Source organism: Pseudomonas sp. P1.31 (genome assembly GCF_001269815.1).
Lineage (GTDB): Bacteria > Pseudomonadota > Gammaproteobacteria > Pseudomonadales > Pseudomonadaceae > Aquipseudomonas > Aquipseudomonas rustica.
The window spans coordinates 519044-574104 of record NZ_LHVN01000007.1 but is presented as its reverse complement, the minus strand read 5'-3'; the positions used below and the strand labels follow the sequence as shown (position 1 = coordinate 574104).

At 58.7% G+C, this 55061-nt stretch carries 65 protein-coding genes (2 of these 65 running past the window's edge); 14 read left to right on the top strand and 51 right to left on the bottom strand.

Going from position 1 to position 55061, the window contains the following annotated elements; genetic code table 11:
- Positions 1–1276: the 3' portion of a virulence factor family protein gene (locus AD669_RS05885; RefSeq protein WP_053117754.1), read on the top strand. The gene continues 20 nt to the left of window position 1, outside the view; 1276 of the gene's 1296 nt are visible here — the last part of the coding sequence; its start codon lies off the left edge, out of view; it ends in the stop codon at positions 1274–1276.
- A 718-nt stretch (positions 1277–1994) separates the two neighbouring features.
- A complete protein-coding gene (locus tag AD669_RS05880; protein WP_053117752.1) occupies positions 1995–2306 on the top strand; it encodes a DUF3077 domain-containing protein in 312 nt (103 codons plus the stop codon).
- A gap of 161 nt (positions 2307–2467) precedes the next feature.
- Here AD669_RS05880 and AD669_RS05875 read toward each other — a convergent pair whose 3' ends face one another.
- Positions 2468–4309: a potassium transporter Kup gene (locus AD669_RS05875; RefSeq protein ID WP_371262362.1), complete on the bottom strand. Its 1842-nt coding sequence runs from the start codon at positions 4307–4309 to the stop codon at positions 2468–2470.
- A 355-nt stretch (positions 4310–4664) separates the two neighbouring features.
- On the opposite strand from AD669_RS05875, the gene rimO reads away from it, so the two are divergent.
- From rimO to tsaA, 6 genes are all read left to right on the top strand, one after another.
- Positions 4665–6002, top strand: a complete 1338-nt coding sequence (rimO, locus tag AD669_RS05870; protein WP_008088939.1) for a 30S ribosomal protein S12 methylthiotransferase RimO — start codon at positions 4665–4667, stop codon at positions 6000–6002.
- Between the two features lie 223 nt (positions 6003–6225).
- Positions 6226–6699: a GNAT family N-acetyltransferase gene (locus AD669_RS05865; protein ID WP_053117748.1), complete on the top strand. Its 474-nt coding sequence runs from the start codon at positions 6226–6228 to the stop codon at positions 6697–6699.
- A gap of 190 nt (positions 6700–6889) precedes the next feature.
- Positions 6890–7600, top strand: a complete 711-nt coding sequence (locus AD669_RS05860; protein WP_053117746.1) for an rRNA pseudouridine synthase — start codon at positions 6890–6892, stop codon at positions 7598–7600.
- Positions 7601–7672: 72 nt separating this feature from the next.
- Positions 7673–8143, top strand: a complete 471-nt coding sequence (locus tag AD669_RS05855) for a DUF1456 family protein (protein WP_053117744.1) — start codon at positions 7673–7675, stop codon at positions 8141–8143.
- Positions 8144–8271: 128 nt separating this feature from the next.
- Complete coding sequence (locus AD669_RS05850; RefSeq protein ID WP_053117741.1) at positions 8272–9042, top strand: SDR family oxidoreductase; 771 nt, start codon at positions 8272–8274, stop codon at positions 9040–9042.
- A gap of 122 nt (positions 9043–9164) precedes the next feature.
- Positions 9165–9863 (top strand): tRNA (N6-threonylcarbamoyladenosine(37)-N6)-methyltransferase TrmO, encoded by a 699-nt coding sequence (gene tsaA / locus AD669_RS05845; protein ID WP_053117739.1) that lies wholly within the window; start codon positions 9165–9167, stop codon positions 9861–9863.
- 230 nt (positions 9864–10093) lie between these two features.
- Here the strand turns inward: tsaA and fpr are convergent, their stop codons facing one another.
- A complete protein-coding gene (gene fpr, locus AD669_RS05840; RefSeq protein WP_007908723.1) occupies positions 10094–10873 on the bottom strand; it encodes a ferredoxin-NADP reductase in 780 nt (259 codons plus the stop codon).
- A 133-nt stretch (positions 10874–11006) separates the two neighbouring features.
- Between fpr and AD669_RS05835 the strand changes: the two genes are divergently transcribed.
- Entirely contained in the window at positions 11007–11933 is a 927-nt protein-coding gene (locus tag AD669_RS05835) for a LysR family transcriptional regulator (protein WP_053117737.1), read from the top strand.
- Here the strand turns inward: AD669_RS05835 and AD669_RS05830 are convergent.
- From AD669_RS05830 to AD669_RS05820, 3 genes are all read right to left on the bottom strand, one after another.
- On the bottom strand, positions 11930–12292 hold the full coding sequence (locus AD669_RS05830; protein ID WP_053117735.1) for a diacylglycerol kinase: 363 nt from the start codon (positions 12290–12292) through the stop codon (positions 11930–11932). The genes AD669_RS05835 and AD669_RS05830 overlap by 4 nt on opposite strands.
- Before the next feature lie 74 nt (positions 12293–12366).
- Positions 12367–13017, bottom strand: a complete 651-nt coding sequence (gene erdR, locus AD669_RS05825) for a response regulator transcription factor ErdR (RefSeq protein ID WP_053117733.1) — start codon at positions 13015–13017, stop codon at positions 12367–12369.
- 223 nt (positions 13018–13240) lie between these two features.
- Positions 13241–13987, bottom strand: a complete 747-nt coding sequence (locus tag AD669_RS05820; RefSeq protein WP_053117731.1) for a tRNA-uridine aminocarboxypropyltransferase — start codon at positions 13985–13987, stop codon at positions 13241–13243.
- A gap of 189 nt (positions 13988–14176) precedes the next feature.
- Here AD669_RS05820 and AD669_RS05815 point away from each other — a divergent pair, with 189 nt between their 5' ends.
- The gene (locus AD669_RS05815) at positions 14177–14602 is read left to right on the top strand and encodes a PA3611 family quorum-sensing-regulated virulence factor (RefSeq protein WP_053117728.1); all 426 of its coding nucleotides are present in this window, start codon (positions 14177–14179) and stop codon (positions 14600–14602) included.
- On the opposite strand, the gene AD669_RS05810 is transcribed toward AD669_RS05815, so the two are convergent.
- Positions 14603–14797, bottom strand: coding sequence for a hypothetical protein (locus AD669_RS05810; protein ID WP_053117727.1), 195 nt, complete (start codon positions 14795–14797; stop codon positions 14603–14605).
- A gap of 349 nt (positions 14798–15146) precedes the next feature.
- Between AD669_RS05810 and AD669_RS05805 the strand changes: the two genes are divergently transcribed.
- The gene (locus AD669_RS05805; RefSeq protein ID WP_053117725.1) at positions 15147–16265 is read left to right on the top strand and encodes a TIGR00730 family Rossman fold protein; all 1119 of its coding nucleotides are present in this window, start codon (positions 15147–15149) and stop codon (positions 16263–16265) included.
- 55 nt (positions 16266–16320) lie between these two features.
- Here AD669_RS05805 and recX read toward each other — a convergent pair whose 3' ends face one another.
- The 33 genes from recX to AD669_RS05645 form a co-directional block, all read right to left on the bottom strand.
- A complete protein-coding gene (recX, locus tag AD669_RS05800; protein ID WP_053117724.1) occupies positions 16321–16791 on the bottom strand; it encodes a recombination regulator RecX in 471 nt (156 codons plus the stop codon).
- A gap of 8 nt (positions 16792–16799) precedes the next feature.
- A complete protein-coding gene (recA, locus tag AD669_RS05795; RefSeq protein ID WP_053117721.1) occupies positions 16800–17855 on the bottom strand; it encodes a recombinase RecA in 1056 nt (351 codons plus the stop codon).
- An 83-nt stretch (positions 17856–17938) separates the two neighbouring features.
- Positions 17939–18439 (bottom strand): CinA family protein, encoded by a 501-nt coding sequence (locus AD669_RS05790; RefSeq protein WP_053117718.1) that lies wholly within the window; start codon positions 18437–18439, stop codon positions 17939–17941.
- 67 nt (positions 18440–18506) lie between these two features.
- Positions 18507–19025, bottom strand: a complete 519-nt coding sequence (locus AD669_RS05785) for a lysis system i-spanin subunit Rz (RefSeq protein ID WP_053117717.1) — start codon at positions 19023–19025, stop codon at positions 18507–18509.
- A complete protein-coding gene (locus AD669_RS05780) occupies positions 19004–19570 on the bottom strand; it encodes a glycoside hydrolase family 19 protein (RefSeq protein WP_053117715.1) in 567 nt (188 codons plus the stop codon). The genes AD669_RS05785 and AD669_RS05780 overlap by 22 nt, the downstream gene beginning before the upstream one ends.
- Positions 19571–19606: 36 nt before the next feature.
- On the bottom strand, positions 19607–19861 hold the full coding sequence (locus AD669_RS05775; RefSeq protein ID WP_053117713.1) for a hypothetical protein: 255 nt from the start codon (positions 19859–19861) through the stop codon (positions 19607–19609).
- On the bottom strand, positions 19861–21021 hold the full coding sequence (locus AD669_RS05770; RefSeq protein WP_053117712.1) for a hypothetical protein: 1161 nt from the start codon (positions 21019–21021) through the stop codon (positions 19861–19863). The genes AD669_RS05775 and AD669_RS05770 overlap by 1 nt, the downstream gene beginning before the upstream one ends.
- An 18-nt stretch (positions 21022–21039) precedes the next feature.
- Positions 21040–21486 carry a phage tail assembly chaperone gene (locus AD669_RS05765; RefSeq protein ID WP_053117710.1) on the bottom strand — a complete coding sequence of 149 codons (447 nt, stop codon included), beginning with the start codon at positions 21484–21486 and terminating at the stop codon, positions 21040–21042.
- Positions 21487–22380, bottom strand: a complete 894-nt coding sequence (locus AD669_RS05760; RefSeq protein ID WP_053117707.1) for a hypothetical protein — start codon at positions 22378–22380, stop codon at positions 21487–21489.
- A gap of 22 nt (positions 22381–22402) precedes the next feature.
- Entirely contained in the window at positions 22403–22969 is a 567-nt protein-coding gene (locus tag AD669_RS05755; RefSeq protein ID WP_053117705.1) for a tail fiber assembly protein, read from the bottom strand.
- Positions 22970–22978: 9 nt separating this feature from the next.
- A complete protein-coding gene (locus AD669_RS05750; RefSeq protein ID WP_053117703.1) occupies positions 22979–24073 on the bottom strand; it encodes a hypothetical protein in 1095 nt (364 codons plus the stop codon).
- 136 nt (positions 24074–24209) lie between these two features.
- On the bottom strand, positions 24210–24725 hold the full coding sequence (locus AD669_RS05745) for a hypothetical protein (protein WP_053117700.1): 516 nt from the start codon (positions 24723–24725) through the stop codon (positions 24210–24212).
- Positions 24722–25873 carry a hypothetical protein gene (locus AD669_RS05740; protein WP_053117698.1) on the bottom strand — a complete coding sequence of 384 codons (1152 nt, stop codon included), beginning with the start codon at positions 25871–25873 and terminating at the stop codon, positions 24722–24724. Before AD669_RS05740 ends, AD669_RS05745 begins: the two co-directional genes overlap by 4 nt.
- Positions 25874–25887: 14 nt before the next feature.
- The gene (locus AD669_RS05735) at positions 25888–26487 is read right to left on the bottom strand and encodes a YmfQ family protein (RefSeq protein WP_053117696.1); all 600 of its coding nucleotides are present in this window, start codon (positions 26485–26487) and stop codon (positions 25888–25890) included.
- On the bottom strand, positions 26475–27521 hold the full coding sequence (locus AD669_RS05730; protein WP_053117694.1) for a baseplate J/gp47 family protein: 1047 nt from the start codon (positions 27519–27521) through the stop codon (positions 26475–26477). The genes AD669_RS05735 and AD669_RS05730 overlap by 13 nt, the downstream gene beginning before the upstream one ends.
- On the bottom strand, positions 27511–27909 hold the full coding sequence (locus AD669_RS05725) for a phage GP46 family protein (RefSeq protein WP_053117693.1): 399 nt from the start codon (positions 27907–27909) through the stop codon (positions 27511–27513). Before AD669_RS05725 ends, AD669_RS05730 begins: the two co-directional genes overlap by 11 nt.
- Positions 27909–28418: a phage baseplate assembly protein V gene (locus AD669_RS05720; RefSeq protein ID WP_053117691.1), complete on the bottom strand. Its 510-nt coding sequence runs from the start codon at positions 28416–28418 to the stop codon at positions 27909–27911. The genes AD669_RS05725 and AD669_RS05720 overlap by 1 nt, the downstream gene beginning before the upstream one ends.
- A 107-nt stretch (positions 28419–28525) precedes the next feature.
- A complete protein-coding gene (locus tag AD669_RS05715; protein ID WP_053117689.1) occupies positions 28526–29566 on the bottom strand; it encodes a phage baseplate assembly protein in 1041 nt (346 codons plus the stop codon).
- Between the two features lie 3 nt (positions 29567–29569).
- A complete protein-coding gene (locus AD669_RS05710; RefSeq protein ID WP_053117687.1) occupies positions 29570–30808 on the bottom strand; it encodes a DNA circularization protein in 1239 nt (412 codons plus the stop codon).
- The gene (locus AD669_RS05705) at positions 30795–33197 is read right to left on the bottom strand and encodes a hypothetical protein (RefSeq protein ID WP_053117685.1); all 2403 of its coding nucleotides are present in this window, start codon (positions 33195–33197) and stop codon (positions 30795–30797) included. The genes AD669_RS05710 and AD669_RS05705 overlap by 14 nt, the downstream gene beginning before the upstream one ends.
- Positions 33198–33327: 130 nt before the next feature.
- Positions 33328–33624 (bottom strand): phage tail assembly protein, encoded by a 297-nt coding sequence (locus tag AD669_RS05700; RefSeq protein ID WP_007908778.1) that lies wholly within the window; start codon positions 33622–33624, stop codon positions 33328–33330.
- Complete coding sequence (locus AD669_RS05695) at positions 33621–33968, bottom strand: phage tail tube protein (RefSeq protein WP_053117683.1); 348 nt, start codon at positions 33966–33968, stop codon at positions 33621–33623. Before AD669_RS05695 ends, AD669_RS05700 begins: the two co-directional genes overlap by 4 nt.
- 67 nt (positions 33969–34035) lie before the next feature.
- Complete coding sequence (locus tag AD669_RS05690; RefSeq protein ID WP_053117681.1) at positions 34036–35532, bottom strand: phage tail sheath subtilisin-like domain-containing protein; 1497 nt, start codon at positions 35530–35532, stop codon at positions 34036–34038.
- On the bottom strand, positions 35532–35711 hold the full coding sequence (locus AD669_RS05685; protein WP_053117680.1) for a DUF2635 domain-containing protein: 180 nt from the start codon (positions 35709–35711) through the stop codon (positions 35532–35534). The genes AD669_RS05690 and AD669_RS05685 overlap by 1 nt, the downstream gene beginning before the upstream one ends.
- Positions 35708–36292, bottom strand: coding sequence for a hypothetical protein (locus AD669_RS05680; RefSeq protein ID WP_053117678.1), 585 nt, complete (start codon positions 36290–36292; stop codon positions 35708–35710). The genes AD669_RS05685 and AD669_RS05680 overlap by 4 nt, the downstream gene beginning before the upstream one ends.
- Before the next feature lie 198 nt (positions 36293–36490).
- On the bottom strand, positions 36491–36829 hold the full coding sequence (locus AD669_RS05675) for a phage holin family protein (RefSeq protein ID WP_053117676.1): 339 nt from the start codon (positions 36827–36829) through the stop codon (positions 36491–36493).
- A 142-nt stretch (positions 36830–36971) separates the two neighbouring features.
- Entirely contained in the window at positions 36972–37391 is a 420-nt protein-coding gene (locus tag AD669_RS05670; protein WP_053117674.1) for a tail fiber assembly protein, read from the bottom strand.
- Between the two features lie 555 nt (positions 37392–37946).
- Positions 37947–38684 (bottom strand): XRE family transcriptional regulator, encoded by a 738-nt coding sequence (locus AD669_RS05665; protein ID WP_053117672.1) that lies wholly within the window; start codon positions 38682–38684, stop codon positions 37947–37949.
- Positions 38685–38759: 75 nt separating this feature from the next.
- A complete protein-coding gene (locus AD669_RS05660) occupies positions 38760–38942 on the bottom strand; it encodes a hypothetical protein (protein ID WP_053117670.1) in 183 nt (60 codons plus the stop codon).
- 51 nt (positions 38943–38993) lie between these two features.
- Positions 38994–39374 (bottom strand): DUF1090 domain-containing protein, encoded by a 381-nt coding sequence (locus AD669_RS05655; protein ID WP_053117669.1) that lies wholly within the window; start codon positions 39372–39374, stop codon positions 38994–38996.
- Complete coding sequence (locus tag AD669_RS28425) at positions 39371–39730, bottom strand: hypothetical protein (RefSeq protein WP_156316127.1); 360 nt, start codon at positions 39728–39730, stop codon at positions 39371–39373. The genes AD669_RS05655 and AD669_RS28425 overlap by 4 nt, the downstream gene beginning before the upstream one ends.
- Positions 39731–40013: 283 nt before the next feature.
- On the bottom strand, positions 40014–40505 hold the full coding sequence (locus AD669_RS05650) for a hypothetical protein (RefSeq protein ID WP_053117668.1): 492 nt from the start codon (positions 40503–40505) through the stop codon (positions 40014–40016).
- Positions 40472–41200 (bottom strand): DNA-binding protein, encoded by a 729-nt coding sequence (locus tag AD669_RS05645; RefSeq protein WP_053117666.1) that lies wholly within the window; start codon positions 41198–41200, stop codon positions 40472–40474. Before AD669_RS05645 ends, AD669_RS05650 begins: the two co-directional genes overlap by 34 nt.
- 209 nt (positions 41201–41409) lie before the next feature.
- Between AD669_RS05645 and mutS the strand changes: the two genes are divergently transcribed.
- Positions 41410–43980, top strand: coding sequence for a DNA mismatch repair protein MutS (mutS, locus tag AD669_RS05640; protein ID WP_172680083.1), 2571 nt, complete (start codon positions 41410–41412; stop codon positions 43978–43980).
- A gap of 163 nt (positions 43981–44143) precedes the next feature.
- On the top strand, positions 44144–44467 hold the full coding sequence (gene fdxA, locus AD669_RS05635; RefSeq protein ID WP_008077096.1) for a ferredoxin FdxA: 324 nt from the start codon (positions 44144–44146) through the stop codon (positions 44465–44467).
- Between the two features lie 493 nt (positions 44468–44960).
- On the opposite strand, the gene AD669_RS28550 is transcribed toward fdxA, so the two are convergent.
- From AD669_RS28550 to AD669_RS05595, 9 genes are all read right to left on the bottom strand, one after another.
- Complete coding sequence (locus AD669_RS28550) at positions 44961–45122, bottom strand: hypothetical protein (protein WP_172680074.1); 162 nt, start codon at positions 45120–45122, stop codon at positions 44961–44963.
- 67 nt (positions 45123–45189) lie between these two features.
- Positions 45190–46197 (bottom strand): RNA polymerase sigma factor RpoS, encoded by a 1008-nt coding sequence (gene rpoS, locus AD669_RS05630; protein WP_053117662.1) that lies wholly within the window; start codon positions 46195–46197, stop codon positions 45190–45192.
- A gap of 106 nt (positions 46198–46303) precedes the next feature.
- Positions 46304–47173 (bottom strand): peptidoglycan DD-metalloendopeptidase family protein, encoded by an 870-nt coding sequence (locus AD669_RS05625; RefSeq protein ID WP_053117660.1) that lies wholly within the window; start codon positions 47171–47173, stop codon positions 46304–46306.
- Between the two features lie 212 nt (positions 47174–47385).
- Complete coding sequence (locus AD669_RS05620) at positions 47386–48021, bottom strand: protein-L-isoaspartate(D-aspartate) O-methyltransferase (RefSeq protein WP_172680082.1); 636 nt, start codon at positions 48019–48021, stop codon at positions 47386–47388.
- Between the two features lie 41 nt (positions 48022–48062).
- On the bottom strand, positions 48063–48812 hold the full coding sequence (surE, locus tag AD669_RS05615) for a 5'/3'-nucleotidase SurE (RefSeq protein WP_008081730.1): 750 nt from the start codon (positions 48810–48812) through the stop codon (positions 48063–48065).
- Complete coding sequence (gene truD / locus AD669_RS05610; protein ID WP_053117657.1) at positions 48800–49858, bottom strand: tRNA pseudouridine(13) synthase TruD; 1059 nt, start codon at positions 49856–49858, stop codon at positions 48800–48802. Before truD ends, surE begins: the two co-directional genes overlap by 13 nt.
- Entirely contained in the window at positions 49855–50328 is a 474-nt protein-coding gene (ispF, locus tag AD669_RS05605) for a 2-C-methyl-D-erythritol 2,4-cyclodiphosphate synthase (RefSeq protein ID WP_053117656.1), read from the bottom strand. The genes truD and ispF overlap by 4 nt, the downstream gene beginning before the upstream one ends.
- A gap of 44 nt (positions 50329–50372) precedes the next feature.
- Positions 50373–51218, bottom strand: a complete 846-nt coding sequence (gene fghA, locus AD669_RS05600; protein WP_053117654.1) for an S-formylglutathione hydrolase — start codon at positions 51216–51218, stop codon at positions 50373–50375.
- 65 nt (positions 51219–51283) lie between these two features.
- Positions 51284–52396 carry an S-(hydroxymethyl)glutathione dehydrogenase/class III alcohol dehydrogenase gene (locus AD669_RS05595; protein WP_007908835.1) on the bottom strand — a complete coding sequence of 371 codons (1113 nt, stop codon included), beginning with the start codon at positions 52394–52396 and terminating at the stop codon, positions 51284–51286.
- Positions 52397–52512: 116 nt separating this feature from the next.
- Here AD669_RS05595 and AD669_RS05590 point away from each other — a divergent pair, with 116 nt between their 5' ends.
- Positions 52513–53409, top strand: a complete 897-nt coding sequence (locus AD669_RS05590; protein WP_053117652.1) for a LysR substrate-binding domain-containing protein — start codon at positions 52513–52515, stop codon at positions 53407–53409.
- Positions 53410–53495: 86 nt separating this feature from the next.
- On the opposite strand, the gene ispD is transcribed toward AD669_RS05590, so the two are convergent.
- From ispD to eno, 3 genes are all read right to left on the bottom strand, one after another.
- Positions 53496–54203, bottom strand: coding sequence for a 2-C-methyl-D-erythritol 4-phosphate cytidylyltransferase (gene ispD / locus AD669_RS05585; protein WP_053117650.1), 708 nt, complete (start codon positions 54201–54203; stop codon positions 53496–53498).
- Positions 54200–54478, bottom strand: coding sequence for a cell division protein FtsB (gene ftsB / locus AD669_RS05580; protein ID WP_003222158.1), 279 nt, complete (start codon positions 54476–54478; stop codon positions 54200–54202). Before ftsB ends, ispD begins: the two co-directional genes overlap by 4 nt.
- Positions 54479–54649: 171 nt before the next feature.
- Positions 54650–55061, bottom strand: partial view of a phosphopyruvate hydratase gene (eno, locus tag AD669_RS05575; RefSeq protein WP_007908839.1) — the 3' end only. It continues 878 nt past the right edge of the window; 412 of the gene's 1290 nt are visible here — the last part of the coding sequence; its start codon lies beyond the right edge, outside the window; its stop codon occupies positions 54650–54652.

Here is a 55061-nt window from a genome sequence, read left to right as displayed (position 1 = left end):
GTACATCCTGGCCGCACTGATTGTGCTGGCCGTGATTGCCGGCGGCGGTTACTGGTACCTCAAACGCCCGGCACCGGAACCGACGCTCGAACCCATTACGGCAGCCGACGGCACCGTGTTGACCCGCATCATCCCTGGTACCAAGCCCAAGGCGCAGGTGCTGGTGGCGGTCAATAGCGACCAGAAGCTGACCGACAATCAACTGACCACCCTGAGCCGCAGTGCCTCGGCGCAGATCGTTCAGGTGATTCTGCCCAAGGACTGCCTGCAACAAAGCCGCGCCCTGCAAACCGGTCTGCGCGAGCTGAACGGCCCGGCCACTCTGGTCAGCGGCATCGGCCCTGGCGCGGTGCTGGCCTGGCGCTGGCTGGCGGAACAGAAAGACGACAAGGCCCAGGCCATTTCCGTCGACCTGGCACTGGAAAAAGGTGGCTGCACGCACCTGCTGCCGAAATCCGCTGCCCACGGCCACTGGCTGGCAGCGTGGAACGACAACCCGGACGACGCCAGCGCAGGTTTCGTGCGCGATCAACCGAACGCCGAAACCAGCATCAGCGACTACGACATCAACCTGCCGCAAGTGCTGAACAACGAACTGCGCAAGATTCTCGTCGGCGGCGACAAGGCTAACGGTGGCCTGGCGATTCCGGTGGTTGAAGTGCCGGCCGGTCAGGCCAAAGACACTGTCACCCTGTTCCTCTCCGGTGACGGTGGCTGGCGCGACCTCGACCGCGATGTGGCCGGTGAAATGGCCAAGATCGGCTACCCGGTGGTCGGCATCGACACCCTGCGCTACTACTGGCAGCACAAGAGCCCGGAGCAAAGCGCACTGGATCTGAGCGAACTGATGCAGCACTACCGGCAAAAATGGGGCACCAAGCGCTTCATCCTCACCGGTTACTCGTTCGGCGCCGACGTTCTGCCGGCGATCTACAACCGCCTGCCGGACACCGAGCAGCAACGCGTAGACGCCATCATCCTGCTCGCCTTCGCCCGCACCGGCAGCTTCGAAATCGAAGTCGAAGGCTGGCTGGGCAACGCCGGCAAAGAAGCCGCCACCGGCCCGGAAATGGCCAAACTGCCACCGGCCAAGGTGATCTGCATCTATGGCGAAGAAGAGGCGGATGAAAGTGGTTGCACCGACAAGACTGCAGTCGGTGAAGCAGTGAAACTGCCCGGCGGCCACCACTTCGACGAGAACTACCCGGCGCTGGCCAAGCGCTTGGTGGACTTGATCGAGAAGCGTCAGAGCAAGGACTCGGTCGCCGAAGAGTGATCTGAGCCACGCCCACAAAAAGCCCCCGCAACTTCGCAGTTACGGGGGCTTTTTTACATCTCGGACGATTAACCCGTTCCCCTGTAGGAGTGAGCCTGCTCGCGATAGCGGAGTGTCAGCCACCTATTTGCCAACTGATACACCGCTATCGCGAGCAGGCTCACTCCTACAAGGGATGGCGCTGGATTCGAGATTTTGTGCAGTGACCGTAAATTTCTTGACGCTTCAGGAAGCCAAAAACGCCAAGCGTCCACATTCCATAAAACGTGGACACCTGCTTGATTGGCATTATCGAATCGTCAACTCCACACTCAAATCTTCCGCCGAACCAATACCCGCAAAACCGCCAGCAACGTTTAGTTTCGTTTACTTCTGGTCTCGCAATATCAGATGACGCCCACAGACCTTGTAGGCAAACTCCGAAACTCTTGTTGGGGCGCTGTACCGCTCTATTGCGCTGTTTTTCGAAGGGATACTCTCCGAACGTCGCTGACCCATTCAGTGATCGGGCTTGGTAACCCGGTGGAATAAGGCGCAACAGCGCACCCGACACGACTCAGGCGTTATCCCGCCCGAGCCCCTGTGTTATGGCAGCTGTGCGTGGGACGCTTTCGGGCGTGCCGGTTTCCTTGATTCCCCGGTTTACCAACCTGCGCACAGCTGCCACCCATTCGCTTGGTATCGGATGCGGCAGCTCTCGAAATCAAGGGAACTGAACATGAACAATCCATCTGATCTTAAAACCATCGGCTTCACCCCTTTCCTCTACAACTCGGATCAAGCGTTCTTCAATGTCCGCGCCGGCATCCCGATCATCGATGCCTTGTCTCAATCCTCAGACCTGCTGTCCCTCGCCAAATCCTTCGCCGAGGATGCTGCCTTTATCAGAGACACCGATCGCCACGCTTGGGCTGCGCATTACCTGACGGTGATGGGCAAAGCCTTGATTGATGACGTGATCCAAGCGCTGATCCCGCGACCTGCGCGTACGAAGACCGAGTCTGAAGCAGAGATACCTGAAGGCTTGTAAAGGTTTGAAGATCAAAAGATCGCAGCCTTCGGCAGCTCCTACATGGAATGCGAAACCTGTAGGAGCTGCCGAAGGCTGCGATCTTTTGATCTGAAGTTGCCGCCCACAAAAAAGCCCCCGCCAGCCACAAGGCTGACGGGGGCTTTCATTTGAGGTCAGGCTTACATCTCCACCTGCGTCCCCAACTCAATCACCCGGTTCAACGGAAGATTGAAGAACCTCAAGTTCCCATTGGCATTCTTCAACATGAACGCAAACAGCGCCTCACGCCAACGCGCCATGCCCTCAAGTTTCGAAGCAATCACCGTTTCGCGGCTGAGGAAGTAGGTGGTGCGCATCGGGCTGAAGTCCAGATCATCCAGATGACACAGCTTCAGCGCCTGCGGCACGTCTGGCTCATCGGTGAAGCCGAAGTGCAGGATCACCCGGAAGAAGCCCTCCCCGTGCGCTTCAACCTCGAAACGTCGCGATGGCGGTACGCGCGGAATGTCTTCGTAGACCACCGTCAGCAACACCACCTGCTCATGCAGCACCTGGTTGTGCAGCAGGTTGTGCAACAACGCATGCGGCACGGCGTCGGAGCGCGCGGTGAGGAACACCGCGGTGCCCTGCACGCGATGCGGTGGTTGTACGCGGATGCTGCTGATGAAGATCGGCAGCGGCAGCGCGCCTTCGTCGAGGCGATCGACCAGCAGCTGCTTGCCGCGTTTCCAGGTGGTCATCAGCACGAATAGCGCGATACCGGCGATCACCGGGAATGCACCACCCTGCACGATCTTCGGCACGTTGGCGGCGAAGTACAGACCGTCCACCAGCAGGAAACCGATCAACACCGGCACGGCAAGGATTGGTGGCCATTTCCACAGCAGCAGCATCACTGCCGACACCAGAATGGTGGTCATCAGCATCGTGCCGGTCACCGCCACGCCGTAGGCCGAGGCCAGTGCGCCAGACGATTCGAAGCCGAGTACCAACAACACCACGCCAACCATCAGCGCCCAGTTCACCGCGCCGATGTAGATCTGGCCCTGCTCGGCGCTGGAGGTGTGCTGGATGTACATGCGCGGAATGTAGCCGAGCTGAATCGCCTGACGGGTCAGGGAGAACGCGCCGGAAATCACCGCTTGCGAGGCGATCACCGTGGCCAGCGTCGACAGGCCGACCAGTGGAATCAACGCCCAGCTCGGCGCCAGCAAGTAGAACGGGTTACGCGCCGCTTCCGGGTTGTCCAGCAGCAAAGCGCCCTGACCGAAGTAGTTGAGCACCAGCGCCGGCAACACCAGAATGAACCACGCGCGGGCAATCGGTTTGCGACCGAAGTGACCCATGTCGGCGTACAGCGCTTCGGCACCGGTCAGCGCCAGCACCACAGCGCCGAGGATCGCCACGCCCATGCCCGGATGAACGACGAAGAAATTCACCGCCCACATCGGGTTCATCGCATGCAGCACTTCTGGGGTGTGGCTGATGCCATACACACCAAGCGCACCGAGGACGAGGAACCAGGTGACCATGATCGGCCCGAACAAAATGCCGATCCGCGCGGTACCGTGGCGCTGGATCAGGAACAACCCGACCAGAACCACCAGCGACAGCGGCACCACCCAATGATCAATGCCATCGAATGCCAGCCCCAGACCTTCAATCGCCGAGAGTACGGAAATCGCCGGGGTGATCATGCTGTCGCCATAAAACAGCGCAGCGCCGATCAGTCCGCAAACCACCAATAATGAACGCAGCTTTTTGCGATGCCCTGCCGCTCGCCGAGCCAGTGCGGTGAGCGCCATGATGCCGCCCTCGCCCTGGTTGTCGGCGCGCAGCACGAACATCATGTATTTGATCGAAACCACCCAGATCAGCGACCAGAAGATCAACGACAGAATGCCCAGCACGCCGTCGTGATTGACGGGCACACCGTAGCCGCCGGAAAACACTTCTTTAAGGGTGTACAACGGGCTCGTGCCGATGTCGCCGTAAACCACCCCGACCGCCGCGACCAGCATACTCAGCGGCTTGGTTGCCGAACCCTCGGCGCCTGCCGCATGACTACTTGCCTGACCCATCCAACACTCCTGACTTACCGGAACCGGCTTCTTTTCAATGAAGCACTATGCTTTGTCGTGCAGCATGATGCGCTGATTTACCTGTTGTTACAGACGATTTGTTGACTGTAAAAAATTGGTAAAGCCCAACGGCGCGAAGCATAGCGCAGCACTCGTCGTATTTCCCGGCATAAAGCTGGTCAAGTGCGCTTCTCGCCGCTAGAATTGCGCACTTTTTGATCAGAGGCGCACCCTAAGCGCCCATCCGTCGGCTTCCGCACTGCGCAAGCGACGTCACAAAATACCGAGGTTAGACATGTCCACCACTCCTGCGCCGGCCAATCCAAAGGTTGGCTTTGTATCTCTGGGTTGCCCGAAAGCACTGGTCGACTCCGAGCGCATCCTGACCCAGCTGCGCATGGAAGGTTATGACGTGGTGTCCACCTATCAGGACGCCGACGTTGTAGTCGTCAACACCTGCGGTTTCATCGATTCGGCCAAGGCTGAGTCGCTGGAAGTGATCGGCGAAGCGATCAAGGAAAACGGCAAGGTGATCGTCACCGGCTGCATGGGCGTGGAAGAAGGCAACATCCGCAACGTGCACCCGAGCGTGCTGGCCGTGACCGGCCCGCAGCAGTACGAGCAAGTGGTCAACGCCGTGCACGAAGTCGTGCCGCCGCGTAAAGACCACAACCCGCTGATCGACCTGGTGCCGCCGCAAGGCATCAAGCTGACCCCGCGTCACTACGCTTACCTGAAGATTTCCGAAGGCTGCAACCACAGCTGCTCGTTCTGCATCATCCCGTCGATGCGCGGCAAACTGGTCAGCCGTCCGGTCGGCGATGTGCTCGACGAAGCTCAACGTCTGGTCAAATCCGGCGTTAAAGAGTTGCTGGTTATTTCGCAAGACACCAGCGCTTACGGCGTTGACGTGAAATACCGCACCGGTTTCTGGAACGGCGCGCCGGTGAAAACCCGAATGACCGAACTCTGTGAAGCACTGAGCACTTTGGGCGTCTGGGTACGTCTGCACTACGTTTACCCGTACCCGCACGTTGACGAGCTGATCCCGCTGATGGCGGCCGGCAAGATCCTGCCGTACCTGGACATCCCGTTCCAGCACGCCAGCCCGAAAGTGTTGAAGTCGATGAAACGCCCGGCGTTCGAAGACAAGACCCTGGCGCGGATCAAGAACTGGCGCGAAATCTGCCCGGATCTGATCATCCGTTCGACCTTCATCGTCGGCTTCCCGGGCGAAACCGAAGAAGACTTCCAGTACCTGCTCAACTGGCTGACCGAAGCCCAGCTCGACCGCGTCGGCTGCTTCCAGTACTCGCCGGTGGAAGGCGCTCCGGCCAACGATCTCGATCTGGAGATCGTTCCGGACGAGGTCAAACAGGATCGTTGGGATCGCTTCATGGCGCACCAGCAAGCGATCAGCTCGGCACGTCTGCAAATGCGCATCGGCCGTGAAATCGAAGTGCTGGTGGACGAAGTCGACGAGCAAGGCGCAGTTGGCCGCTGCTTCTTCGATGCCCCGGAAATCGACGGCAACGTGTTTATCGACAACGGCAGCAACCTGAAGCCGGGCGACAAGGTCTGGTGCAAAGTCACCGACGCTGACGAATACGATCTGTGGGCCGAACAGATCTAACACCGCATACCCTGTAGGAGCTGCCGAAGGCTGCGATCTTTTGATCTTGATCTCGATAAACAAGATCAAAAGATCGCAGCCTCGTTTCACTCGTCAGCTCCTACAGGGATTCGGGATAGCGCTGAATTCAAAAGCCCCGCTCTTTTTCCAAGATGCGGGGCTTTTTTACGGCTATCGTTTATCGGGGGACGGACTCCCTTGAACGAACAAGAGGCCAACAGGCATGCGTCACCACTCGGTTATCCACACGCCGAAACTCAGCGATTATCAGGAACTGACCCGGGTCTGGGAGGCCTCGGTTCGCGCCACCCATGATTTTCTGCCGGACAGCTACATCGAGCTGCTGCGTAATTTGGTGCTGACCCGCTATCTGGATGCGGTGATGCTGATCTGCACCAAGGACGCCGACCAGCGCATAACCGGGTTTGCCGGGGTCGCGGCGGGCAAGATTGAGATGCTGTTCATTGATCCCGATTTTCGCAGTCAAGGTTTGGGCAAGAAGCTGCTCAACTATGCGATGCAGCATTTGAACGCCGATGAGCTGGACGTCAACGAACAGAACCCGCAGGCACTGGGGTTTTACTTCAAGCAGGGTTTTGAGGTGATCGGCCGCTCGGAGGTGGATGGCATGGGCCAGCCGTATCCGTTGCTGCACATGCGCTTGCGGCAAAATCAGCAACGCTCCAGTAATGGTTGAAACCCTGTAGAACCCTGTGGGAGCGAGCTTGCTCGCGAATGCGGTGTACCAGTCACTGCACACATAGACTGGCAGGACGCCTTCGCGAGCAAGCTCGCTCCCACATTGAATTCAGCGCCTGTAAATGGAACCGGGCTTAACCGGCGCCACACAGGTACAATGCCCACCCCTTTTTTGTTACGGCCCTGTCATGACTGACCCGATTCGCCTCTCCAAACGCCTCATTGAACTGGTCGGTTGCTCCCGCCGAGAGGCCGAGCTGTTCATCGAGGGCGGCTGGGTCACCGTGGACGGCGAAGTCATCGACGAACCGCAGTTCAAGGTCGGCGACCAGAAGGTCGAGCTCGACAAGGACGCCCAGGCCACCGCGCCGGAGCCGGTGACTATCCTGCTCAACGCGCCGGCCGGCATGGACGTCGAAACCGCCATGCAGTCGCTGAGCATCGACACCCTCAGCGAAGAACATCGCTATGGCAAACGCCCGTTGCGCGGCCACTTCCTGCGCCTGACCGCCAGCGCCGACCTGCAAGCCAAGGCCAGCGGGCTGCTGGTGTTCACCCAGGACTGGAAAATCCTGCGCAAGCTCACCGCCGACGCCGCGAAAATCGAGCAGGAATACGTGGTCGAAGTCGAAGGTGACATGGTCGCCCACGGCCTCAATCGCTTGCAGCACGGCCTGACGCACAAGGGCAAGGAGTTGCCGCCAGTCAAGGCGAGTTGGCAGAACGAAAACCGCCTGCGCTTCGCCATGAAAAACCCGCAGCCGGGGATCATCGTCCAGTTCTGCGAAGCGGTGGGCCTGAAGGTCATCGGCATCCGCCGCATCCGCATCGGCGGCGTTTCGATCGGCAAAGTCCCGGTCGGCCAATGGCGCTACCTGTCCGGCAAAGAGAAGTTCTAAGACTTCCACTGCCGCCACACATTCCGGCAGCGCGCCCGCGTGCTGCCCACAACGCTTATCAGGATTACTCACATGATTCATAACGACGTATTGCGCAGCGTGCGCTACATGCTCGACATCAGTGACAAGAAAGTTGTCGAAATCATCAAGCTCGGCGGCATGGACGTAGCACTCGCTGACGTGCTGACCTGGCTCGACAAGAAAGAAGAAGACGAAGAAGGTTTCGTGCGCTGCCCGGACGAAGTCATCGCGCACTTCCTCGACGGTCTGGTGATCTTCAAGCGTGGCAAGGATGAAAGCCGTCCGCCGCAGCCGATCGAAGTGCCGGTGACCAACAACATCATCCTGAAAAAACTGCGCGTAGCCTTCGAATTGAAAGAAGACGACATGCACGCGATCCTCAAGGCTGCCGAGTTCCCGGTGTCCAAGCCCGAGCTGAGCGCGTTGTTCCGCAAGGTTGGCCACACCAACTACCGCCCGTGCGGCGACCAGTTGCTGCGCAACTTCCTCAAAGGTCTGACCCTTCGCGTTCGCCCGGCCTGATCCTCGCTGCGGTGGCGATCGATGGTCGCCACCGCAACGCATGACCGTTCATTCCCTCCGAAAATAGTGGCTCCGCTTTTCGCGGCTGACGACTAGGGTGTATTGATCCCTAGCACTCAGGACTCGCCATGCACCCGTATTTCTCCCTGCAAGGCCTCACCGCTCTGGTGACCGGCGGCACCCGTGGTATCGGCAAAATGATCGCCAAAGCCTTCGTCGAGGCTGGCGCGCGTGTCTATGTCTGCTCGCGCGACGCCGAAGCCTGTCATCAAACCGCGGAAGAACTCAGCGCTTTGGGTACTTGCTACGGCATGGCAGCGAATCTGGCGACTGAAAAAGGCGTGCAGGAACTGGCCGCGCGTCTGGGCGAGCAAATCACCCATCTGGATATTCTGGTGAACAACGCCGGCACCACGTGGGGCGCGCCGCTGGAGAGCTACCCGGTCAAGGGCTGGGAAAAGGTCATGCAGCTCAACGTGACGTCGGTGTTCACCTGCATCCAGCAGTTTCTGCCGCTGTTGCGCAAGGCCGGGTCGACGGCGAATCCGGCGCGTATTATCAACATTGGTTCGGTGGCAGGGATTTCTTCCTTTGGCGAGCAGGCGTATGCCTATGGGCCGAGTAAAGCGGCCCTGCATCAGTTGTCGCGAATTCTGGCGCGGGAGTTGGTGAGCCAGCACATCAACGTCAACGTGATCGCGCCGGGGCGGTTTCCGAGCAAGATGACCCAGCATATTGGTAATGATCAGCAGGCGTTGGCTGAGGATACGGCGTTGATTCCGATGAAGCGTTGGGGGCGTGAAGAGGAGATGGCGGCGTTGGCGATCAGTCTGGCGAGTACCGCCGGGGCCTATATGACCGGGAATATCATTCCGTTGGATGGTGGGTTTAGCCTTTAAAAGATCGCAGCCTTCGGCAGCTCCTGCATGGGATCGACGCGCCCCTGTAGGAGCTGCCGAAGGCTGCGATCTATTGATCTTTAGTGCATCATTCCCACCCTGCCCCGCTTCGAATGCAAACCATGACTTACAGCGTCTCCCCCATCGGCTTCGTGCGCTCCTGCTTCAAGGAGAAATTCGCCATCCCGCGCCAGCCGCAATTGGCCCCCGCCGCCCGCGGCGTGCTGGAACTGGTGGCGCCGTTCGATCAGGGTGACGCCGTGCAAGGTCTGGAACAGGTCAGTCACGTCTGGTTGCTGTTCCTGTTCCATCAAGCACTCGAAGAAAAACCACGCCTGAAAGTCCGCCCACCCCGCTTGGGCGGCAACAAGTCCATGGGCGTGTTCGCCACTCGCGCGACCCATCGACCGAACGGCATCGGCCAATCTGTGGTGAAACTGGACAAGGTCGAAGCCAATCGCCTGTTCATCTCGGGAATCGATTTGCTCGACGGCACGCCGGTTCTCGACGTCAAACCCTACGTGCCCTATGCCGATATCATCCCCGAAGCCTCCAACAGCATCGCCAGTGCAGCACCGCAGCTGATTGACGTGCAGTGGACGGACTCGGCACTGAAACAAGCGCACACACACGCTCAGCGCCTTGATGAGCCGTTGGTTGCGTTGATTGAACAGTGTCTGGCCCAGGATCCGCGTCCGGCATATCAGACCCCGGTGCCAGAGCGTGAATACGGCGCGCAGTTCTGGGATCTGGACGTACGCTGGCATTACCCGACGCCTGAGCAGATCCGCGTGCTGGAAGTTATCCCTGCCGCAGCCTGAGACCTCGGTCAATGTAGGAGCTGCCGAAGGCTGCGATCTTTTGATTTTGATCTTAAAAGCAAGATCAAAAGATCGCAGCCTTCGGCAGCTCCTACATGGATTGTGGCAGGCATGAAGGAAATGTTTCGGGCATAAAAAAGCCCCCATTGCCTTTGCAGGCAGTGGGGGCTGATCGTTCCCACGCTCTGCGTGGGAATGCATCCGTTGACGCTCTGCGTCACCTGAACAGCTTACTTCTCGACGAACGCACGCTCGATCAGGTAATCCCCCGGCTCGCGCATCCGCGCCGAGATCTTCAGGCCGAAGCTGTCGAGCACTTCACTGGTCTCGTCGAGCATGCTCGGGCTGCCGCAGATCATTGCACGGTCGTCCTGCGGGTTGATCGGTGGCAGGCCGATGTCGCTGAACAGCTTGCCGCTGCGCATCAGGTCGGTCAGACGGCCCTGATTCTCGAACGGCTCGCGGGTCACGGTCGGGTAGTAGATCAGCTTGTCACGCAGCGCTTCGCCGAAGAACTCGTTCTGCGGCAGGTGCTCGGTGATGAATTCGCGGTAGGCGACTTCGTTGACGTAGCGTACGCCGTGAACCAGGATCACTTTTTCAAAGCGCTCGTAGGTTTCCGGATCCTGAATCACGCTCATGAACGGCGCCAGACCAGTGCCGGTGCTCAGCAGGTACAGGTGCTTGCCCGGGTTCAGGTCATCGAGAACCAGGGTGCCGGTAGGCTTTTTCGAGATGATGATCTCGTCGCCTTCCTTCAAATGCTGCAGCTGCGAGGTCAGCGGGCCGTCCTGCACCTTGATGCTGAAGAACTCCAGATGCTCTTCCCAGTTCGGGCTGGCGATCGAGTAAGCGCGCATAAGCGGGCGGCCGTTAGGCTGTTGCAGGCCGATCATCACGAACTGACCGTTCTCGAAGCGCAGGCCCGGATCGCGGGTGCACTTGAAGCTGAACAGAGTGTCGTTCCAGTGATGAACACTGAGGACACGCTCGTGGTTCATGTTGCTCATGTACGTTTGACTCCTGGAGATTGGGTCTGCGCTGGCTTTTGAAGGCGACGGTGCGCAATTGCATCGCATTCTAATAGCGACGACAATATCTGTTAACTGGATTATTAAGATAAGGGTTATCGGTTATATCGATATGCGATTTACTCTCCGTCAACTGCAAGTCTTCGTCGCCGTCGCCCAGCAGGAAAGCGTATCCCGTGCTGCGGGTCTGCTCAACCTCTCGCAGTCGGCTGCCAGCACTTCGATCACCGAGCTTGAGCGCCAATCCAGCTGCCAGCTGTTCGACCGCGCCGGCAAACGGCTGAGCCTCAACGCCCTCGGCAAACAGCTACTGCCACAGGCGGTGGCCCTGCTCGATCAGGCCAAGGAAATCGAAGACCTGCTCAACGGCAAATCCGGTTTCGGCTCGCTGTCGGTCGGCGCGACGCTGACCATCGGCAATTACCTGGCGACCCTGTTGATCGGCAGTTTCATGCAGCGCCACCCGGAAAGTCAGGTGAAGCTGCACGTGCAGAACACTGCCAATATCGTGCAACAAGTCGCCCACTACGAAATTGATCTGGGTCTAATCGAAGGCGATTGCAGCCACCCGGACATCGAAGTGCAGAGCTGGGTTGAGGATGAGCTGGTGGTGTTTTGCGCGCCGCAGCATCCCTTGGCCAAACGCGGCACTGCGACGATGGAAGAGCTGACGCACGAGGCGTGGATTCTGCGTGAACAAGGCTCCGGCACGCGGCTGACCTTCGATCAGGCCATGCGTCATCATCGCAGCGCGCTGAATATCCGTCTGGAGCTGGAACACACCGAAGCTATCAAACGCGCGGTGGAATCGGGGCTGGGGATTGGCTGCATCTCGCGACTGGCGCTGCGTGATGCGTTCCGACGCGGCAGTCTGGTGCCGGTGGAAACGCCGGATCTGGATCTGGCGCGGCAGTTCTACTTCATCTGGCACAAACAGAAATACCAGACCTCGGCGATGCGCGAATTTCTCGAACTGTGCCGCGCTTTCACCGCCGGGGTTCAGCGCAGCGACGAGATCGTCTTGCCGACGATCGCTTAAAGCAGAATCACCGCCCACACCAGACCAATCATGCTCAGCGCGACGAATTGCGCGGCGCTGCCCATGTCCTTGGCGTTCTTCGACAGTGGGTGCAGTTCCAGCGAGATGCGGTCGATGGCCGCTTCGACCGCCGAATTCAGCAGCTCGACGATCAGCGCCAGCAGGCACACCGCGATCAACAGCGCCTGTTCAACACGGCTGACATTCAGAAAGAACGTCACCGGAATCAGGATCACATTAAGCAGCACCAGTTGGCGGAACGCCGCTTCACCGGTGAAAGCTGCGCGCAGACCGTCCAGCGAGTAACCGGAGGCATTAAGGATGCGTTTCAGGCCGGTCTGGCCCTTGAAAGGTGACATAACGTTGAGACCAACCAAAAAGGAGTGAGAAAGCTAGATCAACAAAAGTCAAAAAAGCGTGAAGGCGCCAGGCTTTATTGACTCGGAATTGACTCAAGTTGTTGCAGAAGCAACGCAGCCTGCGTGCGGGTGCGCACATTCAGCTTGCGGAAGATCGCCGTGACGTGGGCCTTGATGGTCGCTTCCGACACACTCAGCTCATAGGCAATCTGCTTGTTCAACAGGCCTTCGCAGACCATGGTCAGCACGCGGAACTGCTGCGGCGTCAGGCTGGCGAGGCCATCGCTGGCGGCTTTGGCTTCGTCGGAGACGGCAACTGCTTCGAACGCTTGCGGCGGCCAGAACACATCGCCATCAAGCACTTTGCGCACGGCTTGCTGAATCACGCTGAGGTCGCTGGATTTGGGAATAAAGCCACTGGCGCCGAATTCACGGGACTTGACCACCACAGAGGCTTCTTCCTGAGCCGACACCATCACCACCGGAATCTGCGGATACTGCCCGCGCAGCATGACCAACCCGGAAAACCCGAAAGCGCCGGGCATGTTCAGATCCAGCAGCACCAGATCCCAGTCAGATTTTTCGGTCAGGCGCGCTTCCAGTTCGGCGATGCTCGCCACCTCCACCAGTCGCACATCCGGGCCGAGGCCCAGCGTCACCGCTTGATGCAGGGCGCTACGAAACAGGGGGTGATCATCGGCAATCAGGATGTCGTATGTGGCCATTTTTCAAATGATCCTGTTTTTGATGGCAGACCCGATGCAGTCGGGTCTGGCCAAAGCAACTCAAGATGCCGCTTGCAAGCGGTATCCACAGGGGCACGTTCAACGCCAATAACCAGCAAAGACGGCGTTTCAAACCTTGGCCGCACCCTAATCGGCGCCAAGCATGCCCAGCGAAGACTGGGTGGTCAAGCAGCAAGGCCGCCGGTAGCGACAGTATGGGCCACTATTGCGCCAACTCCGGCTGCGGCTTTCGTATATAGGGCAGCAACTCGGCGTGCGCGGGGGTGGATTCATTCATGTCGAGCTGTTGCTTGGCGTCGAGGTAATGCTGGCTGAACACATCGAAATAGGCGTCCAGCGCCGAGGCGGCATCCGCGTCGCCGGCCAGCTCCAGGCACAGCGCCGCGACTTCGGCGGTGCACAGATGTTCGCTGCGGGTGGAACGGCGCAGGCGATAGCGCGAGAGTTTGTCGGGCAGCAGGCTCAGGATCGGCAAGCGATCGAAATACGGGCTCTTGCGGAAAATTTTTCGCGCTTCCGTCCACGTCGCATCCAGCAGAATAAACAGCGGGCGCTTGCTGCTATCGGGCGCGACCGTGTTGGTCACCCGCGACGGCTCGACGTATTCGCCGGGAAACACCAGATAAGGCTGCCATTGCGGGTCGTTGAGCAGCGCCAGCATCTGCGGATCGGGCTCGGTGCGCGACCAGATGAACGCATGGTTATCGCGCACCACGTCGGCAATCAGCCAACCGGTGTTGCTTGGTTTGAACACTTCCTTGCCGGTCATGATCAGGCACACGCCTGAACGCGTGTCGACGCTTGGTCGCCACGCACACAAGCAATGGCTGATGATCACCCGGCAATCGCGGCAACGCTCGGAGCGAAAGCCACGGGCCTGAATCGGCTTGATGCCTTCATCTTCGCGCTGGTCACGCAAACGGGCGACGGCATTGGGGGCATGGTTCATCGCGGGCAACGCCGGCAGACAGGGAAACTCGACACGAACAGCACTCGGCAGGGCAATAAAGGCCGGCAGTTTACCAGAGCAACGGGGACAAGCCTGTACCCTCCCGACCGGCTCCCCTATAATTCGGCGCCACTGAACGCACAGCCCCGAGGCTGGTCGAACCACCAGTCACCGAATCAGGAGAGTTTCATGCTGCGCCTTATCGTTCCCACCGCTGCCATTCTGCTGGCGTCGTCCTTCACCGCTCAGGCTGCATCCTTGAGTGAGCAGAATCTGAACCGCGAGCTGCGCAACGTCGCCGCCCAGAGCAGCGTCGGCACGCCACGCGCCATCAGTGAAGACATTCTTGATCAGGGTTTCACCGTTGAAGGCACCACGCTGATCAACCACCTGAGCGTGCAGGCCAGTCATGCGCAGAAAATGCGTGCTGATCCCAAGGCTGTGTACTTTCAACTGGGCGCTTCGGTGTGCAACAACCCGGCCTTTCGCAAGCTAATGGCCAAGGGCGCGGTCATGCGTTACGACTTCACCGAAGTGAAAACCAACAAGGCGATCGGCTCCGCCAGCTATCAGGATTCGGATTGCCCGAAAACTGCCCCGGCGAAGAAGAAGTAATCATCGCGAATTGGCGCGCCGCTGTTCATCCTCGGCGCGCAATTCGGCCAGCAAGGCCTGAAGATACTGCGACGGATGCTCGCCACCAGCCAAACGCCGGCAGCATTCCTCTTCGAGACTGACCTGATGGGTCTCGGCAGATGCTTTCAACATTCGATACAACTGTGCATCGATCTCCAGAACCACTCTGGTCATGTCCCGCCTCCTGGCTACCCGCAAATCCTTCAAAAACGTGCACCTTGCGTACGGTTATTGCCGCAACGCTGTCGTACGGCGCCTGTAAGTTAGTTAATCAGAGGGTTTAGCGCGCGTTGCACGTTCAGACGAGCGGTGTGCCGATCCCTGAATATCAACAAGCGGTTGCCAGCCAGAACATTGCGGCGCAATGATCGAGTCAGCGCAATTGCACGCAAGGGTCTAAATTCAAAGTATTCCCGATCATCTGTTAACGGCAGAAATGGAACTGCCGATCGTGTGTGTTTTTGCAGCGCGGCCCTGACGCCGCTCGTCAGGGCCACCCGCTCTGTGCAGAAGGAGACGTTGAATGCCTTACCAACCGAATGACCTGTTGAGTCGTCATTTTCAGGAAAGCGGCCCCGACCTCATCAGCCAGGTCGAAGCACAACTCAGCCGTGTTTCCCCCAACAGCCCGAACCTTCCCATTTACCGCGACATGATCCTGACCGTGCTGCGCATGGCTCAGGAAGACCACAACCGCTGGAACGCCAAGATCACCCTGCAAGCCCTGCGCGAACTGGAGCAGGCGTTTCGCGTGCTGGAGCAATTCAAGGGCCAACGTAAAGTCACTGTGTTCGGCTCGGCACGCACACCGGTCGAACATCCGCTGTATGCGCTGGCCCGAGAACTCGGCGCGCAACTGGCACGCTCCGACATGATGGTGATTACCGGCGCCGGTGGCGGCATCATGGCCGCCGCCCACGAAGGTGCCGGCCTCGATCACAGCCTCGGCTTCAATATCACCCTGCCCTTCGAACAGCATGCGAACCCGACTGTCGACGGCACCGGCAATTTGCTGCCGTTCCACTTCTTCTTCACCCGTAAATTGTTCTTCGTCAAAGAGGCCAACGCGCTGGTGCTGTGCCCCGGCGGTTTCGGCACGCTGGATGAAGCACTGGAAGTGCTCACGTTGATTCAGACTGGCAAAAGTCCGCTGGTGCCGGTGGTATTGCTGGATGTGCCGGGCGGCACGTTCTGGCAGGGCGCGATGGATTTCATTCGCCAGCAACTGGAGGAAAATCACTACATCCTGCCGACCGACATGAAACTGATGCGTCTGGTGTACACGGTCGAAGAGGCGGTGGAGCAGATCAACCAGTTCTACAGCAACTTCCACTCCAGCCGCTGGCTCAAACGTCAGTTCGTGATTCGAATGAATCACAAGCTCAGCGAACAAGCGCTTGAGCATATGCAGGAGGCGTTCGCCGATTTGTGCCTCAGCGACCAATTCCATCAACACGCTTACAGCGGCGAGGAACATGATGACGCGCAATACAGCCATTTGGCGCGACTGGCTTTCGCCTTCAATGCGCGTAATCAAGGGCGTTTGAGGGAACTGATCGACTACATCAACCTGCCGGAAAACTGGGCGCAGTCCAAACCGCAAGCAGCGCAACGTGCGCGTGAGCCGTCAAAGGCAATTTAAAGGCAAAAAAAAACGGCCCGCTATTTCCATAGCGGGCCGTTTTTATTGAGGCGTCTTAATCGTCCATCCCTCGACCGCTGAACAAGCGGTTGATCATCTCCATCGAGAAGCCCCGATACGCAAGGAATCGGCCTTGCTTGGCCCGTTCTTTCGCATCAATCGGCAAGTGCCCGGAGAATTTGCGCTGCCACGTTTCCTGAAGTTGCTCGTGCCAACTGATACCGCTTTCGCGCAGGGCGAGTTCGATATCGGCGCGTTGCAAGCCGCGCTGGCTCAGTTCTTCTCGAATCCGCAATGGGCCATAGCCGGAGCGAGCACGGTAGGAAACAAAGCTTTCAAGGTAACGGGCTTCGGAAAGCAGTCCCTCTTCCGTCAAACGGTCGAGGGCTGTTTCGATCATCTCCGCCTCAGCGCCGCGCTGACGCAGTTTGCGCGTCAGCTCGACTCGACCGTGCTCGCGACGTGCAAGCAGATCCATGGCGGTTCGCCGCACCGCGACGAGGGTTTCGAGTACGACGGTGCTCATCGTTGCTATCAGATATCAGCGTCGGCCAGGTCGTCTTCGGTCTCTTTGACTGCAGAGGCCTTGGAATCGATCACCGCTGGGGTCAGCAGCTTGTCACGCAGTTGCTTCTCAAGCTTTTTCGCGACTTCCGGGTTGTCCGCCAGGAACTTGGCCGAGTTGGCCTTGCCCTGACCGATCTTGGTGCCTTCGTAGGCGTACCAGGCGCCGGACTTCTCAACGAAACCGTGCAGCACGCCCAAGTCGATCATCTCGCCGTTGAGGTAGATGCCCTTGCCGTAAAGAATCTGGAACTCGGCCTGACGGAACGGCGAAGCCACCTTGTTCTTCACAACCTTGACGCGGGTTTCGCTGCCGACCACTTCGTCGCCTTCCTTCACCGCGCCGGTACGGCGGATGTCGAGACGAACCGACGCGTAGAACTTCAGCGCGTTACCACCGGTGGTGGTTTCCGGGCTACCGAACATCACGCCGATCTTCATACGGATCTGGTTGATGAAGATCACCAGGCAGTTGGCGTTCTTGATATTACCGGTGATTTTACGCAGCGCCTGGGACATCAGACGGGCTTGCAGGCCCACGTGCATGTCACCCATTTCGCCTTCGATTTCAGCCTTCGGTACCAGGGCTGCCACGGAGTCGACGATGATCACGTCAACGGCGTTGGAGCGCACCAGCATGTCGGTGATTTCCAGTGCCTGTTCACCGGTGTCCGGCTGCGAAACCAGCAGGTCGTCGACGTTGACGCCCAGTTTGCCGGCGTACTCAGGGTCGAGGGCGTGTTCGGCATCGACGAATGCGCAGGTCGCGCCAGCTTTCTGAGCCTGGGCAATCACGGACAGAGTCAGTGTGGTTTTACCGGAGGATTCAGGACCGTAGATTTCAACGATACGGCCTTTTGGCAGACCGCCAATGCCGAGCGCGATGTCCAGACCCAGAGAGCCAGTGGAGATAGCCGGGATCGCCTGACGGTCCTGATCGCCCATACGCATTACGGCACCCTTGCCGAATTGACGTTCGATCTGACCCAGGGCCGCAGCCAAGGCTTTCTTCTTGTTGTCGTCCATTAAAGTCCTCACGTAATCAATAAGGCCTGACGGCCAACACCTGTATAAGTAGCCAGTATTATTCCACAGCGTTCGCGGATCGCCTACCCCTGATTTTCGATTTCTCGTGCCGCTAGTCGCAGGAGCCCCTCTAGCGCGGCCTTCACCGTTTGTCGGCGGACTTCATCGCGGTTACCGGGGAAGTGTTGAACCTCACTGGTCACCGTCTCGCCAACGCCCCATGCCAGCCACACAGTGCCGACCGGTTTGTTCGGTGAACCACCGTCCGGCCCCGCCACACCGCTGACCGCCACGGCAAATCGCGCCAGACTTTTATCCTGCGCGCCACGCACCATTGCCTCGACCACCTCGGCACTGACCGCGCCCACCGTCTCGAACAACCCGGTCGGCACATTCAGTTGCTGGGTTTTCTGCCGGTTGGAGTACGTCACGTAACCCGCTTCAAACCAGGCCGAGCTGCCGGGAATCCGCGTGATCGCCTCGGCGATGCCGCCACCGGTACACGACTCCGCAGTGGTGACATGGGCATTGAGCACTTGCAGGCGTCGGCCCAGTTCAGCAGCCAATTGGGTGATCTCTTTCACGGCGCACTCCGGATCGTGTGGAATGCCTCCACCGTACACGAGCCGGTTGCGCTTTCAAGACACAGAGTCATTCAAAATGTTCGGGCGCGAGCGCTCTGACATAGGCCTGACACGCCTGCAAGGCAATCAGTCCGCGGTCGCCGGTGTCGGTGATGGCGATAATTCGTTGAGCATGCGCCGGGTCAAGTCGGGCGCGTACGGCTGCATGATCCACGCCGCCGGGGCTGGCGGTGGCTGGCACGTTGCAGCCTTGGGTAACATCGCCTGCGTCGAGGAGGACTGACAGGCGCACATCAGCAGTGGCAAGGCGATCGCGCAGGCGATCCTGATCACGTTGGGCATCGCTCAGTGCTCGATAGTGAGTTTGTTCACTGGTCGCGAGCCGTTGCTCGAGCGCCAGGCGTTTATCCTGCTCGGCCTGTTGCGCCGAGGCGGCGGCGAGATTCTGTTGATTCAACGTTTCTGTGTTTAAACGCGATTGCTCGGCGAGTTGGCGGCCGTAGCGCCAGTCCTGAAACTGCCAGGCCGCTGCAAACGCGCCGACGGCCAACAGCAAAAGGCCGATCACTCGCCAGGGGATTGGCATAGCACCGCCCTCGCCCGCGCCCAGATTTCCAGGCGATCCTGCAAGCCGTTCAACCCGCCGTTTATTCGCCGGGTGATGGTGTTGAACTGGTCGCGATCAGCCAGCTCGTTGAGGCCGTTCTGTTGCCAAAACCATGCGGCAGATTCGGCCGCCCATTGCGGTTGTTCGAGCAGTTCTGGCAGCGACAGCAGGCGTTCATCGCCAAACAGACCGAGGCTGCACTGGCGATAGTTGCTGCGCCCGGTGATCTGGATAAGCCCACGCCCCCGATATTTTTGCCCGTCGCCGTCAGCTTCGGGCGTGTTACCCAAGCGCAAGGCCAGGGTGCCGGTGTCGTATTTACTCAGGTATTGGTTGTTGCCCAGTTCGCGTACGTACTGCAATTGCCCGGATTCGTGACCGACTTGCGCAAGAAACGCGGCGATGCGTTTGGGTGTGTCGATGCGCCGGCGAGCCATTGCGGTGTTGAGTGCAGAAACAAAAACGCCCGCTTGGGTGCGGGCGTTGGGCATGATGTTAGTTAAGTTGTTTTCGGTTATTTGCATAATGCTTGATCCTCCCTGGATATCCTTTGACTGATATCACGACTGACGGGAAATACCTGCCAGCCATTTTTTTGCCAGAGTTTTCAAGGCGTTTTCCGGTGGCGCTATTTCGGGTGATAAAAACACCCAGCCGAGCGTGCCGAAGTTGGCAGTCCAATCGATGTTTGGCGTTGGGATTATATTAGTGATGTCAGCCCAGACTAGTTCCGGGTGGAACATCTCGGCCATGTCGCCGTCGGTTGCGAACAACTCCACCACCGTGTTGTTGATGATGCGTGCGTAAGTTTTCATCAGGCGTACTCGTAGATGATCACGGCGCCCGGTGCACCTGCACCGCCGGGTCTGCCCGGCTGGTTCTGACCATTGGCGATGCCGCCACCTCCAGACCCATAACCGGTACCCGGGGCCGCTGCGGCCAATGCAACGCTGCTGCCATATCCGCCTGCGCCCAGAGGCGAAGCCGCACCGTGGCCCGCAAGAACCGATCCACCAACACCGATACCGGGACTGCCCGCGGAACCTGCACTGTTAACCATATTCCCACCGGTTGATGGGCCGCTCGGAAAGCCCCCCACGAATAAACCAAAGTCCGAGACAGCAATCACTTTGATAGTGGGGGATCCACCACTGCCGGGGGCCGAAACCAATGATCCGATAGAACTTGTTCCACCTGGGCCCCCATTAGCTGCAATGGCGCCTCCATAACCACCAGCCCCCACGGTTACTGCCTGGCTCGTACCGATAGCTGCAGCCGACAACCACGCCTCGGCATAACTGCCAGAAGCACCGCCTCCAGCCAGAGAGATCTGATTGGCGGCTGTCGCGGCAATCCCCGCACTGCCACCACCGCCGCCCAAGACCTTCACCAATACATTCTTCATCCCGACAGTCGGTACATAGGTGCCAGACGTCGTAAAAGTCTTCACTCCCAACAACCGGCCACTCGACGCATTACCACCACTTGCATACACCAACACCCAACTATTCAGCGCCGCACTGAACACTACCGAACACAGGCTGCCTGCGATAATTTCCGCGGGCTGCAATGCATTCTGAGCAAGACTCACCAGCGGTTTGGGCATCAAGCCATTCGGTGCAAATGTACTTGCACCAGTGTTGGCGTTGCCGGCAGTAAAACGCAGTGCCAAACCGTCCCTCAACGCAGTAATGGCAGGTGAATAATTCGCCATGTAGAGATTGGCCGCGCCGATATCAGGAGCGTGTTTGTCTTCACCAGCCTGGCTGATTTTTTTTATTGCCTGAAGCAATTGGGTAGCGTCGGTTTCGTTCGGCTCAAGACCGGCAGATTTGACGACATACAACAATTCATCGGTAACGCTATTGCCCCAGGCTGCCGGAATCAAAGACCCCGGTAAGCCCTCGACGGCATCTTCATTGACGAACTTTCCATTCACCAGACCAACGCTGGGAACGCTTTTCGGATAATCCATTTCAACATCCTTGCTGACTTAAAACGCAGCCGCCAACCAACGCGGCGCGACTGGCCGATGCTCGCTAAAGGGAAAGAAAGAGCCCTGCGGCCAGTCGCGTAGTGCACGCCGGTAGGTTTGCAGTTCGGTGTATTGATCGGTGGTCAGGGTGGTGCCGCCACCGTCTTCGAGTTCATCACGATCGCGCGCTACCAGACCGTCAGTGGCGGCCAGTTGTGCAGTGCGCCAGTGACGTTCGGTTTCGGCCGTTTGATCCGCCGAAGGAGGGGGTGGATCGAGCAGAATCGGGTAGCCGTTCGCAGGATTGACGCCGATCACCTTCGGCATAAGCGCCATCTGCTGCAATAGCGAAATCCAATACGCCTGAGGAATCTCGATAACGTCTTCGGGTATGTCCGTTGAGTTGATCCCCGGCACATAAACGCCAACCGTGCTGGCGCTGAACAAAACATTGTAAGCGTTCATTCAGTAGCCCTTCGCGACGTAAAAAACAGTCCAGCCTGCAGAGACTCCATTTGCCGCATCACGCACTCTCAAGCGTACACCTTGTTTTGTTTCTGATCCCCCGACAACGATAACCATCGCTGCGCCACTTCCTACGTGAGTGGTTACACAGGAGTACAGAGCGTTGGGAAACGAGATAGGGAATTTCACTACAGCGTCACCACTGGCGTCCGTGAAAACAGATCCCCACTGTTCGATATTCCCGCTGGCATGTTTCTGATATCCGGGGTTATTGCACGACCCGGAAAACAACGTGGCATATTTCAGACTCGCCGTACCCTGAACCGTCCAGATCCCATACTCCCTGACAACCGTGGCGCTCTCACCACTGTTCATGACGATCGATGTCAGGTACGCACCTTGTGGACTAATCTTCGCAATGCCCGTGCAGGCGATCGTGACCGCGGCGTTACTGCGGCAATGCAGCGCAAACGTCGCACCATTGGGAACCGAATTGATGTCCGGAAGGTTCACCGTATAAGGCAAGTCTCCGCCCAACCCGATCGCCCATCCCACATCCGCAACCGTCAGTTGCGTCGCAGCAGTGACGCCCCGCGAACCCGCATAATTACCCAGCGCACGCTGCACGAACTCGGGGGTTGCCACCGCGCGGCTGACGTCAAATTGCGCCGGGGTCTGAAATAACTGCGTGCCGCGCAATGCACCGAGCAGTTGAGTGTTTGAAGATTCGCTAGGCGTCATCCCTGCCGCGCGGACAACACCTAGAATTTCTTGTGTGACGCCATTGCCCCAACTCGCCGGGATCAACGAGCCGGGCGAGCCGGCAAGCGAATCTTCATCGACAAATCTGCCATTGACCAAGCCTGCACTGGGCACGCTGATTGGGTAATCCATTGCATTTCTCCTTTGCGGTGGTTCAGGTATTTGCGCTGACGGCTGGCACAACCGGCCAAACAATTTGCATTGGGAAACCTGGCTGTTTCTCGATGCGGTTCAACTCCACGCTGTAGAGCTTCCATTCGAGCAATTGCAACTGCTCTTCATGGCTGGCATCACCGATATCCTCGGCGTATTGCAGCGGAGCAATTCGCAGAACGGCCTCACGAAGCAGTGCATCGCGCGCTTGCAAAGTCTGCTGTCTGGCATCAGCCAATTGAGCCTGCTCATCCAGTTGCCAGTCGTTATCACGCCAGACGTAGAAATCACCCGGCCAAGGCTGCGGGGTGAAGGTCTCAGGCAACTCGCCCAACTCGTTCCAGAGTTGCTGAGCACCACCGTCCTTTCGGTAAACCCGACCCCGACGGTCGATGACTTCCCGCGGCACACCATTGACCAGCGCCCAGGTGCGGCCGGTTTCCGGTTCAGGCAATTCAAAAGACAGTTGCACGGCGTTGGCAGGAAGCTGAACGCCGATTCCGGGCGTGACGAAAAACTCGACAGGCCCGGACAATGCGCCCGAGCCGTCAAACAGATAATTGAACATGGGGAAGCCTCAGATAAGCTTGATTCGACCGGGATAGGCGATGTTGCGCGGGCGGGATTTGAAGGTGTAAAGCACAGTGCTGGCCGTATCTCGCTGATAATTGGTGCCGACCGGATAAACAGGACCACCATTGAGTAATCCTGAAACGAATTCGGCTTCTTCGCGGGTTTCAGCACCAAATCCGGTCAAGCTATCCGACCAGTAGGCACCCACAGCACCTCCGCCATTTGCACCTTGGGCGTAGGAATGAATCGAGCCTGATTGAGAGGTACCTGTTTGGCGATCTATGTCCACGCCCCGGCCTTCGTCCAGCACTCGCAAAAACTCACCCCTCCCCTCTGGCCCACGAAAGGTTGCTGCGCCATCGCCCGACGTCCACTTACCTTCGTTGCCGACGCGAGCAGCCTCGGTGCCGAGCATTCCCGATTGCTGCGCGTGATCCCAAAGCCACGGCCACTCGACACGCTTCATGACGGCGCCGTTGAGCGCACCGTAACCTCCGGGGCTCAGCAAGACTGTCGTCTCGAAAAACGGTCGTCCCAACGGCGTGTTATCGAAGCGCCCAACCGGCCACCAGCTCCCCGCGCCATCGCTGCGCAAATGCCACCAGTCACCACCACCCATCAACACTAAAAATGGATAGCCACTGGCCGAAAGGTGCGTGTGAAAACGAATCCGGTCGCTGCCGGCCGCTTGAACGACGAGTCGACTGCCGCTGTTGTCCACACGACGAACTATCACATCGCGCACACCCAATGGACCATCGGCCGCTGGCAACACAACAGTGACCGGCGCCGGACTGGCATCAATCAACACGAGACCAAGTTCCTGCTCGGTCAACGTCTTTGAAGCGGCTAGCCGGGTGATCACCGATCGCATCGGGCTGGCATTGCCGACAATCGATTGAATGGCTTTGAGCAGTTGCCGGGTGTCCGTCTCGGACGCAGCCATCCCGGCCGCATTGATCACATTCAGAATTTCTTGAGTAACGCTGTTGCCCCATGCCGCCGGGATCAATGAACCCGGTTTGCCTGCCTCCGGGTCTTCATCGGCGAAACGGCCGTTGACCAGGCCGACACTGGGGACAGTTATTGGATAATCCATAGGTTGTCTTTTCCTCTGTCATAACAAATGAACCGCACCGACGATCAAGGCGCTGCCTTAGTGCCCACGGCTTTTTTCTGAAAATAAAAAGCCCACGGTGAAGTGGGCTTGGGGTGTTCAAGAAGGAAGGTATTGATTAGCCGGAGAGACCACCGAGCAGTTCGCGGATGGCGAGCAATGCCTCATCAGCGGCACCCCGCGCCAAGTCCATTTTGCCCTTGGCAGCCTGCGCACGAATTTGCGCTTTGGCCTTGAGGCGCAAGGTGCGCAGCGTCAGCAAATGATCCGTCAACTGATCGGCCTTGCTGAGGATTTGATCGGCGGCCTGTTTGGCCGTTCGACCTTTGACGACCCACGCAGCAACGGAAACCGGCACTTCTTTTTTCGGGTAACCCGCGTCTAGATAAGCCTGAGCGTCTGCGGCGGCCTGGGAGTACTCCATGGCTTTGAGGGGATCGCCGGCCAGTACGGGTCGGGCGCGGTCGGCGGCGGTGTTGACTTTGGTGCAAAGGCGCTCCGACTCCTTTTGCTCCAGCGCAGCCATTAACAAAGGATCCTGTATCCATTGCTGACCGTCCCACGTGTGATCAGGCGACGGTTGTGGCGAACGCAGTTCGTTACCAAATTGATGAAGTTCCTGGATAACCCTCATCGGATCAACTCCCACACGAAATGAACGTTGACGGCATTGACGAAGTTCAAGGCGATACCGGTGGTGTAATCCGCGATCGGGTGACCTTTTATTCCGATACCGTGTAGCAATTCGTCCTTTTCGGCACTGCTGGAACCAAGCTGGTGCTGAGCCTGAAAGGTCTGCCACAGCGAGCGAAATTGCGAATGATCGAAACTGGCCGTCAACGACGACACGGTGACATCACCTATCTGATTGTTGGTGAAAATCACGCTTGTCGATTTGTCCGCCCACCCCGCCGGATTTCCACCAATCGCTTGAATTCCGGGACTCAGGAAGGTGTAGCTGGCTCCCACCCAATCTCCTTGGGCAAACGCTGCGTTAGTCACTAAAGTAGTCGAAGGCGTCGGGTTGCTGGCAATAAGCCGCGCAGAACGCGCATGCGCATCCAGTGGCAGATAAATCACCCCGGTGCCATTAACTGTCTGGCTCCAAGTGAGGCGCGAGCGGTTATAGATTGCTAGTACTGACGGCAGGGTTCCCACGGCGCCAGTGAGTATCCAGGCCACGCACATGTCCAGGCTGGTGGACGCAAAACCGCCGCCACCAACCGCTTCGGCGGTTCCTTTGAGTGAGGCAGGTGCAACGTCAGTCGGCAGACCACGCTGTACATAGAAAAACAATGCGCCGGCGACCACCTGAGCTCGCAAAAAATACGCGGTATTGGGTAACAGATCAGCGCTGACCCAGGCTGCGGTGGTGAACGTTCGCGAACGGGCCAACTGACCTGCGATCACTTCCTGAGCCAGGCTGACGGGCACTCCGGGGGGCACAGAAACTTTGCCTCCACTGGTGGCAGCAGCGCTGGCCACAACATTCAACCGGCCCTCGGTATTCGCCACGGTAGGCAGCGGCAACGACACAATCGGCAAAGCCGAATCCAGACTCCAGCCTTTGGCCGAAACGCTCTGAATCGCCTTCAACAATTGATCGTATTTCTTCTCGTCAGGCGTCAAACCACCAGCCTCGATCACGCTGATGATTTCCTGCGTGACACCGTTACCCCAGGCCGCCGGAATCAACGATCCCGGCGTGCCCAACAGCGGATTTTCATCGACAAATTTCCCATCCACCAAACCTGCGCTGGCGACACTCCTCGGATAATCCATCCCGTCACTCCTCCTTAGTCATAGTTGATATGCACCGTGGTATGCGCCGGCGCGCTGCGATGGATCAAACACTCCAGCGCCGAGCCCGGATTGACGCCGAAGCGCTCACCCCAGTAACTCGCGCCGAAACGCCGACCGAGCAGCAAGCGCCCGCCGGTGTTAAGCGTCCACATGAATTGCGCCTCCCACGTGCCCCAGCGCGCTGAACCAAAACGTGCGCGGCCCATGCGCGGTGCCTCGTGCTCGGTGATGGTTGCGTTGGGGTAACCTTGGCTTTTGGCGATTTCCAGGTAGTAACCGACAGCCTGGCTGCCGACCGCTAGCAAGCGCCGGCGAACAGCGAGGCGGCGGTCGTCGAACAACGGTTCGGCACCGAGGCAGGGGTCGGGCAGGTTCATCACCTGTTCCCAGTCCGGCACCAGTTCGCTGACGCCGGCCGGGTCCATCTCGTTGAGCAGGTCGGCGGCGCGAGCATCGAGACGCGCCAGTTCGACCGCGACGCTTTGCAGGACTTCATCAAGTTCCGGCACGCGCTCCGGATCCCACGCCGGGCCGCTGGGCAGCAGCGCACGAAGCTGCGCCTGATATTGCGCGGCGGTTCTTATGCCCCCCATACGCAACCTCCGAAAGTGAGCAGCTCGCTTTTACCAGCACCGACATCGGTGGCCGGTGCAGTCAGTACGTGATCGAACTCGCCACCGGCGCTGCTGATCGCTTCGCGGATGTGGCTGATCAATAACGACACGCCGAGATCGGCCTCACGGTTGTGCAAGTCGCGCAACTGCGCTTCGATGGCCGCACGAACGGCAGTGGTGTCCGGGTTGACACTTTTGAATCGATAAACCACCGGTACCTGAACCGGGCTTTGCACATGCACTTCGGCGGTGACCGGGCGCAGCGGCTCGATGTAATCCTGAACCTCGGCCAATTGCTCATCGTTAGGCACGGGTTGCGGATCTTCGTCGCGCATGATGAATACCGTCACCGTGCCCGGCCCGAGCAAACCGCCACGGCACCACGCCCGCGTCACACCCGGCACTTCCAGCGCCCAAGTTTCATAATCACTGGCCGAGCCACCGTGAGGGATCACGCGATAGGAACGAATCACTCGCGAACGCAGCGACTCCAGACTCTCCCGCGCGACACCACCGCTGAGTCCCGGCGCCTGCACCACAAAACTACTACCGACAATGCCGGCAACCGGCTGCACCGGCGTCAATACGAGGCCCGCATCGGCATTACCGAGGCTGCCGGCGTCAAGCGCGGCGATGGTGGTGCTGTTGACACCGTTGGCCGTGACCCGCGCAGTGGTGACTTTGTAAGTACGGCCATCGTTGGTTTGCAGCAACGTATCGACGTCCAGAATCGCACCGGCCGTAGCGCTGAAGCTGACGCTGCCCGTGGCCACCTGCGCGGGTTTGCGCGGCTGGTTCAGACGCAACGCGGCGATGCGTTCCAGCGTCGATTCATCGGCTTTGTCGGGGAGGATCTGCTCGGCAATCCAGTCGAGATAACCGTACAGACCAAACGCGGCGCCGCCGAGGGTGCGGGCCAGCACTTGCGCATCGGACTGGCGCAGCGAATCGCCGGCCAGGTCGCTTTGGGTGCGTTTGATCAGCACCGGCAGCGAAGGGGTTTCAAACGGCATAGATCACCTGCCAACTGTTATCGGGGTTGATGTCCAGACGTTCGCCGTCGGCCAGGGTCAGCACCGTGCGCAGGTTCAGACGCTGGGCATCGAGGCGTTCGCTGAGGATGTCGATGGCGCTGCAGTGGCCGTCGTCGATCAGCCATTGCAAGGCTTCGCGGGCATAGAACTCGGCGTCCATCTGGGTTTGTTGGGTCAGCTTGACCCGGCGCAACAGCCACAGCCGCGAGCCGATGCGATCGTCAGCGACGGAGGGAAAGCTGTCGCCCCACCAGCCGAAACGTTCTTCATCATCGAGGGCATCGTCATCGGCAGCGCGGCGCCAGGTGAACAGGCTGATAAGCACGGCGCGGGTCAGCGCGGCGTGGAGGTTCTGGCTGATAAACATCACTGGCCTCCTGCCGGCACACCGGTCTGGCCGCTGCCGGCTTGTACGCCGACGTGGACGTGTTTGATCTGGCTGATACCGCCAGCGAGCTGGTCGCCGGTGGAGACGATTTTTCCGCTCTGATTGATCACCGGCGTGTCGAAATTCACCGCGCTGCTGGCGCGGATGTTCAGCGTGGCGGTTTCGATGTCGATGATCCGTCCGCGCTTGAAGTGGATCTTGTCGCCCTCGTCGGTGTAGATCGCCACTTCGCCGGCGGCCAGCGCTTGCAGGCGGTAGCGGCGGTCGGCGATGACCAGAGCGATGGCGTGGGAACGGTCGCCGCCGATGAAGGTGACAACGCCCTCGGCACCGGCCAGTGGATGGCTGGTGAAGCCGTAGGGTTCGAAGTGTTCGAGGTCGTCGTTGACTTCACCGGCGGTGAGGCGCATTTGCAGCGATTGCAGCTTGGCGGCCGAATTGGCGAGCACGACAGTGCCGCGCGCCAGCAGGCGTGTCATCAGGCTCATGTTGAATTCCTATGAGGCCCTAAAAGATCGCAGCCTTCGGCAGCTCCTACATTGGATCGGTGTGCATTTGTAGGAGCTGCCGAAGGCTGCGATCTTTTAAGGAACAGTCAGGTTTTGGGGGGACTGGGATTGGCGTCAAAGGTATGCGGCGGGGCCACTTGCAGCGTGGTCACCGAGCCCTGCGCCGACAATGAATACGTCACTTTTGAAATGAGCATGTCGCCGTCAAAACCAAGCACCGGATCTTTCACTCGCACCAGCGTGTTGTGACGCCACAAATCACCGTTGGCCTGACGCCAGCCCTGCACCTGATACGTGGTGGTTTGCGCGCGGCCCAGGCGGGTGGCGCTTTCCCATTGGGCACGCTGCTGCGCCAACTCAAAGGTCAGTTGCGTGCCCTCGTTGATCACCGTGGTGCGCCGACGTTTGAACGTCAGGTCAGCCGCCGTCGATTCAACTTCGCTGACCGCTGCCCCGCTCTGGATGTCCGAGCCTTTTTGCTGACCGATCACCCGGTATTCGGAGAACACCTGGCTCTGATCCATCGCCGCATTGGCCGACAAAATATTCTTGCCCAGTTCCAGCGCATCACTGGCACGACCGCCGCTGCCGGGCTTGGCCAGCACCAGCCGGCCCTGCTCGTCATCGGTGGAAAAAACCCGCAACAACGAGAGCAAACGATCGATCGACTGAAACACCGTTTCACCCGGCACGATCGTGTGTTTGGCCAGCCGCGACGTCTCGGGAATTTCGTTCACGACCTTCAGCGAATACTCACTCGCCAAGGCCTCGACGATACTCAGCAAGGGTTGATCCTGCCATTGATTCGGCCGGTTGGCGGCCGCGCAATCGGCCAGATCCTGCGTCCTGGAACTGCCTTCGATGCTCAGGCTGATCTGGCGTCCGTCATAGCTGATCGGCGCTTTGAACACATAACCGGTGAGCACCAGATCCCTGCCGATTTTCACTTCGCAGGGGTCGCCGGGTTTGATCCGCTGATCCACGGTCTGGCCTGGCCATTGCCAGGTGATTTCCAGTTTGAAGGTGCGAAACTGACGCTCCAGATCGGCGCTGATTTCGACGCTTTTCCAGCCGCCGTACTCCATGTCATTAACCGTCAGCGTGACGCGATTATCCATCTCGCTCATGGCTTACTCCCTGGAAACTTTCACGTCGTTAGGCGGCAGGTACAACGGATGAACAGTACCGTTGCGTTGAATCACTTCAGTGACGCGAGTGGCATCGGCAAACTGTTTGTAGGCCACCACCAGCGCCGGCAAACTTTCCTGAAACGACTTGCTGACCTGCCGCACACCGGACGATGCCACCGCTTTGAGGTGATTGATCAACGCCTCTTTCACATCGTTGATCGCCTGAAAATGTCCGGCACCGGCCTTGTCCAGCATCGGATCAATCGCCGCGCTCACCGCTTCGCGCAGGGCCTGCATGTCATCACTGACGGGCACTTCCTGACGGGTCACCGGCGTGGTCGCCTGTTGCCCCACCGACGGTGTCGATTGCAGCTTCACCGGCGTGGTCGCCACCGGCATCGACGCCACCCATTGCGCGACTTTGACCAGCAGCGTGTCCTGCACCAGATCGGCCATGGCTTGCGCCGCCGCGTTGGTGTCCTTGCCGGTGGTGATCTTCGGCGCATCGGCTTTACGGATCGCTTCGAGTTGTTGGGAGACGTCGGCAATCACGCCACGGTAGCCCTCCTTCGCGAACGCTTTCAGCTCCTTGATATCGCCGAGCAAGCCCTTGAATTCCGCTGCCACTTCCTTGGGCAATTCCTTGACCGCTTTCACCAGTTCAGTGATCTGCTTGTACTGCGCGATCAGCGGTTTCAGCTGCTCTTTGATCACCTCGTAAACCCCGGTGAGGCTGTTGCGCAGATTGGCGATGCCGATCCGCGCAGCCTTGATCAGCGTCATCGCCTGTTCGAAACGCGCCACCGCAGAACCGAGCAGCGAGTCGGCTTTCACCAGCAGGACTTTCTGCGTACTGACAGTCGCCGTCGGAAACGGCAGCGGCTGATCGGGATAGAACTTCAGCGTGAACGTGACCATGCCGCCGTCTTGGCGGGTGTGGGTCATGTCGCATTCGCCGACCTTGACTTGCAGGCGTCCGAGCCACGGATGCACCAGCTCACCGCTGCCCGCCTCCAACGCTTTGAGCAACTTGTCACGTTGCTCCAGGCAATCGGCGCCGATGATGAACGCGGTGATGTCGTGGGTCTTGGCTTGTTGGCCGAGGTCTTCGAAAAACGGCAGGTCGCGTTGCGGGTATTCGTGCAACTGCCCCTTGCGACCGACCGGGGTTTTCGCCTGATCGATCCAGAAACCGACACCGCGAAAGGATGCCGGCAATAAACGGTCACGCCAGTTCATTGGAACCTCCTGCCGACAGCGAGCGATAACCGATGCGCGACGACAGCGCCAGGCCCGGTTGATTGGTTTGTGGTTGATCGGTGCGCAGCCCCGGCGGCGCGTTGACGAAGCTGACGGTCAGGCCACCTTCGAGTTGCGTGCGGTTGTTGATTGCGCTTTGTTGAATCAGGGCGCTGGAGGATTGTGGCAACGAGCTGTTGAGGCCCGACGCGCTCGCCGTGCCTGCATCGTTGTTGCCGAAAAACGGCGCTGGCTGAGCGCTTTCGCCATCCGCACCGGGTTTGCCGGTGATCTTCGCGACGAACCCGGACAAGTTACCGCTGAGCAGTTCCCTGATCGGCCCGACGAGACTTTGCAACTTCGTCCAGAGTCCGGCGAACCAACCGAGCAGCGGTTCCCAGGCTTGCTGGATCGACTCCAGCGGCGACTGACTGAACAGGTTATTGAAAGCGTCCGTCACCGGTTGTGCATCTGAAGTCAACGATGCCCACAAGCCGGAAAAGTAACCTTTCAGTCCTTCCCAATTAGCCGTCACCGCCGCCAGCGGCGAAAGGTTGAACATGTTTTGCAGATAGTTTTTCAACGTTTCCGCGCCCGCCCGCAGAACATCCCACAGCGCAGAAAAAACCGGCGCCAGTGGCTGCCAGACGCTTTCGATCATGGCGCTCGGCGACCAGGAGAAAACCGACTTCAATTGCTCCCACGCCGCGAGCGCGGTGCGGGTCAGATTGCCGATGGCCGTAGCGACGACGTTCTGCGCCGCATTCCAGATGCCCGACAGTTGCCCGTTCAGCGTGCTGTCGAACGTCGACTTGATCGAAGTCCAGCCTGTCACGGCTTTATCGCGCATCTCACCGATGGCGCTGGAAACGACGTTCTGCGCCGCATTCCAGATGCCCGAGAGTTGCCCGCTCAGCGTGCGGTCGAATGTCGACTTAATCGAAGTCCAGCCTGTCACGGCTTTATCGCGCATTTCACCGATGGCGCTGGAAACGACGTTCTGCGCCGCATTCCAGATGCCCGACAGTTGCCCGCTCAGCGTGCCGTCGAATGTCGATTTGATCGATGTCCAACCGCTCACGGCGCTGTCGCGCATTTCACCGATGGCGGTGGAAACGACGTTTTGCGCAGCATTCCAAACGCCAGCCAGTTGCCCACTCAGCCTGCCGTCGAATGTTGATTTGATCGACGTCCAGCCAGTCACGGCTCGGTCGCGCATATCTGTAAGCGCCGAGGAAACAGCGCTTTGCGCAGAGCCCCATACGTCAGCCAGTCTCGCCGTTAATGAGCCGTCGAAGCTCGACTTGATCGAGTTCCAACCGGACATCGTCGCTGCCGACGCACGATTCCAGTAGCCGACGACAACTTCATCGGCGGATTGCCAAAGGGCAGACATTTTTTCCAATGGCGAGGTATAGAGTTTGGCTTTGAGTGAAGCCAGACCGGTCGCCGTATCGGCAGCCGCACGATCCCAAAAGCCAATGACGGCGTTGCTGGCCGAATCCCAGGTTTCGCCCATTGATGCACCAAACGCCCGCAGACCTGCGGACGCGCCTGCCGCCAGACCACTGACACCCGCAATGGCGTCGACGGTCATTTCATCCCACTTGGCGAGTGCATCGGCGCGTATCGCGGCATAACTTTGCTTCGCGTCGGTGACCATTTCGTCCCAACCCTTACGCACAGCTTCGACGCCGCGCCCGGTTGCATCGCTGATCGATTGCCAGGTTTTGCTGAAAAATCCAGAGATCGAAGCCCAGTTGTCAGTGATCAGTCGGGCACCGATCACGATGAGGGCCACCGCCCCCGCGATGAGGGCAGCAATCAGACCAATCGGTGAAGCCAGAATGCCCAGCACACCGACCAGTCCCATCGCCCCGACAGTGACCACAGTGAAAGCCACCGCAGCCGCCGCCAGCCCTTCGACCAGATACGGATTATTCGCGACGAACTCGCCGATCGAGGTAATCACCGGCGTCAGCGCGGTGACAATACTGTTGACCGCCGGCAACAACGCCTGGCCGATGTTCAGTGAAATCTTGTCCAGAGCTTCGTTGAATTTTGCCAGGTTGGCCGAGGTTTCCCCCTGCACCACCTTGGGCACTTTAAGGCCTTTGTTCGCCAGCACCTTTTTCGCCAGCGCATCCTGCGCCTCGATGGCTTTCTTGATGCCATCCTGAAACGGCTTGAGCAAGCCGCCCTCGGAAATGAACCCGGCGATGTCCAGCGGCGCAAGGCCGCTGTCTTCCATGCTTTTCTTGAATGCTGCGACCTTGCCGCGCAGCCCTTTCATTTCGGTCTCGACCTTCTCGGCGCCCTTGAGCACCACGAGCATATTGACCGTAACGGGGAAGGTCTGCGGGATCAGGCTTAATTGTGTATTAGCCATCACTGCACCTGCTGCATCGCATTGATCCGTTGCGCGTGCTCCAGCGATTCGCGGAGCACATCCAGTGGCCTGGCCATCATCTGTTCGGGGTCAACCTTCCAGAACCAGGCCAGGTCATAGGCGACTGCGATCAGGTCGGTGATGGCGCCGACGCCGCACTCATGAAAAAACTCGCAACGGCCCAGCTCAGCGCGTTGAGGTCGGCCAGATCCAGCTGGTTGACCGACGACGGCGGAATGCCGGCGCACACGGCGATGTATTTGGCCGCCACGTCCATGTCGAGGCTGACTTCTTCGCTCTTGTCGATCTTGTACGGCAGCGCCTTGATCGCTCGCACTTCCTGCACCGTCGGGCGGCGCAGAACGAGTTCGGTCAGGGGCTCGCCGTGAGCTTCGATCGCGACTTGAAGCTTCACGGCGCCGCTCATTGCCAGGTTCCTTTGATGCCTTCGAATTTCAGTTCGATAGCGGCGTCATCGCCTTTGGAGACTGGCTCTTCAACCAGATACGCACCGGCCAGCACGTAGACTTTGCCGTTGCTGAATTCACAGGTGACGGTCATGTCGACGCCTTCGATCAGTTGCTTGAGCGGGAAGTCCGGGGTGTGCAGCGCGGTCACTTTGAACGACGCTGCCACGTCGGTTTCCTTGTAAAAACCCGGCACGATGGTTTCGCGTTTGGTGGACATCAGCGGGGCTTCGCAGCCGCCGTTGATCGTCAGTTGTGCGCCGTCGACTTTGACGTAGCAGGTGCCTGCAATCAGTTGACCCATGGTGTTACTCCCTTGAATAAAAAAGCCCACGCGAGGTGGGCTGAATGCTTGCCGTCAAACGCGCGGATCAAGCCGCGTCGTCGTACTGCAGACGGAATTGGTTGAGCAGTGCGAACACGCGCAGACCGTTGATGTAATCCGGCGGGAACAACACGTTCACGCGGCTAGGATCCTGCACGTCGCGCTCGACGATCAGGTGCTCGGCGAACAGCTCGGCGTTCTCCACGTGGCCTTCCAGTTCGAGTTTGGCGTACTGCGCAATCAGCTCTCCGCGAATGGTGCTCGGCGTGACGATCGGCTGGCCGGCGCCGAAACGGGTGCCGTCGGAAGCCAGTTTGTGCCGACCGTATTTGCTGGTGATCACGCTTTGCAGACGGCGCACGATGAACGCCGACTGGTGCATGGTTTCGCTGTCCAGATAGGAGTTGTCGGCCTGGCCGTAAGCATTTTTCTGGTAGGTGGTGATCGAGCGCTGGATGCGCACGTAGCCGCCTTCGTAGTACGCGGTGGCGATGCCGTAGTTGAGCAGCGACTGACGCTCGGTCAGGGTGAAGCGTTCGCTCGCCGGCGCAGGGTCGACACCCGGCAGACTGCCGCTTTGCGTCGGACGGCTGGCGTCGGCGGAGATGAATACGGCGGTGCGTGCAGCCAATGCAGCGGCTTGTACCCAGAACGGTTGCGGAACGCCCGGCTCCAGCGCCTGAATGGTCATGTGCTGATCATTGCGCGCCTGGCCGGCGGCAACCAGAGTGCCAACGGTGCCGCGCTTGGCGCTGTAGACGTGACCGAACAATTGCTTGGCCCACGACCAGCGACCGGTGCTGTCATCCATGACCGCTTGCCAGGTGTTGAGCGTCGACAGATCCGACCATGGTAGTGCGATGAATTCGAACGGTTCATCACCCAGTGCGGCGATCGCTTCAACCTGATCCGGCACACCGGCGCCGCCGGTCATGGCGGTGATTGCGGCGGTCAGACCGGCCGGAGTTTCTTCGCCGTTGCTCTTGCCCAGACGATTGAATTGCAGGCTGATGTCGTTGCCGCTGTCGCCCGTCCATTTGGCGTTCAGGGTGACCACACCTTCGGCAGCGGCAGCGCTCACCGGCAGATCGGCCGTGGCGTTGATTTTCTGCGCCAGCGCGGTGGCGGCCTGAGCGGCGGTAGCACCGTTGACCACGGTGGCTTGCACTCGCACACCGCCGACATACAGATTCAGCACGCCAGCCTGAGTGGCGGCGCCGGTCAGGGTCAGCACGCCTTTGGCGACCGCGCCTTCAGCGTTGTGCAGCGGCAGGCACCAGATCTCGCCGATCGGGTCAGCCTTGCGGAAGGTCTCGTACATCGCGGCGAGCATCGAGCCCTGACCGCCGATGCTTTTGGCCAGCGCAACGCTGGAGACCAACACCAGTTTGCCGACCTCGGTCGGCGCAATGTTGTCGTTGACCTGAGCGACGATCAAGCGACGCAGGGTCGAGCTCGCGCTATTGGCGGCCGAATTGTCCATTTCGGCATAGAACAGCGGTACACGAATGTCCGCGGGGATGTTGCTGAATCCGATCGCCATTATTTGGCTCCCTTTTGTTTAGCGGTTGCGGTTTTGAGGGTGATATCGCCGTCGGCCAGACGTCGGCGCCACCAGGCGCTGTCCAGCACTTCACGGCCTTCCAGCGGCAGCAGATCGCCCGCCTCCGGGTCAGGTACGACGCGGCCGGCGGCCGGCAGTACGGTGATGCGATTGCTCATGGGGTTACGTCTCCAGAGAAAGTCATTTCCACGCGCCCATCGGGGCCCGGGCGTTTCAGATTGGGGTCGGCCGGGTCGATCGCATCGACCCGCACGGTGGCCCCGGTGAAGGACGACAAACCGTCCAGTTCGCGTTCGTGCCAACTCTCCGCAGGCTGACTCGGCAGATTGCGGCCGAGCTGGAACTCGGCAAAAAAACGCAGCCGGTAAAACGCCCGGCTGCTGTTGATCGACAGCAGTTCACCGCCGTCGTAGACGATGGCGCTGTAGTCGGTATCGGGCTTGAAACCCACCAGCGCACGCCACAGTTCGGCGCGCAGGTCGTGCAACAGATCCAGCGCTTTTGTAGGGTCGCTGGCATCAAGTGCCAGGACGATTTCAAAGCGGTCGCGGATCGGTTGGGTGGTGAGGTTTTGTGCGGTGCTGTTGCTGGCCAGATCGGCGAGCGGCAGCACGTGGGCCGAAGGTGTTGGCAGAGCGGAATTGCCCTGCAACAACGCCAGATCGACCCCCACCGAAATGTGATTGGCCAGGCTTGGGCATTGCGCACGCAATTGCGTGAGGATCGGGGTGATCTTCATGGGGGTGTTCCGGATTATGAAACTGACCACAGGTCGCTGTAGGAGTGAGCCTGCTCGCGATTGCGGTGGATCAGTTAGATGAAGTTCGACTGTGGCACTGCTATCGCGAGCAGGCTCACTCCTACAAGGGATTTGCGGCGTTTTCAGGTCAGTCTTAAGCAGCGACTTCAGGACTGAGGCGCTGTAGAAAATGCAGAATTACTGCGGATCGCGCGGCGGAATTTCGCAGACGCCAATCCGCTTCGCCGCCCAGCGTTCATAAAGTCCGATCGCCACATCGGCCCCGGCCATCGCAGTCAGGCAACCAAAAGCGCCAGCCGCCCAGATCGACATGCCAGCGGCATACAGCAGCATGATCGCCGAGACACCGCAGATCATGCAGGCGCCGGAGCGCAGGGCCAGGCGGCGCATCAGCGACCAGCCACGGGCGCCCTCTTTGTCAGCGCGCCACATTTCGCCGGACACCCCGCCCACCACGGCAAGGAGGATGACCAGCCAGATCGGCATGTCTGCCAATGCTTGTTGCTCGTTTGTCATGTCACGCCTCCTTGAGGATTTGATGAGTGATGTGAGTTGGGTTCAAACGGTTTCTCTTGAGGCAGGCATTCCAAAAAGCCCGGCGCTAAGGCCGGGCTTTTCAGTAATGCGCTCCAGAAGTGCAATCCTGAAATTCCTGCAATCAAAAAGGCGCAACAGGCCAGTTGATTTCGGGAAAGGTGTTTTGGTTTGTTACTTCGCTGAGGGCTACGTAGTACTGCTTATAGGCAACCAACGCTACCTCTTCTGTCGGAGTGGCAGTGCCCAGATCCACTTTGTATTGCAGTGGGTTGAACGTCATCCACTGCGCAGCCTGGTCAAACCGTTCTTGCATACGCCCTTTTGTGAAACGCTCTTTTTCATCGGCAGTGAGTGCAGTAAACGTCACTCCGTATGGGCCATACTCCATCTTCATTCCTGGTTGCGCTGTGGTGTCACCGGTGACATCTCGCCACGCCGCAGCGGGTTCATTGGCAGGCACGGCAGGCGGTTCTCCATCCGTGTCCAGTACCTGAAGAACGACGATGTGACTCGAGGATATTGTGAGTACGTAACGATTCATTCTATTTCCTATTGATGGTTTTTCAGCCAAGGCTGTTTATGTCTGTCAATTAGAATTGACTGATCAGGAGCTGCTTCCCGATATTCCGGCAGGCATTCCAAAAAGCCCGGCAGTCACCCGCCAGGCGTTTCAGTAATGCGCTCCTTCGCCTCCCTTCAATTCCCGTAACCAAGAAGGAAGCTGACTTTTCGGCGCTACTGGCGCGGTACGAGTCCATTCAGATTGTTTTTCCGACCGCGGTCCCTGCCCGCCGGATAACTGCTTCTGGTGCTTTACGCTGCACACCCGGGTCAGTTGCCAACCCTCTGAACCGTTGAGGCCGGTTCATCGCTGCCTGTTCTTGTCGAACTAAAGAGCTTGTCTTGCCAGCCGCTTTGTCGAGCGGCTTGGTGGCAAGAATATGCATGGATGCATATACAGTCAATGCATTAATGCATTTATTTATGCGCTAGAAATGCACGAACGCATGAAAAGCCGCGTGGTTAAAGGCCTTGGTGGCTTTTTCGAGGCGAAAAAAAACCCGCCGAGGGCGGGTTTTATCTGACGGTGATCTGCTTAACGGGCGTACATGCCCCACCAGAAGACGTGACCAATGATGACGATCTGCTCTTCCTGGATTTCCTGGAAGCTGTAGTCCTCGTCCGGATGTTCGTCGCGATTGAAGCTGCGCAAACGGATGCCGGTGGGCAGGCGATAGAGTTGCTTCACCCGCAATTGACCGTTGTGGTTGATTGCATAAAGGTCGCCATCGATGATGTCGCCGATGCCGCATTTGCCGGCGTTGACACCGACGGTGGCGCCGTCTCGCAGCACCGGCAACATACTGTTGCCGCGCACGGTCACGCATTTGGCCTGGTCGAATTGCACACCGTTATGGCGCAAGCTGCGCTTGCCGAAGCGCAGACTAGAGCGCTCGCTCTCTTCCACGATGAATCTTCCTGATCCAGCCGCCAATTCAACCTCGCGAAGAAACGGTACCGACACCTCGTCATCATCGACCGGTGTGTCGTCGTCCCACAGGCTTATGTCCTTGAGTTCCGCGTGCACATCATTGTTGCGCGCGCCAGCGCTCGCCGGCGGCGCATCCGCGCGCCCGCGCAACAAGTCGGTGCTCACGGCGAAGTACTCGGCGATCTTCGAGATATGTTTATCCGAGGGATCGACGATCTTCCCGCTGAGAATTCGCGAGAGAGTGGATTGCGGCACGCCGGTGCGACGATGAAGCTCCGTGGGGGAGATCCCGTGCTGATCAAGCAGTGCTCTTAAGACGGTTGCTACGTTGCGTTTTTGCATAACGCGCATAGTGCTTGAAGTTTTACCTCAAGACAAATGCCGAATTGCATAAAAGGCGCATAAAAAATGCATAAATCAAGGTTTAACGCGTCGAGCCGCCGCGTTGGCGCGTTTGATCCGATCATTGCGCGCCTTTTTGTCGTAATCGTCTTTGGCGCCCATGATGCCACCGGCGGCGTGTACCCAATCGGTGGCGGTGCAGCCGGTGAGCAAAATGGCTGAGGTAAAGATTGAAACGAAGATCACTGCGGTTTTCATTGGAAGGTTTCCTGATGTCATTGACACATACGTCGTTCACAACGGCGGCTGTCACTCATCCACAAGCCGCTGCAATTTTTCCTCGGCGCGTTCGAGCCTGGCTTCGTGCTTCTTGATGACTTTCACATCGCCGTACTGACGCGCTGCTTTCAAATGGTTTTGTCGGCGCCGCACTTCGGCTTCGGCCTTGCGAATCGCTCTTGAATGATCATCCTCGGCAGAAGGCTCTCGGCAATAACGCTCGACATTGGCCAGCGCCTGCTCAAGTCCGGCCTGGCGATAAACGTTATCCGCCGCTTCTGCACGGTCTATTTGGCGAATAATTTCAGCGCGGCGCTCGGCGCAACTTTGTCGCGAGTCGGCGAATGAGTTTTCAATGATTAATACGCCGCTGACTGCGAGGGACAGACGGCAGAAAAGACTCAGTTTCATGAGGCATACCCCAAGTAACTTTTCTCGCCATAATGCCCACCGAAATAGCTGACGTGAGACCAGGCATCGCGACAATTCAAGTTCCTTTGTATCGCAGTTAACGCTGCCATGGCCATGTCGCGACAACGTGCCTTGCACATCGGAAAGTGTTCAACCATCCACGCCATCGGCACATAAACATGATCAAAACACAGCAATACCGGGATCCGTTCTGACAGTGTGGAAATACTGACCTCTTTTTCTTTCCCACCCACCGCCGCCGCAACAAACACAGTGCCTTGTCTGTTTATCGCAATTGATCGTTTCCAGACTGGAGCCTGAACGCCATATGCACTGCGCACACAAAACCAGAGCATGTATAAAACCCCTCAACACTCTAAACATCGTCACATTCTTCAAGGCAATAAAAACAGCCGAACTGCGCGGACTCTCCGGTGCCGTCGCAGAGGCTGTTGGCTTGAATCGCTTCCTTTGTAGGAGCTGCCGAAGGCTGCGATCTGTTGATCCTGATCTTCTTAAAGCAAGATCAAAAGATCGCAGCCTTCGGCAGCTCCTACGGGGAATGACATTAACAATGCGGGGCTGTCGTGGCCTTACTGGCGTCTTACTCAGTCTTACTTAGTCGCGCCGGGGGCTGAGTCAGCGAGGGACGTGGCAGACACCATTGATCAGGTTGTTGATGTTGTAGTAGTACTCGGCATCGGAGAAATAATTGAAGGTGACCATGCCGCCTTGAAAGCCTCGCTCCATAAACGGCAGTTCATCTCCAGCGGTATCGGCATCGAACTTCACAACAGAACGGGTTTTGAACAGAAACCTTGAAGTATCCAGATGCGTCAGGGCAATGTCGAACTTTCGATCATATGTGAAGACTTTCCCCTCTGGCGTTTTCACTACGTAATACACATAGAGAGCGCCTTCCTTTGGATCAATCGTCATATCACCGACACCATGCCAGCGGACTTTGTGATCATGGGTATGAACGAAGTCAATAGAAGCAAAACACGGTGCACGTGGAATATCACGATTGATCACGTAGAAATACCTGACCACCAGCCCACCGAAAACCAACACAGAGGCTACTGCCATCAATGCGATTATTTTTTTCCAACGAGCTGGTAATTCACGCATATGGCCTCCCCTTTACTTTCAGGCTTGACGCACTTGATCAATAACTGGGAGAGCGGCTTTCTTACATAATAATTAATGTCGGATAACACAATGGGCGGTTCAAACTCGCCGAGGGCTTTTACAATCTCGTCCTTGGACATCTTTTCACTTTCTTCCACATACAACTGCGCATCACCGTCTTGCCAGATGAGTTTCCACTCTTCCAGGTCGGCTGGTTTTTTAAACATCAGGTAGGCGTAAAACAAAGGAAGCGCGATAGCCGGTACAACCAATGCAGGCAGCAGAAAACGCCAGTAGCGGCGCGGTGGCTTCGTCACCGAGATGACCGCCGGCGCTGCCGGTACGGACTCAGGCACCTCTGCGCTGATCAAACGGATCTCACACAACAGCACCACGCCCCGGCGCGGCAACGTCTTGAGGCTGTCACGCGGCAAACCGACATCAGCAAAATGCGTGCGCAGCATGTGCAGCGTCTTGTAATAACTGCTGTCGGAAATCACCAGCCCGCGCTCACCCCAGACCCGCGAAATCAGCTGCTCCTTGTCCGTCACCCCGGCAATCAACGCCAGCAACAGATCACTCTCATTACTGCCCAGAATGACCGACTGCTGCGCCCGAGTGAGGGTCATTTTTTCTGCATCGTAGTAACAATCGCTCGATGACGATCCCGAGCCGATGCCTTCAGACTGTTCCACGCCGCTTCCTCAACTGACCTTCAACCCACGAACTCCGATGATTCGATAGCTTTTCGGCACTATAGGACACAATGCCAACCCGAGCGGCGGCGCGTTGCTGCATCCACCTCAAAAAAACTTCATACTCCGCCCACTGAATCAACTCAGGGGCCTGCACCTCTGCCCCGACACATTTTCTCGGTATAGCTAAACCTCTGATGAATAAAGCAATTTCAGATCTGTCCTCCCACACTCCGATGATGCAGCAATACTGGCGGCTGAAGAATCAGCACCCGGATCAGCTGATGTTCTACCGCATGGGCGACTTCTACGAGATCTTCTACGAAGACGCGAAGAAGGCTGCCAAGTTGCTCGACATCACCCTGACCGCGCGCGGGCAGTCGGCGGGGCAGGCGATTCCGATGTGTGGGATTCCTTACCACGCGGCGGAAGGTTATCTGGCGAAACTGGTCAAGCTCGGCGAATCCGTGGTGATTTGCGAGCAGGTCGGCGACCCGGCGACCAGCAAGGGTCCGGTTGATCGTCAGGTCGTGCGGATTCTCACGCCGGGTACGGTCAGCGACGAGGCGCTGCTCGATGAGCGCCGTGACAACCTGATCGCCGCGCTGTTGGGAGACGAGCGTCTGTTTGGTCTGGCCGTGCTGGATATCACCAGCGGCAACTTCAGCGTGCTGGAAATCAAGGGCTGGGAAAACCTGCTGGCGGAACTGGAGCGCGTCAACCCGGTTGAGTTGTTGATCCCGGATGACTGGCCACGCGACCTGCCAGCGGAAAAACGCCGTGGCGTCAGCCGTCGTGCGCCGTGGGATTTTGAGCGCGATTCGGCGCTGAAAAGTCTCTGCCAACAGTTTTCCACTCAGGATCTGAAAGGCTTCGGTTGCGAGAACCTGACGCTGGCCATCGGCGCTGCCGGTTGCCTGCTGGCCTACGCCAAAGAAACCCAGCGCACCGCCCTGCCCCATTTACGCAGCCTGCGTCACGAACGTCTCGATGACACCGTGGTGCTCGACGGCGCGAGCCGTCGCAACCTCGAACTCGACACTAATCTGGCCGGTGGCCGCGACAACACTTTGCAATCGGTGGTCGATCGTTGCCAGACCGCGATGGGCAGCCGTCTGCTGACGCGTTGGTTGAACCGTCCCTTGCGCGACCTGACCGTGTTGCTGGCGCGCCAGACCTCTATCACTTGCCTGCTCGATCGCTACCGTTTCGAAAAGCTGCAGCCGCAGCTCAAGGAAATCGGCGACATCGAGCGGATTCTTGCGCGGATCGGCCTGCGCAATGCCCGTCCTCGTGACCTCGCGCGTCTGCGCGACGCCCTCGGCGCCCTGCCTGAACTGCAAGTGGCGATGACCGATCTGGAAGCGCCGCACCTGCAAGGTCTGGCGACCACCACCAGCACTTACCCGGAACTCGCGGCGCTGCTGGCCAAAGCCATCATCGACAACCCGCCGGCGGTAATCCGTGACGGCGGCGTGTTGAAAACCGGTTACGACAGCGAACTCGACGAGCTGCAATCGCTGAGCGAAAACGCCGGCCAGTTCCTTATCGATCTGGAAGCCCGCGAGAAGGCCCGTACCGGCCTGAGCCACCTGAAAGTCGGCTACAACCGCATTCACGGCTACTTCATCGAATTGCCGAGCAAGCAGGCCGAGTCGGCGCCAGCGGATTACATTCGCCGGCAAACCTTGAAAGGCGCCGAGCGTTTCATCACGCCTGAGCTGAAAGAGTTTGAAGACAAGGCGCTGTCGGCCAAGAGCCGCGCCCTCGCCCGCGAGAAAATGCTCTACGAAGCGTTGCTGGAAGACTTGATCAGCCAATTGCCGCCGTTGCAGGACACCGCTGCGGCGCTGGCCGAGCTGGACGTGCTGAGCAACCTCGCCGAGCGTGCGCTGAACCTTGATCTGAACTGCCCGCGTTTCGTCAGCGAGCCGTGCATGCGCATTACTCAGGGTCGTCACCCGGTGGTCGAGCAAGTGCTGACCACGCCGTTCGTGGCCAACGACCTGAGCCTCGATGACAACACGCGCATGCTGGTGATCACCGGCCCGAACATGGGCGGTAAATCCACTTACATGCGCCAAACCGCGTTGATCGTGCTGTTGGCGCACATTGGCAGCTTCGTGCCGGCGGCCAGTTGTGAACTGTCGCTGGTCGACCGCATCTTCACGCGGATCGGTTCCAGCGATGACCTGGCCGGTGGTCGTTCGACTTTCATGGTCGAAATGAGCGAAACCGCCAACATTCTGCACAACGCCACCGAACGCAGTCTGGTGCTGATGGACGAAGTCGGTCGCGGCACCAGCACCTTCGACGGTCTGTCGCTGGCATGGGCAGCGGCTGAGCGTCTGGCGCATCTACGCGCGTACACGCTGTTCGCCACTCACTACTTTGAACTGACCGTGCTGCCGGAAGCCGAGCCGTTAGTGGCGAACGTCCACCTCAACGCGACCGAGCACAACGAACGCATCGTCTTCCTGCACCACGTGCTGCCGGGGCCTGCCAGCCAGAGCTACGGTCTGGCGGTGGCGCAATTGGCCGGCGTGCCAAGCGAAGTGATCGTGCGTGCCCGCGAGCACCTGAGCCGACTGGAAGAAACCGCGTTGCCCCATGAAGCGCCGAAACCGGCGGCCAAGGGCAAACCGGCGACGCCGCAGCAAAGCGATATGTTTGCCAGCCTGCCGCACCCGGTTCTCGATGATCTGGCTAAACTGGATCTGGACGACCTGACACCACGCCGTGCGCTCGAAATGCTCTATGCCCTGAAGAACCGGATATAAGCACTGAAGAAGCGGATATAACGCAAACGGCTTCAAGCTGTTAGAATCTCGCGCGGTTTGGGATGCTGCTGGCTAATAGCCTGGCCAGCAGGTATCGCTCCCGAACCTGGCGACCCCAACCGTGAAGGGGCAACGCTGCCGCCGCCTGAGGAGAAAATTAGAAATGACCTTCGTCGTCACCGACAACTGCATCAAGTGCAAGTACACCGACTGCGTAGAAGTCTGTCCGGTGGACTGCTTTTACGAAGGCCCGAACTTCCTGGTGATTCACCCGGATGAGTGCATCGACTGCGCCCTGTGCGAACCAGAATGCCCGGCCGTGGCCATTTTCTCCGAGGACGAAGTTCCGGAAGAGATGCAGGAATTCATCCAGCTCAACGTTGATCTGGCTGAAATCTGGCCAAACATCACCGAGAAGAAAGAATCGCTGCCGGATGCCGAAGAGTGGGATGGCGTCAAAGGCAAGATCAAAGACCTCGAACGCTGATCTGTCACGCGCTCGAATAAAAGGCCCCTTGCGGGCCTTTTTGTTTGTCTGCGATTTACTTTTCTGCGGGCAAAAAAAGGGGCGGTTTGACCCGCCCACATTTTTTCCCTAATCCCTGTATTCCTTTTCATCGTCCTGATGAATCGCATCCTGCAATGTCCATTCCCTTCTTCCTTGAAGGGCGTGTCTGTCCGTCGACACAACCTGAATACTAGAGGGTTCTGCGGCGGGGGCAATCGGCCTTCCGTGCCGAAAGCGTTTGTCATAACCGCTTCATATTTCAAAATAAGCTTACTAGTCAGTAGGTTACCGATCGCGGACTGACTGAATGGGCGTCTGCCGAAGTGTAAAAATAACGAACACCTACGAAAGAGTAAGCCAAGGCTTACAGCAGCAAACTACAAACCCTCCCGTGTAGGAGCTGCCGAAGGCTGCGATCTTTTGACCTTGATTTTAAAAAGCAGAATCAAAAGATCGCAGCCTTCGGCAGCTCCTACAAAAGCAACAGCAACAGCAACCGCAACAGCAACAGCAACAGCAACAGCAACAGCAACAGCAACAGCAACAGCAACAGCAACAGCAACAGCAACAGCAACAGCAACAGCAACAGCAACAGCAACAGCAACAGCAACAGCAACAGCAACAGCAACAACATCAAAAGCTGCAGGCAACAAAAAGCCCCGAACCAGTCGGGGCTTTTTGCGGGCGGTCGTGTGAGGCGCTTACTGGAACAGCGACTCGCTCGACAGGCCATTCTTCTCAAGGATTTCGCGAAGGCGCTTGAGGCCCTCTACCTGGATCTGCCGCACCCGCTCGCGCGTCAGGCCGATCTCCAGGCCTACATCTTCCAGCGTACTGCTCTCGTGGCCGCGCAGGCCGAAGCGGCGAATCACCACCTCGCGCTGCTTGTCGGTCAGTTCCGAGAGCCATTGATCGATGCTCTGCGACAGGTCGTCATCCTGCAGCAGTTCACATGGATCGGTCGGACGATCATCCGTCAGGGTGTCCAGCAGGGTTTTATCCGAATCCGGACCCAGCGAGACGTCGACCGAAGAAACCCGTTCGTTGAGGCCGAGCATGCGCTTGACCTCGCCCACCGGTTTTTCCAGCAGGTTGGCGATTTCTTCGGGTGAAGGTTCGTGGTCGAGTTTTTGCGTCAGCTCGCGTGCAGCCCGCAGGTACACGTTTAGCTCCTTGACCACATGAATCGGCAACCGGATGGTCCGGGTCTGATTCATGATGGCGCGCTCGATGGTTTGACGAATCCACCAGGTGGCGTAGGTCGAGAAGCGGAAGCCGCGCTCGGGGTCGAACTTTTCCACCGCGCGGATCAATCCGAGGTTGCCCTCTTCGATCAGATCCAGCAGCGACAGCCCCCGATTGACGTAACGCCGGGCGATTTTTACCACCAGCCGCAGGTTACTTTCGATCATGCGCTTGCGTCCGGCAGGGTCGCCACTTTGCGACAAGCGCGCAAAATGAACTTCTTCTTCCGGAGAGAGCAATGGGGAAAAGCCGATTTCGTTGAGATACAACTGCGTGGCATCGAGTGCCCGCGTGTAGTCGATGTACTTATGCTGTTTGAGTGTCGCAGATTGTTTGGATTTGGCACGAACGGAAGGCGGTGCAGCCCCTTCATCATTCGACATCGAATCCGACTCGATGCCGGCCTCCATAAGGAGAACCTCATCGTCGATGTCAAACTCCGGCACTTCTTTACTGAGAGCCATTGTTATAGTCCTTTGGTGAGTTCGACCCCAAGCTCAAGCGACGCCTTTATCCTTGGCAACGCTGGAGCCTGTCCCCTCTACGCGACGGAACAGGCTGGATGACAAATCAACGTCGTGGCAGGAACTGCAGTGGATCTACAGGTTTACCTTGGCGGCGAATCTCAAAATGCAGTTTCACCCGGTCTGTACCCGTTGACCCCATTTCGGCAATTGTCTGTCCGACCTTGACCTGCTGACCCTCCCGAACCAACAGCCTGCGGTTGTGACCGTAAGCACTGACGTAGGTTTCGCTGTGTTTGATGATGACTAATTCGCCGTAGCCCCTTAAGCCACTCCCGGCGTAAACCACCGTCCCATCAGACGCAGCTAAAACAGGCTGTCCCAAATCCCCGGCGATATCAATTCCTTTATTCAAACTACCGTTTGAAGAGAATTTTCCAATGAGAATGCCATTAGATGGCCATCCCCAGCCGGTCGGGGCCGGGCCTGCAGGAGGCATCGGAGCGGGGGTTTGCTTATTCGCGACGGACGGTGCAGCGCCCGTAGAACCGGTGGTTGTGGTGGTCGTCGTGCCATTCGCCTGGCGCCGGATTACCGTGGTTTTGCTCGACGAAGAAGGCGAAGAACTCGAGTTGCTTACCACCGCGCTCGACGTTGAACCGGTGCGCCCGTCAAAGCGAATTGTCTGACCCGGATGGATCGTATACGGCGTAGGAATATTGTTCCGGGCGGCGAGGGCTTTGTAGTCCCAGCCGTAGCGAAAAGCGATCGAAAACATCGTATCGCCCGGACGGACTACGTACTGCCCGGTCGTCACTGTCGGACGCTGGGCGACCGCCTTGTTGCGATCGACGACACTCACGTTGCTCGATTTGGTGCTGGAGCAACCGACCAGCAAGGTGCTCAAGACAAGGCCAGTCACCAGGCGCTGAAAGCTCGTGTTACCCATACGCTGCGCAATGACTGTGAGACTCACCCGCCGCTCCCTTTGTGGTGGCTGAAAAATTTGGAATGCCGGATCTCGGCATGAACTGTCGCAAGTATAACGGGCAGATTCAGCTTTACCCTTAATGAAGCGAAATCGCTTCGCGCACACGTTTGCCAGCTGGCAATACGCTACGTTTAATCCGCTATCGCCGGTGTAAGACCGGAGCCGTTGAAAGGAATTCAACAGCGGCGAACAAATGCTCAGGCCAACGGCCCGTTGAGCAATGGAACGAAGCGCACCGCCCCCAGAACGTGACGGGAAAAACCGTTTTCTTCACGCACGATCAACAGCAATTGCTGAACTTCGCCGGAGCCAACCGGAATCACCATGCGCCCGCCCGGGGCCAATTGATCCAGCAAGGCTTGCGGCACATCGGTGGCCACGGCGGTTACGATGATGCCGTTGTACGGCGCCAGAGCCGGCCAGCCTTCCCAGCCATCGCCCCAACGAAACACCACATTGCGCAGGTTCAACTCGACCAGGCGTTCCTTGGCCCGATCCTGCAAAACCTTGATCCGCTCAACCGAAAAAACTCGCTCGACCAGTTGCGACAACACCGCCGTCTGGTAACCGGAACCGGTGCCGATCTCCATCACTTTATCCAGCGGCCCGGCCTCGAGCAGCAGCTCGCTCATGCGCGCCACCATATAAGGCTGGGAAATGGTCTGGTTGTGGCCGATCGGCAGTGCCGTGTCTTCGTATGCGCGATGCGCCAGCGCTTCATCGACGAACAGATGGCGCGGCGTGCGGCGAATCACTTCGAGTACCTTGGCGTTCGACACGCCTTCTTCATACAGACGCTGGATCAGGCGCTCCCGCGTGCGCTGGGAGGTCATGCCGATGCCGCTGCGCAGTCTGTCGTCGTGTTCGCGAGCCATCAGCGCAGTCCCTCCAGCCAGCCGTCGAGACTTCTGAAGGCATCGTTGAAGGTGCGATCAAGCTGCAACGGGGTGATGGAAACGTAGCCCTGCATCACCGCATGGAAATCGGTGCCCGGGCCGCCGTCTTCAGCGTCGCCGGCGGCAGCAATCCAGTAACCGGCCTTGCCACGCGGATCGACCACTTTCATCGGCGCCGCCGCCCGGGCGCGATGGCCGAGACGGGTCAACTGAATGCCGCGAATATGGTCGATCGGCAGATTCGGAATGTTCACGTTGAGCACCGTGCGCGGCGGCAGATCGAGCCCGGCGTGGGCCTCGACCAGTTTGCGCGCGAAGTACGCCGCTGTCGGCAGATTGTCCACCTGACGCGAGACCAGCGAAAAAGCGAACGACGGACGTTCGAGGAAGCGCCCTTCGAGGGCCGCTGCCACGGTTCCGGAATACAGCACATCGTCGCCCAGATTGGCGCCGAGATTGATGCCCGACACGACCATGTCCGGCTGGCGTTCCAGCAAGCCATTGAGGCCCAGGTGCACGCAGTCAGTCGGGGTGCCGTTGAGGCTGATAAAGCCGTTGGCCAGGTATTGCGGGTGCAACGGACGGTCGAGCGTCAGCGAACTGCTGGCGCCACTTTTGTCCTGCTCCGGGGCGATAACCACGCATTCGGTGTAATCCGCCAGCGCAGCATAAAGCGCGGCAAGACCGGGTGCGGTTACCCCATCGTCGTTAGAAATCAGAATACGCATGGGCTGTCCGTCTGCCCCACCGGCACCAGATCAACGAGCTCGCGCACCAATACGGTGGCAAAGCATCCGGCCGGGAGGACGAATTCCAGTTGCAGAATGTCAGGCTGGGGATAATGCCACGTCAACCCGCCAATGGGCAGCCGCAGGATGCGACGCTCGTGGCTCATGCCGGCGTGAATCAACCAATCGCGCAGCTCCGCTTCGCGCGCGGCAATCCCCTGCTCCAGTTCATGGACAACGCCTGCGGTCGGCGAGTCACCTTCGCCCCATTGCGGGCCCGTCGGATGCAGATCGAGAATCGCCAGACGCGGGTCGCTGCATTCAGCTTCACCGGCGGGGAAAAAGCTGCGACTGTCGGTGAATGCGAGCAGATCACCGACTTGCGCTTGCTGCCAGGTGCCATCGGCCACACGCGCTGCCAGCACCTGATTGAACAGGAAACTGCGTGCCGTCGACAGCAGGCGCGAACGCACGTTGCGCTGCTCCGGCAAGGCTTTGCGCGCCGCCCACCCACGCGCATCAACAACGTTACCGCCGTCATGGCCGAAACGCTGGGCGCCGAAATAATTGGGAATGCCTTGCTTGGCGATCAGTTGCAAACGTTGTTCGATCGCGTCTTTGTCGCCAGCGAACTGGGTCAGGCGCAAGGTGAAACCGTTGGCCGAGTGTGCGCCGCGTTGCAGCTTGCGCTTGTGGCGCGTGGTCTTGAGGATCTTCAGCGTGTCGTTTTCCGCCGCCGACAGATCCGGATCAGCCTTGCCCGGCAATTGCACGCTGAACCACTGACGGGTCAGCGCCTGCCGATCCTTGAGGCCGGCATAGCTGACGGTGCGCAACGGCACGCCGGCAGCCTTGGCAATACGCCGTGCGGCTTCTTCGGTGTTGAGGCCACGTTTTTCCACCCAGATCCACAGGTGTTCGCCGTCGCCGCTGAACGGGATGTCGAGGACTTCATCGACCTGAAAATCTTCAGCGATGGCTTTCAGTACCGCCGTGCCGAGGGGTTCGCCATAGGCACGCGGGCCGAGCAGTTGCAGTTCATTCATGCGCGCAGCAACAAGGCAACGGAGTGCACGGCGATGCCTTCTTCGCGACCGACAAAGCCAAGCTTTTCGGTGGTGGTAGCTTTCACGTTCACTTGATCCAACTCAACTTGAAGATCCGCCGCGATCAGCGCGCGCATCAATTCGATATGCGGGGCCATTTTCGGTGCCTGGGCAACGATGGTGTTGTCGACGTTGCCGACCTTCCAGCCTTTGGCGTGGATCAGCGCGACCACATGCCGCAGCAACGCTCGGCTGTCGGCGCCCTTGAATTGCGGGTCGGTGTCCGGGAAGTGTTTGCCGATATCACCCAGCGCCGCAGCACCGAGCAAGGCATCGCTCAAGGCGTGCAGCAGGACGTCACCGTCGGAATGAGCGAGCAGCCCGAAGCTGTGTGCAATGCGCACGCCGCCCAGAGTAATGAAATCGCCTTCAGCGAAACGATGCACATCATAGCCGTGGCCAATACGCATAAAAAAAACGCCCCGATTTTTGTCAGGGCGTGATTCTACCCGCATTAGCCCTTGAGGGCGCGTGCATGATGTTGCAAGTGGTCGTCAATGAAGCTCGCGATGAAGAAATAGCTGTGGTCGTAGCCCGGTTGCAGACGCAATGTCAGCGGATGGCCCGCTTGTTTTGCCGCTTGTTGCAGGGCTTCGGGTTTCAGCTGTTTTTCAAGGAAGTCGTCGCGATCACCTTGATCAACCAGAAGCGGCAATTGTTCATCCGCTTCAGCGATCAGTGCGCAGGCATCCCACTCTTTCCATTTCGAACGATCCTCGCCCAGATAACGCGAAAACGCTTTCTGCCCCCACGGGCAATCCATCGGGTTGTTGATCGGCGAAAAGGCTGACACCGATTGGTAACGTCCCGGGTTGCGCAACGCACAAACCAACGCACCGTGGCCGCCCATGGAGTGGCCGCTGATGCTGCGCTTGTCCGACGCGGGGAAATGCGCTTCAACCAGTGAAGGCAATTCCTGCACGACATAGTCATGCATCCGATAGTGCCGCGACCAAGGTTCCTGCGTGGCATTCAGATAGAAGCCGGCACCGAGACCGAAATCCCAGGCGCCATCCGGATCGCCCGGCACATCCGGGCCACGCGGACTGGTGTCGGGCGCGACGATGATCAGACCAAGCTCGGCGGCCATGCGCAGGGCGCCAGCCTTGTGCATAAAGTTCTCGTCGGTGCAGGTCAGGCCGGACAGCCAGTACAGCACCGGCAATTTGCCGCCCTGCTCCGCTTGCGGCGGGAGGTACACGGCGAACACCATGTCGCAACCGAGCACATCGGAGCGATGGCGGTAACGCTTGTGCCAGCCGCCAAAACTTTTCTGACAGGAGATGTTTTCCAGACTCATGTAAAGACTCCTACGCGGTCACGGCAACACGCCTTCACGACGTGTCGCCATATCCCGGCGATTGATCAGAAATGAATGACGGTACGGATGCTCTTGCCTTCGTGCATCAGGTCGAACGCTTTGTTGATGTCTTCCAGGCCCATGGTGTGGGTGATGAAAGTATCCAGCGGGATCTCGCCGCTTTGCGCCATGTCGACGTAGCTTGGCAACTCGGTACGGCCGCGCACGCCGCCGAATGCCGAACCGCGCCAGACGCGACCGGTGACTAACTGGAATGGACGGGTGGCGATTTCCTGGCCGGCACCGGCCACGCCGATGATGACGGATTCGCCCCAACCTTTGTGGCAGCACTCAAGCGCGGCGCGCATCAATTGCACGTTGCCGATGCATTCGAAGGAGAAGTCGACGCCGCCATCGGTCATGTCGACGATCACTTCCTGAATCGGGCGATCGAAATCTTTCGGGTTCACGCAGTCGGTGGCACCGAGCTGCTTGGCGATCTCGAACTTGGCCGGGTTGATGTCGATGGCGATGATGCGCGCAGCCTTGGCTTTCACAGCGCCGATCACCGCAGACAGACCAATACCGCCCAGACCGAAGATGGCCACGGTGTCACCCGGTTTCACCTTGGCAGTGTTGAGCACTGCGCCAATGCCGGTGGTAACGCCGCAACCGAGCAGGCAAACCTTTTCCAGCGGGGCGTCTTTGGAAATCTTCGCTACGGAGATTTCCGGCAGCACGGTGTATTCCGAGAATGTCGAAGTACCCATGTAGTGGAAAATCGTTTCGCCCTTGTAGGAAAAGCGCGAAGTGCCGTCCGGCATCAGACCTTTGCCTTGAGTCGCGCGAATCGCCTGACACAGGTTGGTCTTGCCCGACTTACAGAATTTGCACTGACCGCATTCCGGGGTGTACAGCGGAATCACGTGATCGCCAACGGCAACCGAGGTCACGCCCTCGCCGATGGCTTCAACGATGGCGCCACCTTCGTGGCCAAGGATCGACGGGAAGATGCCTTCCGGGTCTGCGCCGGACAGGGTGTAGGCGTCAGTGTGGCAAACACCGGAGGCGACGACGCGCAGCAATACTTCACCGGCCTTGGGCATGGCGACATCGACTTCTACGATTTCCAGCGGCTTTTTGGCCTCGAAGGCAACGGCGGCGCGCGACTTGATCATGCTGACTCTCCAGTGAATCCAATGAATAAAAAAACCAGACAGCGAGTGTAGTTCAGCGCTAGCTGATGAATAATCCGGACAAATGCAAAATATTATTGCCGTACAGGGATAATCCAATGTCCGAGAACCGCTGGGAAGGCATCGACGAGTTCGTCGCCGTCGCCGAGTGCAGCCAATTCACCGCTGCGGCCGAACGCCTTGGGGTTTCTTCCTCCCACGTCAGTCGACAAATCGTACGACTGGAAGAGCGTTTGCAGACGCGTCTGCTCTATCGCAGTACCCGCCGGGTGACGCTGACCGAGGCCGGGCAGACTTTCCTCCAGCATTGCCAACGTTTGCAGGATGGTCGCGAGGAAGCATTGCGCGCGGTCGGCGACCTGACCAGCGAACCGAAAGGCATGCTGCGCATGACCTGCGCGGTGGCATACGGCGAACGCTTTATCGTGCCGCTGGTGACGCGGTTTATGGGGCTGTATCCGCAGTTGCGCATCGATATCGAGCTGAGCAATCGCCAACTCGATCTGGTGCATGAAGGGCTGGATCTGGCGATTCGGTTGGGTCGGTTACAGGATTCGCGCTTGGTCGCCGCACGGCTGGCACCTCGGCGCATGTACCTGTGTGCGTCACCGTCCTACCTCGAACGGTATGGACGCCCACATAGTTTGTCGGAATTGAGCCGGCATAATTGCCTGATCGGCAGCTCGGACGTCTGGCAACTGGAACAGAACGGGCGGGAATTTTCTCAGCGGGTGCAGGGAAACTGGCGCTGCAACAGTGGGCAAGCGGTGCTGGACGCGGCGTTGCAGGGCGTCGGGTTGTGTCAGTTGCCGGATTATTACGTACTGGAGCATCTGCACAGTGGTGCGTTGATTTCGCTGCTGGAGGCGCATCAGCCGCCGAATACGGCGGTGTGGGCGTTGTATCCGCAGCAGCGGCATTTGTCGCCGAAGGTGCGCAAATTGGTGGATTTTTTGAAGGAGGGGTTGGCTGAGCGGCCGGAGTATCGAGGTTGAAAAGCAAAAGATCGCAGCCTTCGGCAGCTCCTACAAAAGCATGCGATCCATGTAGGAGCTGCCGAAGGCTGCGATCTTTTGATCTTTTAGCGGCGGTTAGCCCAACGCTGGCGCAACCACTCCAGATCTTCCGGCCGCGTAACCTTGAGGTTATCCGCGCGCCCTTCGATCAGTCGCGGCTTCAGCCCCGCCCACTCCATCGCTGACGCTTCGTCAGTAATCACAGCATCCGCGACCAGACTGTCCGCCAGCGCCCGATGCAACGCCCCAAGACGAAACATCTGCGGCGTATACGCCTGCCAGATCACACTGCGATCGACGGTTTCAAGCACACGACCGTGCTTGTCGACCCGCTTCAACGTATCGCGTGCCGGCACGGCGAGCAAACCGCCGACCGGGTCATCCATCAGTTCAGCAAGCAGCTTGTCGAGATCATCGCGACTCAGATTCGGCCGCGCCGCATCGTGCACCAGCACCCAATCGTCATCATCGGCACCCTGCGCATGCAAGTGCAGCAAGGCATTGAGCACCGAAGCCGATCGCTCGGCCCCGCCGTCAACCCGCTGAATTCGCGAGTCGCTTGCGCACGCCAGGTTCGGCCAGTAAGGATCATCAACAGCAAGACTGACCACCAACCCTTGCAGGCTTGGGTGATCGAGGAAACAGCCGAGGCTGTGTTCGAGAATTGTGCGTCCGCCCAGTTGCAGGTATTGCTTGGGACGATCCGCGGCCATTCGGGCTCCGACGCCCGCGGCAGGAATCACGGCCCAGAAGGCCGGCAGGGAATTGATCATTGGGCCAACTGGTAAAGGGTTTCGCCGTCCTTGACCATGCCCAACTCATGGCGAGCGCGTTCTTCAACGGTCTCCATGCCTTTCTTCAGCTCGCTGACTTCAGCGTCCATCACCCGATTGCGCTCCAGCAGGGCTTCGTTCTCGGCGTGTTGATCAGCAATCTGCTGATTCAGCTCGGCGACTTGCGCCAGACTGCCATTGCCCACCCACAGGCGGTACTGCAGACCGGCCAGCAGCAAGAGCAAAACGAGAAACAACCAGTAGGGACTGCGCATCGAATATCAGGTATCCAGTGAAAAAAGACAGCCATGCCAAAACTTTGAAGCATCTGATAGCACGAAGCCTGGAAGATCCAGGCTTGTGCATATAAGGCATCAGATTAGTGGCAAATCCATCGCTGTCACGACTTTTCCGACACAATCCGGTGTCTTTTTACCATCTACGGCTTAACCGCGAAACTCGGAGCGACCGTTGTACTTGGCTTTGCCATTCAACTGCTCTTCGATACGCAGCAGTTGGTTGTACTTGGAAACGCGGTCGGAACGGCACAGCGAACCGGTTTTGATCTGGCCAGCCGAGGTGCCCACAGCCAGGTCGGCGATGGTCGAATCTTCGGTTTCGCCCGAACGGTGCGAGATCACTGCAGTGTAACCGGCAGCCTTGGCCATCTGGATGGCTTCCAGCGTTTCGGTCAGAGTGCCGATCTGGTTGAACTTGATCAGGATCGAGTTGGCGATGTTTTTATCGATGCCCTCTTTCAGGATCTTGGTGTTGGTCACGAACAGGTCGTCGCCCACCAGTTGCACCTTCTCGCCGATCTTGTCGGTGAGGATTTTCCAGCCAGCCCAGTCGGACTCG

Coding starts and splice junctions, on each gene's coding strand:
- fpr (WP_007908723.1), bottom strand. CDS start 10,873: ATGAGCAACATGAACCACGAGCGTGTCCTCAGTGTTCATCACTGGAAC.
- fdxA (WP_008077096.1), top strand. CDS start 44,144: ATGACCTTCGTCGTCACCGACAACTGCATCAAGTGCAAGTACACCGAC.
- truD (WP_053117657.1), bottom strand. CDS start 49,858: ATGAATGAACTGCAACTGCTCGGCCCGCGTGCCTATGGCGAACCCCTC.
- ftsB (WP_003222158.1), bottom strand. CDS start 54,478: ATGCGCAGTCCCTACTGGTTGTTTCTCGTTTTGCTCTTGCTGCTGGCC.
- AD669_RS05690 (WP_053117681.1), bottom strand. CDS start 35,532: ATGGCGATCGGATTCAGCAACATCCCCGCGGACATTCGTGTACCGCTG.
- AD669_RS05805 (WP_053117725.1), top strand. CDS start 15,147: ATGCCTTACCAACCGAATGACCTGTTGAGTCGTCATTTTCAGGAAAGC.
- tsaA (WP_053117739.1), top strand. CDS start 9,165: ATGACTTACAGCGTCTCCCCCATCGGCTTCGTGCGCTCCTGCTTCAAG.
- AD669_RS05695 (WP_053117683.1), bottom strand. CDS start 33,968: ATGGGTCAACTGATTGCAGGCACCTGCTACGTCAAAGTCGACGGCGCA.
- AD669_RS05660 (WP_053117670.1), bottom strand. CDS start 38,942: ATGAAAACCGCAGTGATCTTCGTTTCAATCTTTACCTCAGCCATTTTG.
- AD669_RS28425 (WP_156316127.1), bottom strand. CDS start 39,730: ATGCTCTGGTTTTGTGTGCGCAGTGCATATGGCGTTCAGGCTCCAGTC.
- AD669_RS05855 (WP_053117744.1), top strand. CDS start 7,673: ATGATTCATAACGACGTATTGCGCAGCGTGCGCTACATGCTCGACATC.
- AD669_RS28550 (WP_172680074.1), bottom strand. CDS start 45,122: ATGTTGTTGCTGTTGCTGTTGCTGTTGCTGTTGCTGTTGCTGTTGCTG.
- surE (WP_008081730.1), bottom strand. CDS start 48,812: ATGCGTATTCTGATTTCTAACGACGATGGGGTAACCGCACCCGGTCTT.
- AD669_RS05650 (WP_053117668.1), bottom strand. CDS start 40,505: ATGCGTGAATTACCAGCTCGTTGGAAAAAAATAATCGCATTGATGGCA.
- AD669_RS05780 (WP_053117715.1), bottom strand. CDS start 19,570: ATGCAAATAACCGAAAACAACTTAACTAACATCATGCCCAACGCCCGC.
- AD669_RS05775 (WP_053117713.1), bottom strand. CDS start 19,861: ATGAAAACTTACGCACGCATCATCAACAACACGGTGGTGGAGTTGTTC.
- AD669_RS05620 (WP_172680082.1), bottom strand. CDS start 48,021: ATGACCTCCCAGCGCACGCGGGAGCGCCTGATCCAGCGTCTGTATGAA.
- AD669_RS05715 (WP_053117689.1), bottom strand. CDS start 29,566: ATGAGCGAGATGGATAATCGCGTCACGCTGACGGTTAATGACATGGAG.
- recX (WP_053117724.1), bottom strand. CDS start 16,791: ATGAGCACCGTCGTACTCGAAACCCTCGTCGCGGTGCGGCGAACCGCC.
- AD669_RS05785 (WP_053117717.1), bottom strand. CDS start 19,025: ATGCCAATCCCCTGGCGAGTGATCGGCCTTTTGCTGTTGGCCGTCGGC.
- AD669_RS05675 (WP_053117676.1), bottom strand. CDS start 36,829: ATGACAAACGAGCAACAAGCATTGGCAGACATGCCGATCTGGCTGGTC.
- AD669_RS05590 (WP_053117652.1), top strand. CDS start 52,513: ATGTCCGAGAACCGCTGGGAAGGCATCGACGAGTTCGTCGCCGTCGCC.
- fghA (WP_053117654.1), bottom strand. CDS start 51,218: ATGAGTCTGGAAAACATCTCCTGTCAGAAAAGTTTTGGCGGCTGGCAC.
- AD669_RS05685 (WP_053117680.1), bottom strand. CDS start 35,711: ATGAGCAATCGCATCACCGTACTGCCGGCCGCCGGCCGCGTCGTACCT.
- AD669_RS05860 (WP_053117746.1), top strand. CDS start 6,890: ATGACTGACCCGATTCGCCTCTCCAAACGCCTCATTGAACTGGTCGGT.
- AD669_RS05720 (WP_053117691.1), bottom strand. CDS start 28,418: ATGAGCCTGATGACACGCCTGCTGGCGCGCGGCACTGTCGTGCTCGCC.
- AD669_RS05700 (WP_007908778.1), bottom strand. CDS start 33,624: ATGAGCGGCGCCGTGAAGCTTCAAGTCGCGATCGAAGCTCACGGCGAG.
- AD669_RS05755 (WP_053117705.1), bottom strand. CDS start 22,969: ATGTTCAATTATCTGTTTGACGGCTCGGGCGCATTGTCCGGGCCTGTC.
- AD669_RS05735 (WP_053117696.1), bottom strand. CDS start 26,487: ATGGGGGGCATAAGAACCGCCGCGCAATATCAGGCGCAGCTTCGTGCG.
- AD669_RS05880 (WP_053117752.1), top strand. CDS start 1,995: ATGAACAATCCATCTGATCTTAAAACCATCGGCTTCACCCCTTTCCTC.
- AD669_RS05655 (WP_053117669.1), bottom strand. CDS start 39,374: ATGAAACTGAGTCTTTTCTGCCGTCTGTCCCTCGCAGTCAGCGGCGTA.
- AD669_RS05770 (WP_053117712.1), bottom strand. CDS start 21,021: ATGGATTATCCGAAAAGCGTTCCCAGCGTTGGTCTGGTGAATGGAAAG.
- AD669_RS05705 (WP_053117685.1), bottom strand. CDS start 33,197: ATGGCTAATACACAATTAAGCCTGATCCCGCAGACCTTCCCCGTTACG.
- AD669_RS05595 (WP_007908835.1), bottom strand. CDS start 52,396: ATGATCAAGTCGCGCGCCGCCGTTGCCTTCGAGGCCAAAAAGCCGCTG.
- AD669_RS05725 (WP_053117693.1), bottom strand. CDS start 27,909: ATGTTTATCAGCCAGAACCTCCACGCCGCGCTGACCCGCGCCGTGCTT.
- AD669_RS05865 (WP_053117748.1), top strand. CDS start 6,226: ATGCGTCACCACTCGGTTATCCACACGCCGAAACTCAGCGATTATCAG.
- AD669_RS05740 (WP_053117698.1), bottom strand. CDS start 25,873: ATGGATTATCCGAGGAGTGTCGCCAGCGCAGGTTTGGTGGATGGGAAA.
- AD669_RS05750 (WP_053117703.1), bottom strand. CDS start 24,073: ATGGATTATCCAATAACTGTCCCCAGTGTCGGCCTGGTCAACGGCCGT.
- ispF (WP_053117656.1), bottom strand. CDS start 50,328: ATGCGTATTGGCCACGGCTATGATGTGCATCGTTTCGCTGAAGGCGAT.
- AD669_RS05850 (WP_053117741.1), top strand. CDS start 8,272: ATGCACCCGTATTTCTCCCTGCAAGGCCTCACCGCTCTGGTGACCGGC.
- AD669_RS05665 (WP_053117672.1), bottom strand. CDS start 38,684: ATGCAAAAACGCAACGTAGCAACCGTCTTAAGAGCACTGCTTGATCAG.
- AD669_RS05810 (WP_053117727.1), bottom strand. CDS start 14,797: ATGACCAGAGTGGTTCTGGAGATCGATGCACAGTTGTATCGAATGTTG.
- rimO (WP_008088939.1), top strand. CDS start 4,665: ATGTCCACCACTCCTGCGCCGGCCAATCCAAAGGTTGGCTTTGTATCT.
- rpoS (WP_053117662.1), bottom strand. CDS start 46,197: ATGGCTCTCAGTAAAGAAGTGCCGGAGTTTGACATCGACGATGAGGTT.
- AD669_RS05765 (WP_053117710.1), bottom strand. CDS start 21,486: ATGAACGCTTACAATGTTTTGTTCAGCGCCAGCACGGTTGGCGTTTAT.
- AD669_RS05815 (WP_053117728.1), top strand. CDS start 14,177: ATGCTGCGCCTTATCGTTCCCACCGCTGCCATTCTGCTGGCGTCGTCC.
- AD669_RS05745 (WP_053117700.1), bottom strand. CDS start 24,725: ATGAGGGTTATCCAGGAACTTCATCAATTTGGTAACGAACTGCGTTCG.
- AD669_RS05710 (WP_053117687.1), bottom strand. CDS start 30,808: ATGAACTGGCGTGACCGTTTATTGCCGGCATCCTTTCGCGGTGTCGGT.
- recA (WP_053117721.1), bottom strand. CDS start 17,855: ATGGACGACAACAAGAAGAAAGCCTTGGCTGCGGCCCTGGGTCAGATC.
- AD669_RS05820 (WP_053117731.1), bottom strand. CDS start 13,987: ATGAACCATGCCCCCAATGCCGTCGCCCGTTTGCGTGACCAGCGCGAA.
- AD669_RS05730 (WP_053117694.1), bottom strand. CDS start 27,521: ATGCCGTTTGAAACCCCTTCGCTGCCGGTGCTGATCAAACGCACCCAA.
- ispD (WP_053117650.1), bottom strand. CDS start 54,203: ATGATCAATTCCCTGCCGGCCTTCTGGGCCGTGATTCCTGCCGCGGGC.
- AD669_RS05875 (WP_371262362.1), bottom strand. CDS start 4,309: ATGCTGGTCGCGGCGGTCGGGGTGGTTTACGGCGACATCGGCACGAGC.
- AD669_RS05670 (WP_053117674.1), bottom strand. CDS start 37,391: ATGAATCGTTACGTACTCACAATATCCTCGAGTCACATCGTCGTTCTT.
- AD669_RS05760 (WP_053117707.1), bottom strand. CDS start 22,380: ATGGATTACCCAATCAGCGTGCCCAGTGCAGGCTTGGTCAATGGCAGA.
- erdR (WP_053117733.1), bottom strand. CDS start 13,017: ATGGCCACATACGACATCCTGATTGCCGATGATCACCCCCTGTTTCGT.
- AD669_RS05830 (WP_053117735.1), bottom strand. CDS start 12,292: ATGTCACCTTTCAAGGGCCAGACCGGCCTGAAACGCATCCTTAATGCC.
- AD669_RS05835 (WP_053117737.1), top strand. CDS start 11,007: ATGCGATTTACTCTCCGTCAACTGCAAGTCTTCGTCGCCGTCGCCCAG.
- AD669_RS05680 (WP_053117678.1), bottom strand. CDS start 36,292: ATGAAGATCACCCCGATCCTCACGCAATTGCGTGCGCAATGCCCAAGC.